Source organism: Mesorhizobium sp. KR2-14 (assembly GCF_040049255.1).
Classification (GTDB): Bacteria; Pseudomonadota; Alphaproteobacteria; order Rhizobiales; family Rhizobiaceae; genus Pseudaminobacter.
This window is the reverse complement of the sequence record NZ_JBDZDR010000001.1, coordinates 395,079-451,260: the sequence shown is the minus strand read 5'-3', so window position 1 is coordinate 451,260 and position 56,182 is coordinate 395,079. Positions and strand designations below refer to the sequence as shown.

The 56,182-nt window shown below is 64.5% G+C and carries 50 protein-coding genes and 1 riboswitch (1 of these 51 running past the window's edge); of the genes, 27 read left to right on the top strand and 23 right to left on the bottom strand.

The genetic code is table 11. The features are described from left to right. Positions 1 to 187: 187 nt before the first annotated feature. From ABLE86_RS02105 to ABLE86_RS02090, 4 genes are all read left to right on the top strand, one after another. Positions 188 to 910, top strand: a complete 723-nt coding sequence (locus ABLE86_RS02105; protein WP_348777254.1) for a hypothetical protein — start codon at positions 188 to 190, stop codon at positions 908 to 910. A gap of 371 nt (positions 911 to 1,281) precedes the next feature. Beyond that, on the top strand, positions 1,282 to 1,914 hold the full coding sequence (locus ABLE86_RS02100; protein ID WP_348777253.1) for a class I SAM-dependent methyltransferase: 633 nt from the start codon (positions 1,282 to 1,284) through the stop codon (positions 1,912 to 1,914). Between the two features lie 349 nt (positions 1,915 to 2,263). Beyond that, the gene (gene mgtE / locus ABLE86_RS02095; protein WP_348777252.1) at positions 2,264 to 3,682 is read left to right on the top strand and encodes a magnesium transporter; all 1,419 of its coding nucleotides are present in this window, start codon (positions 2,264 to 2,266) and stop codon (positions 3,680 to 3,682) included. 96 nt (positions 3,683 to 3,778) lie between these two features. Next, positions 3,779 to 4,165, top strand: a complete 387-nt coding sequence (locus ABLE86_RS02090; RefSeq protein ID WP_348777725.1) for a MerR family DNA-binding transcriptional regulator — start codon at positions 3,779 to 3,781, stop codon at positions 4,163 to 4,165. A 67-nt stretch (positions 4,166 to 4,232) separates the two neighbouring features. On the opposite strand, the gene ABLE86_RS02085 is transcribed toward ABLE86_RS02090, so the two are convergent. Continuing rightward, positions 4,233 to 4,700 carry an isoprenylcysteine carboxylmethyltransferase family protein gene (locus ABLE86_RS02085; protein ID WP_348777724.1) on the bottom strand — a complete coding sequence of 156 codons (468 nt, stop codon included), beginning with the start codon at positions 4,698 to 4,700 and terminating at the stop codon, positions 4,233 to 4,235. 5 nt (positions 4,701 to 4,705) lie between these two features. Further along, positions 4,706 to 5,704, bottom strand: coding sequence for a DUF1624 domain-containing protein (locus ABLE86_RS02080; RefSeq protein ID WP_348777723.1), 999 nt, complete (start codon positions 5,702 to 5,704; stop codon positions 4,706 to 4,708). A gap of 79 nt (positions 5,705 to 5,783) precedes the next feature. Between ABLE86_RS02080 and ABLE86_RS02075 the strand changes: the two genes are divergently transcribed. Next, positions 5,784 to 6,614 carry an aldo/keto reductase gene (locus tag ABLE86_RS02075; protein ID WP_348777251.1) on the top strand — a complete coding sequence of 277 codons (831 nt, stop codon included), beginning with the start codon at positions 5,784 to 5,786 and terminating at the stop codon, positions 6,612 to 6,614. 115 nt (positions 6,615 to 6,729) lie between these two features. Beyond that, on the top strand, positions 6,730 to 7,929 hold the full coding sequence (locus ABLE86_RS02070) for an MFS transporter (protein ID WP_348777250.1): 1,200 nt from the start codon (positions 6,730 to 6,732) through the stop codon (positions 7,927 to 7,929). On the opposite strand, the gene ABLE86_RS02065 is transcribed toward ABLE86_RS02070, so the two are convergent. Further along, a complete protein-coding gene (locus tag ABLE86_RS02065) occupies positions 7,898 to 9,100 on the bottom strand; it encodes an aromatic ring-hydroxylating dioxygenase subunit alpha (protein WP_348777249.1) in 1,203 nt (400 codons plus the stop codon). The genes ABLE86_RS02070 and ABLE86_RS02065 overlap by 32 nt on opposite strands. Before the next feature lie 154 nt (positions 9,101 to 9,254). Then, positions 9,255 to 9,450: riboswitch (cobalamin riboswitch) on the top strand. Between the two features lie 36 nt (positions 9,451 to 9,486). Here ABLE86_RS02065 and ABLE86_RS02060 point away from each other — a divergent pair. From ABLE86_RS02060 to ABLE86_RS02040, 5 genes are read left to right on the top strand one after another with little or no spacing between them, the layout of a single operon-like run. Then, entirely contained in the window at positions 9,487 to 9,669 is a 183-nt protein-coding gene (locus ABLE86_RS02060; protein WP_348777248.1) for a CbtB-domain containing protein, read from the top strand. Positions 9,670 to 9,683: 14 nt separating this feature from the next. Then, positions 9,684 to 10,433: a CbtA family protein gene (locus tag ABLE86_RS02055; protein WP_348777247.1), complete on the top strand. Its 750-nt coding sequence runs from the start codon at positions 9,684 to 9,686 to the stop codon at positions 10,431 to 10,433. Beyond that, positions 10,426 to 10,941, top strand: coding sequence for a bifunctional adenosylcobinamide kinase/adenosylcobinamide-phosphate guanylyltransferase (cobU, locus tag ABLE86_RS02050; RefSeq protein ID WP_348777246.1), 516 nt, complete (start codon positions 10,426 to 10,428; stop codon positions 10,939 to 10,941). The genes ABLE86_RS02055 and cobU overlap by 8 nt, the downstream gene beginning before the upstream one ends. Position 10,942: 1 nt before the next feature. Further along, positions 10,943 to 11,560 carry a cob(I)yrinic acid a,c-diamide adenosyltransferase gene (gene cobO, locus ABLE86_RS02045; protein WP_348777245.1) on the top strand — a complete coding sequence of 206 codons (618 nt, stop codon included), beginning with the start codon at positions 10,943 to 10,945 and terminating at the stop codon, positions 11,558 to 11,560. Further along, positions 11,560 to 12,315, top strand: a complete 756-nt coding sequence (locus ABLE86_RS02040) for a class I SAM-dependent methyltransferase (protein WP_348777244.1) — start codon at positions 11,560 to 11,562, stop codon at positions 12,313 to 12,315. Before cobO ends, ABLE86_RS02040 begins: the two co-directional genes overlap by 1 nt. Before the next feature lie 15 nt (positions 12,316 to 12,330). Here the strand turns inward: ABLE86_RS02040 and cbiB are convergent, their stop codons facing one another. After that, positions 12,331 to 13,296 carry an adenosylcobinamide-phosphate synthase CbiB gene (cbiB, locus tag ABLE86_RS02035; RefSeq protein ID WP_348777243.1) on the bottom strand — a complete coding sequence of 322 codons (966 nt, stop codon included), beginning with the start codon at positions 13,294 to 13,296 and terminating at the stop codon, positions 12,331 to 12,333. Here cbiB and cobD point away from each other — a divergent pair. Together cobD and ABLE86_RS02025 are read left to right on the top strand one after the other, a co-directional pair. Then, on the top strand, positions 13,295 to 14,356 hold the full coding sequence (cobD, locus tag ABLE86_RS02030) for a threonine-phosphate decarboxylase CobD (RefSeq protein WP_348777242.1): 1,062 nt from the start codon (positions 13,295 to 13,297) through the stop codon (positions 14,354 to 14,356). The genes cbiB and cobD overlap by 2 nt on opposite strands. Beyond that, positions 14,353 to 14,859, top strand: a complete 507-nt coding sequence (locus tag ABLE86_RS02025) for a tyrosine phosphatase family protein (RefSeq protein WP_348777241.1) — start codon at positions 14,353 to 14,355, stop codon at positions 14,857 to 14,859. The genes cobD and ABLE86_RS02025 overlap by 4 nt, the downstream gene beginning before the upstream one ends. Before the next feature lie 248 nt (positions 14,860 to 15,107). Here the strand turns inward: ABLE86_RS02025 and ABLE86_RS02020 are convergent, their stop codons facing one another. Further along, positions 15,108 to 15,911 (bottom strand): creatininase family protein, encoded by an 804-nt coding sequence (locus ABLE86_RS02020; protein WP_348777240.1) that lies wholly within the window; start codon positions 15,909 to 15,911, stop codon positions 15,108 to 15,110. A gap of 58 nt (positions 15,912 to 15,969) precedes the next feature. After that, entirely contained in the window at positions 15,970 to 16,353 is a 384-nt protein-coding gene (locus tag ABLE86_RS02015; protein WP_348777239.1) for a RidA family protein, read from the bottom strand. A 258-nt stretch (positions 16,354 to 16,611) separates the two neighbouring features. On the opposite strand from ABLE86_RS02015, the gene ABLE86_RS02010 reads away from it, so the two are divergent. The 4 genes from ABLE86_RS02010 (at position 16,612) to ABLE86_RS01995 (ending at position 19,975) form a co-directional block, all read left to right on the top strand. Next, positions 16,612 to 17,616 carry an ABC transporter substrate-binding protein gene (locus tag ABLE86_RS02010; RefSeq protein WP_348777238.1) on the top strand — a complete coding sequence of 335 codons (1,005 nt, stop codon included), beginning with the start codon at positions 16,612 to 16,614 and terminating at the stop codon, positions 17,614 to 17,616. 15 nt (positions 17,617 to 17,631) lie between these two features. Further along, positions 17,632 to 18,435, top strand: a complete 804-nt coding sequence (locus tag ABLE86_RS02005) for an ABC transporter ATP-binding protein (protein WP_348777722.1) — start codon at positions 17,632 to 17,634, stop codon at positions 18,433 to 18,435. After that, positions 18,432 to 19,277 carry an ABC transporter permease gene (locus tag ABLE86_RS02000; protein ID WP_348777237.1) on the top strand — a complete coding sequence of 282 codons (846 nt, stop codon included), beginning with the start codon at positions 18,432 to 18,434 and terminating at the stop codon, positions 19,275 to 19,277. The genes ABLE86_RS02005 and ABLE86_RS02000 overlap by 4 nt, the downstream gene beginning before the upstream one ends. Before the next feature lie 110 nt (positions 19,278 to 19,387). After that, positions 19,388 to 19,975, top strand: a complete 588-nt coding sequence (locus ABLE86_RS01995; RefSeq protein WP_348777236.1) for an NAD(P)H-dependent oxidoreductase — start codon at positions 19,388 to 19,390, stop codon at positions 19,973 to 19,975. A gap of 87 nt (positions 19,976 to 20,062) precedes the next feature. Here the strand turns inward: ABLE86_RS01995 and ABLE86_RS01990 are convergent, their stop codons facing one another. The 5 genes from ABLE86_RS01990 to ABLE86_RS01970 form a co-directional block, all read right to left on the bottom strand. After that, positions 20,063 to 22,522 carry an FAD-dependent oxidoreductase gene (locus tag ABLE86_RS01990; RefSeq protein ID WP_348777235.1) on the bottom strand — a complete coding sequence of 820 codons (2,460 nt, stop codon included), beginning with the start codon at positions 22,520 to 22,522 and terminating at the stop codon, positions 20,063 to 20,065. Further along, a complete protein-coding gene (locus ABLE86_RS01985; RefSeq protein ID WP_348777234.1) occupies positions 22,519 to 23,712 on the bottom strand; it encodes an aminotransferase class I/II-fold pyridoxal phosphate-dependent enzyme in 1,194 nt (397 codons plus the stop codon). Before ABLE86_RS01985 ends, ABLE86_RS01990 begins: the two co-directional genes overlap by 4 nt. Next, the gene (locus ABLE86_RS01980) at positions 23,705 to 24,610 is read right to left on the bottom strand and encodes a homocysteine S-methyltransferase family protein (RefSeq protein ID WP_348777233.1); all 906 of its coding nucleotides are present in this window, start codon (positions 24,608 to 24,610) and stop codon (positions 23,705 to 23,707) included. Before ABLE86_RS01980 ends, ABLE86_RS01985 begins: the two co-directional genes overlap by 8 nt. Next, positions 24,607 to 27,057, bottom strand: a complete 2,451-nt coding sequence (locus ABLE86_RS01975; RefSeq protein WP_348777232.1) for an FAD-dependent oxidoreductase — start codon at positions 27,055 to 27,057, stop codon at positions 24,607 to 24,609. Before ABLE86_RS01975 ends, ABLE86_RS01980 begins: the two co-directional genes overlap by 4 nt. A gap of 66 nt (positions 27,058 to 27,123) precedes the next feature. After that, positions 27,124 to 27,666 carry an XRE family transcriptional regulator gene (locus ABLE86_RS01970; RefSeq protein WP_348777721.1) on the bottom strand — a complete coding sequence of 181 codons (543 nt, stop codon included), beginning with the start codon at positions 27,664 to 27,666 and terminating at the stop codon, positions 27,124 to 27,126. A 231-nt stretch (positions 27,667 to 27,897) separates the two neighbouring features. On the opposite strand from ABLE86_RS01970, the gene ABLE86_RS01965 reads away from it, so the two are divergent. After that, positions 27,898 to 28,608 (top strand): nitroreductase, encoded by a 711-nt coding sequence (locus tag ABLE86_RS01965; RefSeq protein WP_348777231.1) that lies wholly within the window; start codon positions 27,898 to 27,900, stop codon positions 28,606 to 28,608. Positions 28,609 to 28,657: 49 nt separating this feature from the next. On the opposite strand, the gene soxG is transcribed toward ABLE86_RS01965, so the two are convergent. The 4 genes from soxG to ABLE86_RS01945 are packed head-to-tail and all read right to left on the bottom strand — an operon-like array spanning position 28,658 to position 33,806. After that, positions 28,658 to 29,245, bottom strand: coding sequence for a sarcosine oxidase subunit gamma family protein (soxG, locus tag ABLE86_RS01960; RefSeq protein WP_348777230.1), 588 nt, complete (start codon positions 29,243 to 29,245; stop codon positions 28,658 to 28,660). Then, the gene (locus ABLE86_RS01955) at positions 29,238 to 32,234 is read right to left on the bottom strand and encodes a sarcosine oxidase subunit alpha (protein ID WP_348777229.1); all 2,997 of its coding nucleotides are present in this window, start codon (positions 32,232 to 32,234) and stop codon (positions 29,238 to 29,240) included. The genes soxG and ABLE86_RS01955 overlap by 8 nt, the downstream gene beginning before the upstream one ends. Then, the gene (locus ABLE86_RS01950) at positions 32,231 to 32,533 is read right to left on the bottom strand and encodes a sarcosine oxidase subunit delta family protein (protein ID WP_348777228.1); all 303 of its coding nucleotides are present in this window, start codon (positions 32,531 to 32,533) and stop codon (positions 32,231 to 32,233) included. The genes ABLE86_RS01955 and ABLE86_RS01950 overlap by 4 nt, the downstream gene beginning before the upstream one ends. Before the next feature lie 13 nt (positions 32,534 to 32,546). Further along, entirely contained in the window at positions 32,547 to 33,806 is a 1,260-nt protein-coding gene (locus ABLE86_RS01945; RefSeq protein WP_348777227.1) for a sarcosine oxidase subunit beta family protein, read from the bottom strand. Positions 33,807 to 34,177: 371 nt separating this feature from the next. Between ABLE86_RS01945 and ABLE86_RS01940 the strand changes: the two genes are divergently transcribed. The 7 genes from ABLE86_RS01940 to ABLE86_RS01910 all read left to right on the top strand — a co-directional run bounded on the left by ABLE86_RS01940 (position 34,178) and on the right by ABLE86_RS01910 (position 42,919). Further along, positions 34,178 to 36,550, top strand: coding sequence for a mechanosensitive ion channel family protein (locus ABLE86_RS01940; protein ID WP_348777720.1), 2,373 nt, complete (start codon positions 34,178 to 34,180; stop codon positions 36,548 to 36,550). A gap of 120 nt (positions 36,551 to 36,670) precedes the next feature. Then, positions 36,671 to 36,934 (top strand): hypothetical protein, encoded by a 264-nt coding sequence (locus ABLE86_RS01935; protein ID WP_348777226.1) that lies wholly within the window; start codon positions 36,671 to 36,673, stop codon positions 36,932 to 36,934. Between the two features lie 192 nt (positions 36,935 to 37,126). Then, positions 37,127 to 38,566, top strand: a complete 1,440-nt coding sequence (locus tag ABLE86_RS01930) for a UbiA family prenyltransferase (RefSeq protein ID WP_348777225.1) — start codon at positions 37,127 to 37,129, stop codon at positions 38,564 to 38,566. Positions 38,567 to 38,616: 50 nt separating this feature from the next. Beyond that, positions 38,617 to 39,912, top strand: a complete 1,296-nt coding sequence (locus ABLE86_RS01925; RefSeq protein ID WP_348777719.1) for an FAD-binding oxidoreductase — start codon at positions 38,617 to 38,619, stop codon at positions 39,910 to 39,912. Between the two features lie 80 nt (positions 39,913 to 39,992). After that, the gene (locus ABLE86_RS01920) at positions 39,993 to 40,418 is read left to right on the top strand and encodes an EamA family transporter (protein ID WP_348777224.1); all 426 of its coding nucleotides are present in this window, start codon (positions 39,993 to 39,995) and stop codon (positions 40,416 to 40,418) included. Next, complete coding sequence (locus ABLE86_RS01915; protein WP_348777223.1) at positions 40,415 to 41,422, top strand: NAD(P)-dependent oxidoreductase; 1,008 nt, start codon at positions 40,415 to 40,417, stop codon at positions 41,420 to 41,422. Before ABLE86_RS01920 ends, ABLE86_RS01915 begins: the two co-directional genes overlap by 4 nt. 24 nt (positions 41,423 to 41,446) lie before the next feature. After that, the gene (locus ABLE86_RS01910; RefSeq protein WP_348777222.1) at positions 41,447 to 42,919 is read left to right on the top strand and encodes an aspartate aminotransferase family protein; all 1,473 of its coding nucleotides are present in this window, start codon (positions 41,447 to 41,449) and stop codon (positions 42,917 to 42,919) included. A gap of 10 nt (positions 42,920 to 42,929) precedes the next feature. On the opposite strand, the gene ABLE86_RS01905 is transcribed toward ABLE86_RS01910, so the two are convergent. Further along, positions 42,930 to 44,672 (bottom strand): hypothetical protein, encoded by a 1,743-nt coding sequence (locus tag ABLE86_RS01905; protein WP_348777221.1) that lies wholly within the window; start codon positions 44,670 to 44,672, stop codon positions 42,930 to 42,932. A 240-nt stretch (positions 44,673 to 44,912) separates the two neighbouring features. On the opposite strand from ABLE86_RS01905, the gene ABLE86_RS01900 reads away from it, so the two are divergent. Then, entirely contained in the window at positions 44,913 to 47,474 is a 2,562-nt protein-coding gene (locus ABLE86_RS01900) for an FAD-dependent oxidoreductase (protein WP_348777220.1), read from the top strand. Between the two features lie 274 nt (positions 47,475 to 47,748). On the opposite strand, the gene ABLE86_RS01895 is transcribed toward ABLE86_RS01900, so the two are convergent. The 3 genes from ABLE86_RS01895 to ABLE86_RS01885 form a co-directional block, all read right to left on the bottom strand. Next, positions 47,749 to 48,765 (bottom strand): GlxA family transcriptional regulator, encoded by a 1,017-nt coding sequence (locus ABLE86_RS01895; RefSeq protein WP_348777219.1) that lies wholly within the window; start codon positions 48,763 to 48,765, stop codon positions 47,749 to 47,751. Between the two features lie 241 nt (positions 48,766 to 49,006). Continuing rightward, complete coding sequence (locus tag ABLE86_RS01890; protein ID WP_348777218.1) at positions 49,007 to 49,150, bottom strand: hypothetical protein; 144 nt, start codon at positions 49,148 to 49,150, stop codon at positions 49,007 to 49,009. A 238-nt stretch (positions 49,151 to 49,388) separates the two neighbouring features. After that, positions 49,389 to 49,562 carry a hypothetical protein gene (locus ABLE86_RS01885; protein WP_348777217.1) on the bottom strand — a complete coding sequence of 58 codons (174 nt, stop codon included), beginning with the start codon at positions 49,560 to 49,562 and terminating at the stop codon, positions 49,389 to 49,391. A 182-nt stretch (positions 49,563 to 49,744) separates the two neighbouring features. Here ABLE86_RS01885 and ABLE86_RS01880 point away from each other — a divergent pair, with 182 nt between their 5' ends. Beyond that, positions 49,745 to 50,647: a LysR substrate-binding domain-containing protein gene (locus tag ABLE86_RS01880; RefSeq protein ID WP_348777216.1), complete on the top strand. Its 903-nt coding sequence runs from the start codon at positions 49,745 to 49,747 to the stop codon at positions 50,645 to 50,647. A gap of 56 nt (positions 50,648 to 50,703) precedes the next feature. Here ABLE86_RS01880 and ABLE86_RS01875 read toward each other — a convergent pair whose 3' ends face one another. From ABLE86_RS01875 to ABLE86_RS01860, 4 genes are all read right to left on the bottom strand, one after another. Next, the gene (locus tag ABLE86_RS01875) at positions 50,704 to 51,591 is read right to left on the bottom strand and encodes an alpha/beta hydrolase (RefSeq protein WP_348777215.1); all 888 of its coding nucleotides are present in this window, start codon (positions 51,589 to 51,591) and stop codon (positions 50,704 to 50,706) included. Positions 51,592 to 51,693: 102 nt separating this feature from the next. Then, positions 51,694 to 53,760 (bottom strand): ASKHA domain-containing protein, encoded by a 2,067-nt coding sequence (locus tag ABLE86_RS01870; protein WP_348777214.1) that lies wholly within the window; start codon positions 53,758 to 53,760, stop codon positions 51,694 to 51,696. Positions 53,761 to 54,042: 282 nt separating this feature from the next. Further along, positions 54,043 to 55,020 (bottom strand): methyltetrahydrofolate cobalamin methyltransferase, encoded by a 978-nt coding sequence (locus ABLE86_RS01865; protein ID WP_348777213.1) that lies wholly within the window; start codon positions 55,018 to 55,020, stop codon positions 54,043 to 54,045. A 70-nt stretch (positions 55,021 to 55,090) separates the two neighbouring features. Continuing rightward, positions 55,091 to 56,182, bottom strand: partial view of a methylenetetrahydrofolate reductase gene (locus ABLE86_RS01860; RefSeq protein ID WP_348777212.1) — the 3' portion only. 18 nt of this gene lie beyond the right edge of the window; 1,092 of the gene's 1,110 nt are visible here — the last part of the coding sequence; its start codon lies beyond the right edge, outside the window — the gene reads right to left on this strand; its stop codon occupies positions 55,091 to 55,093.

Below are 56,182 nucleotides of genomic sequence, written 5' to 3'. Positions count from 1 at the left end.
TGCGGGCATTGTTGATGAGGGTGGCAGGAGCTTGTTCACGCCCGGAGTGCAGGCGCATGACGCTTGTTCCAAACCCCGAGAATCCAAGCCTGTTCTCGGTCATTGGCCGCGCCGCGCACATCACAGCGACGTCCTTGAATGGGCCGAGATTTGACGGAACGCTAAAGTCCGCAACCGGGGATAATGTATGACGGCTATCGGAGGCCGAGGCGATAGCCTTGCGAAGATCGCTTCGGCGAATGTCGGTACTAATGCAACCGACCGGCTGACTGCTGTTGCGCGGGCACTTGCTGGGATAGTCCCAGGCGCGGGCTCGGCGTTGGCCGAAGTAATCACCAGCGCCATACCAAAGCAACGCCTAGACCGAGTTGCCGCCTTCGTGGTCCTGCTGGCGAAAGAGGTGGAGAGATTGTCTGCAGCCGAGAAACTGGCTTCTCACTCCAGCATGCCGCTCATTGAGGAGGGTATCTCCCAGGCTTCCGGGGCCTTCTCGGAGCAACGCCGCCTATACCTGGCGAAGTGTGTAGCTCATGGAGTTAACGCGGACGAGATAGACAAGCTGAACGAGCTAAAAATCCTCCAGCTGCTGGAGGAAGTCGGAGATGACGAATTGCTGTTGCTGGACGCGTTAGACGACCCGAAGGCTCGGGACAAGTTGAGCGCCTTGCAACCGCCCCAACTACGCGCAAACGCCCCTGTTGAAGAGCGGGCAAAAGGGGAGCTTCACCGGGCCTCCTATCGCAAATTGCTCTCTATAGGGTTGCTTAGCTCTAGCCCATACACGGATGAGCCACGCCGATGGAGGTACGGGAAACACGGTGAGCTGGAGGAAGCCCCTTACGTCAGCGCCTTGGGCAGGATGGTACTTGTGCGCGTTGGGCTCCGTCCCGGCGGTCCCGAAGTAACTTGACCACCGCTACAAACGCCGCTACAAACGGCTCCGACGCGGCGGCGAAAAGCGCAATGGAATCAACGGTCAAGGGGCGCAATCCTCGTTTCTTCTCGACCGCACCATCACGAAGCTTCAACTCTTGAAGCTCCTGATTGCACTCGCATTTTTCAGCGTGACGATGTTCCTGCAAGGGTTCCGGGCCCTTCGCCGGGGTTGCGGCCCGGCCACGCAACGTGCTCTTCGCATGGCCCCGCCGGCCGTCCTGACCTACGCCAATGTTTCGGGATTCGAATGTCCGCCAGGCAAGCGTCGCGGGGACGCGAATCGGGTGCTTGAAAGGCGGCGGCTCTTCTTGGCATGCTGATGCGCCCTCGGGAGAAAGACCTGCAATGAGCGAGGAAAGCCGTAAGAGCCATTGGGACAAGGCTTACACCGACAAGGGCGAGGCGGGCGTAAGCTGGTTTGAAGACCGGCCCGAACTTTCGCTCGAGCTGATCCGGCAGGCCGGCGGCACGCCTGCGACCTCCCTGATCGATATCGGCGGCGGCGCCTCTCGCCTGGCCGATGCGCTGGTGGCTGAAGGGTGGCGTTCGGTGACGGTCCTCGACGTTTCCGAAACCGCGCTTCATGCCGCGCGCGCCAGGATGGGCAAGGCTGCCGAGCAGGTGCAATGGATCGCAGCGGACGTGACGCGATGGCAGCCGGCCCGCGCATATGACATCTGGCACGACCGCGCGGCATTTCACTTTATGGTCGACCCGTCAGAGCGCGCGGCCTATGTCGAGCGCCTTGCCTCGGCGGTGAAGCCAGGGGGCCATGCCATCATCGCAACCTTCGCACTGGACGGGCCGGAGCGCTGCAGCGGCCTTCCGGTGGTCCGCTACGACGGCTCCATGCTGGCTGCCGAACTCGGTCCGGCTTTCGCGCTACTCGAAAGCCGCCACCATCTCCACCAGACGCCTTGGGGCTCGACACAGCCCTTTCAGTACAGCCTCTTCCTCCGCGTTCCGGACCGCGCCTAGCCAGTAAAAAATTTTTTGCCGGCGCGCGGAACCGAACCGGCGCAAGCGCGTTGAAAGTCACCAACTAGGGGTAGATGGTACACATCAGAAAGCCCGTTGCCTGACAGAGGCGGCGGGCTTTCTGCTTTTCGGCACATGCGCTGAGCGTGCCGTGGGAAGATCGGTCGAGTTTCCCGAGCGATGGCTGGCTGTGCCAGGGGGCGAGGGGCGCTTCCCGGGGGCGCCGCCGGCGGGCTCCAACTTCTGTGAGAGCTGCGAGGCAGAGCGCATTTCGTTTGAATTCACGGCTCGTTCTGCCATAGACCTGACGGGCAAAACTTCCCCATGAATCGTGGAGCGAGAGGCGCGCTTGGAAGGCCAGGATGAAAAATTGCCGGGTGCCGTTGGCCATCCGCATCTTCACGCCGAAATTTATGACGATGACGGCGTCATCCGTGCCTCGTTTCTCGCGCAGGTCGAAGCAGCGATTGCCGAACGCAACACTGAGGCCCTCAAGGACGACATAGGCAGCCTGCACCAGTCCGAACTGGGGCATCTTCTGGAAGCGCTGCTGCCGGAACAGCGGCGTGCGCTGGTCGAACTCATGGGCAGCGACTTCGACTTTTCGGCTCTGACCGAGGTCGACGAGGCAATTCGCCTCGAGATCGTCGACAACCTGCCCAATGAGCAGATCGCCCAGGCGGTGCAGGAACTCGATTCCGACGATGCCGTCTACATTCTGGAAGACCTGGATCAGGAAGACCAGGACGAGATCCTGGCGCAGCTTCCGTTCACGGAGCGAATCAGGCTGCGCCGCTCGCTCGACTATCCGGAAGAAACCGCCGGCCGGCGCATGCAGACCGAATTCGTCGCCGTGCCGCCATTCTGGTCGGTCGGCCAGACCATCGACTACCTGCGCGAGGACAAGAACCTGCCGGACAGGTTCAGCCAGATCTTCGTCATCGATCCCACCTTCAAGCTTCTGGGCTCCATCGCCCTCGACCAGATCCTGCGCTCGAAGAGATCGGTGAAGATCGCGGACATCATGCACGAGACGCGCCACGCCATTCCGGCCAGCATGGACCAGGAAGAGGCGGCGCACGAATTCGAGCAATACGACCTGCTGTCGGCAGCCGTCGTGGACGAGAACGACCGGCTGGTCGGCGTGCTGACCATCGACGACGTCGTCGACGTGATCCAGCAGGAGGCGGAGGAGGACTTGCTGCGCATGGGCGGCGTGGGCGACGAGGAACTGTCCGATACGGTGCTGGCGGCTTCGCGGTCGCGCGTGCCCTGGCTTCTGGTCAATCTGTTCACCGCCTTCCTGGCGGCTTCCGTCATCGGCCTGTTCGACCGCACCATCGAGCACATCGTGGCACTTGCGGTGCTGATGCCCATCGTGGCCGGAATGGGCGGCAATGCAGGCTCGCAGACGATGACGGTGACAGTGCGCGCGCTGGCCACGCGAGACCTGGACATCTACAACGCCGGACGCATTATCCGCCGCGAAATGGGCGTTGGATTCCTGAACGGAATGATCTTCGCCGTGCTCATCGGCATCGTCGCGGCAAGCTGGTTCCAGGATCCCAATCTGGGCGGGATTATCGCCGCCGCCATGATCATCAACATGTTTGTGGCAGCGCTGGCGGGCATACTGATTCCACTGCTGCTCGACAGGGTCGGCGCCGATCCGGCGGTCGCGTCTGCCGTATTCGTCACCACGGTCACCGATGTGGTCGGCTTCTTCGCCTTTCTCGGCCTCGCCACTTGGTGGTTCGGCATGCTTTGAGCCGGGCCCGGCTGAAGCGATCTGAATTGACTTTTACGTAAATGCCGTGACAAGATTCCCAGCCATTTTCGTGAACTATATCGGGGCGGAGCCATGATCCGGGAATATTATACGATCACTGAACTGACCCGCGAGTTCGACATATCCACGCGGACCTTGCGGTTTTACGAAGACGAGGGGCTGATACAGCCCGTCAGGCGCGGCCGCACCCGGCTTTTCCGCCCCTCCGATCGCCACCTGATCAGGCAGATCATGCGCGGCAAGCGCCTTGGTTTCTCGATCAATGAGATCCGCGAGATCATCCAGATGTACAAGGAGCCGCCGGGCGAGATCGGCCAGCTCAACCTGATGATCAAGCGCATCGAGGAAAAGCGCGAGGACCTGCGCCAGAAGCGGCGCGACCTGGAAGAGACACTCGCCGAGCTGGATCAGGCCGAGGAATCCTGCGTCGAGCGGCTAGCCGAACTTGGCGTGACCACCTGAGAGCCACGCCGATTACTTCCGTGCGCTGAGGGCGGCAGCGGCCGGGTGACCCGGCAGGGAAGGGCCGTCAGATCCAGCGGCGCACCCGCTTTGCATAGTCGCGGTATTTCTTGCCGAAGCGCGCCTCCAGGTGCTTTTCCTCGCGCTCGACGGCAAGCTTCTGCGTCACGAAGGCGGCAAGAAGAGCCAGCGGCAGGAACCAGGCGATGCCGGTGATGAGGCCCACGCCGACCATCAGCAGCGTTATGCCCATGTAGATGGGGTTGCGCGTGACCGCGAAAGCGCCGTCGGTGACCAGACGCTCGGCGGGGCGGTTGGCCATGATCGTCGTTTCGGCCCGCCGCATGGCCTGAAGCGCCGAGACGTAAAGTGCGACTGCGCCAAGCACCGCAAGCCAGCCGGTGGCGAACAGGATGTCGCCCAGAAGCCCCGATATCCATGGCAAGGGAAGGGCGAAGGCAAGCAGGATGCTGAGCGCAATCGCCGCAATATAGATCAGCGGCGGCCATGGGATGGTGTTGGGGCTGGCATGCATGTCGGTCACGGCGTTCCTCCCTGGAAGGTCGAGTCCTCTGTCTCCTCGGTGCAGGTCTCGGCCTTGTTTTGTATTTTAGCGCGGAAATCCGGCGGCGGGTTTTCCGAAAATAGCTCGTCGAGCCCGTCCCGCTCCAGCGCGTCCAGCATGCATGTGCAGTAGCGGACGCAGAATTCGACGTCGCGGCTCTGCTCGCAGGTCCTTTCGCAGGAATTGCGGAAGCGCACCTCTTGCGGCTGCACCTGCGCCGGCACCACCTGGGAAAACAGCCAGACGCAGGCGATCAGCACCGGCTGGTGGATGAGGTAGACGGCAAGGCTGTGCTGGCCCGCGAAATTCAGCGGCGCTGCCCATTTTCCGAGGCGGATAACGGCAAGCCTGTCGAACAGGCCGCTGGATGAGGCAAGCCCGCCAGCGGCAATGCCGGCCAGCACCGCGCCGAACCAGGGAAAGACCGGCACATAGTCGTTCGAATGGGGGTTGCTGGACGACAGGCCCGCCCACCACAGGGCTGGATGATCGAAGAGTTCGCTGCGCAGGAAGTTTGGCGTCGCGATCACCAGCGCCGCGACAACGAGCGTCAGCAGCGCCGGCAGCCGCAGGAAGGCCAGCCCGAGAAGGCTCGCCAGCGCGATCTGGTGCAATATGCCGAAGAAGATGAAGCCGCTCGGCACGGCAATCCACGTGGCAACCGATATGGCCAGCGCTGCACCCGCCACCATGGCGAAGCGTCGCCAGAACGGTTTCCAGCGAATGCCACGGCCATGCGCCAGCACCAAGCTTACCCCGACCAGGAAGAGGAAGCTCGAGGCGATGCAGCGGGCAAACAGCTTCCAGCCGCCCACCGCCGTCATGCCCGGTTCGACGTAACCGAAGAATTCCAGGTCCCAGGTAAAGTGGTAGATGGCCATGGCGGCCAGCGCCAGGCCGCGCGCCAGGTCGAGCAGCTCGATCCTCGTGCCCTTTGCGGTCGAGGCTTGATTCGTCTTGATATCGGGGTACATGGCTGTGTTTGCGGGCATTGCAGACATGGTGACATCGTTATCGTGGAAGACAAGGCCGAAGAAGAACTGGGGAAATGCGATGCACAGCGTGAATGCAAATGGCGCCTCTATACCGGCGCTGGGCCTGGGAACCTGGACGCTGAAGGGGCAGGAATGCACTGAGCTGGTGTCTCGGGCACTGTCCATCGGCTACCGCCACGTGGATACCGCGCGCGCCTACGGCAACGAAGACTCCGTGGGCGAGGGGCTGCGCGCTTCCGGCATTGCGCGCGACGAGCTGTTCGTGACCACCAAGGTGTGGTGGACGGAAATCGCGCCCGGCGACCTTGAGCGCTCGGCCGAGGCCAGCCTGAAGGACCTTGGCCTCGACCAAGTCGACCTGCTGCTGATCCATTGGCCGAACCCGCGCATTCCACTGGAGAGCTCGATCAAGGCGCTGAATGCGGTCAGGCGCATGGGCCTCACCCGCCACATCGGCGTGGCCAATTTCCCCACCAGCCTGCTGGCCGAAGCGATTTCGCTTTCGGAGGCGCCGCTCGTTTGCAACCAGGTCGAGTACCATCCCTATCTCGACCAGTCCAAAATGCTGCGCATGTGCCGCGAGAGCGGCCTGGCTCTCGTTTCCTACTGCCCGCTGTTCCGGGGCGGCGGTCTGTTCGAGGAAAAGGCGGTGCAGGACGCCGCTGCCCGTCATGGCAAGACGCCGGGCCAGATCGTGCTGCGCTGGCATGTTCAGCAGCAGGGCGTGTCGGCAATTCCGCGCACCTCCAGAGCGGAACGGCTGGCGGAAAACATCGCCGTTTTCGATTTCGCGCTGTCGGATGCGGAGATGGCGGCTATTTCCGCACTGACCAGCCAGAACAAGCGCATCTGCGACTACGACTTCTCGCCCGAATGGGATGCCGCTTAGGCCAGGAGGCGGCGGCCTATAGCCCCACAGGGTTTGCGACGGGCAAAGGTCGGTTTCCTGCTATCCTCCCACCGCTCGGGCCTGCCAACCTGCCCGCGAAATATCCGGGGCAGGAATGGTCACGCAGGTAAGGCATCCCATCTGGCTTCCCGCCGTAAAGCAGGCGGGCGCGCGCACCTTTGCCACGCTCTATGCGCTCGAGTCCTTTGCGCGGGCCGCCATTTCCAGCGTCGTCCCGATCCAGGCCTATGAACTCCTGCAGAACAAGCAGGGCGTCTCGCTGCTCTATACGCTGGTGGCGCTGATCGGCCTTTCGGCGACGCTGTTCATGCCGATGCTGATCAGCCGCTTCTCGCGCCGCTGGATCTACACCGCGGGCACGGCGCTGCTGGCGATAGGTTCGCTGCTGTTCATGACCCATTCGCTCCCCGGCCAGATGGTCGGCATGCTGGCGCGCGTCATGGGCTCAAGCGCGCTGGCCATCACGCTCAACCTCTACATCATGGACCACATCCGCAAGACGGAGATCATGCAGGCCGAATCGCTGCGCATGGCCTGGTCGATGATGGCCTGGACCGGCGGGCCGACGCTCGGCGTCTTTCTCTACACGCGCTATGGCATCATCGTCACGCATGTGGTGGTGGTGGGCTTCGCGATGACGCTCTTGGCCACGTTCTGGTATTTCCGCCTCGGCGACAATCCGCTGATCAGCCCCGGCAAGACGCGTGCGGCCAACCCGCTGAAGAACATCGGCCGCTTCGTCTCGCAGCCCAGGCTGCGCCTGGCCTGGGTGATTGCCTTCGGCCGCTCCTGCTTCTGGACCACCTTCTTCGTCTATGGCCCGATCCTGATGGTGGTGACGGGCGAGGGCGAGCTGGCTGGCGGTCTTCTGGTGTCGGCCGGCAATGCGCTGCTCTTTGCGGCGATCTCCTGGGGCAAGGCGGGGCGCCGCTTCGGCGCACGCAACGTCATGACGTTCGCTTTCCTGGCCATGAGCGCCGCTTTGTTCGCGGCGGGGCTGAGCGGCGAAGGGCTGCCGCTGCTGACAGGCGGCTTCCTGCTGCTCGGCGCGCTGTTTGCGGTGGCGCTCGATGCGCTCGGCTCCACCGCCTTCATGCGCGCGGTGCGCACCTATGAGAGGCCGCAGATGACCGCGGTCTACCGCACCTATCTCGATCTATCCGAGCTTATCCCGCCGCTGGTCTACACGGTTGTGCTCAGCTTCTTCGGCCTTGGCGCGGTGTTCGCCACGCTCGGCGTCTTCACCATCTTTTGCGGCGTGGTTACCTTCCGCTATCTTCCGAAGTCGATGTGACCTCGCAAGCGGCGTGCTGGTCGCGCACCCATTGATGGAAGCGATGCAGCTCGTATTCTTCCGGCATCAGCACGCCGGCGGAATGGCGCAGCGAATGCAGGCCCTTCTGGTTGACCTCGCAGATGGCGGCGTCTTCCTCCAGCACCCGCGCACCGAAACTGATGATGTTTTTCAGGCCGGCGCCCTCCGATGACAGCGCATCCGCGGGAAACAGCCATTCGGCGGTAAGCTCGGTCTGCTCGGGGCCGAGCGGCAGGAGGCGCACGGTGCGCACATAGTCGACATGACCGACGATGAACATGGAAGGCAGGTGCGCGGCATAGGTCTGGCCCGCGGCGCGTTCGGCCTCGGTCAGCGTGGCGAAGACCGGGCCATGGGCGCGCCCATCGTCCGACCATGTTTCGGCTCCCGGACGAAGCCCCCCGGCATATTCGGGCGCGTCGTTATCCGCATGGAGAGCCCATTCCGGGTCGTCGTAGCGTGCCATCAGCCCGCGCTCGTAGATCGGCACCAGGTGGGAGAGGTGCTTGTGCACGCCGGGGCAATGCAGGCACTCGTTGAAGTTTTCCCAAAAGACCTTCCAGTTGCAGTTCAGCACCTTGCGCAGCACGTGGCCGGTGGCGAGGTCTTCCAGAGGCCAGTTCGACAGGTCGGACGAGCCGGGGTCGAAGCTTTCCGCGGCGGAGCCTGCGGCATCTTCGGCAAGATTGACGAAAACGAAGCCCCGCCACGACGAAAGCGCAACCGGATAGAGCGGATAGTCGGCCTTGTCGAAACCGGCAGGAAGCGTCTTGGAAGGGACGCGCACCAGCTCGCCCGCCAGAGAATAGGACCAGGCGTGGTAGGGGCAGGTGAGCAACCTGCTCTTCAGCCGGCCTTCGCTTTCCCGGCAAAGCTGCGAGCCGCGATGGCGGCAGGTGTTGTGGAAGGCGCGCAAGGCTCCGGCTTCGTCGCGGATGAGCAGAACCTGCTGGGTGCCCACCGTGAAGACGCGAAAGGCTCCAGGCTGCGCGATATCTGCCTCGCGGCAGAGCATGATCCAGTTGCGATACCAGATCGCTTCGAGGTCGCGGCGGTATTCGGACTCGTCCCAGTAGGCGCGGGACGGCAGCGTTGCCTGGGCGGTTCGCAGGCCGTTATAGGGATCGATTGCTTCGGTGTCTGCTCGCATGGCGTTGCCCCGATCGATGGGAGAGCGGACACTGCTGCGCGCCGATTGTCAATCGGGGGCGCGAGGTGAGGCAGGTGGCTGACTTGCGCGTTTGCGACCTTGCCGGCCGATAAAAGGGCGGGATTATGGTTTGCCGGCCGTGGCGATTCTTCATATAGTCGCAATCGTCGTCGGTTCCGGACGGAACCAAAAGGGAATGCGGTGCGGGCATTTTTTTGCCCAAAGCCGCGGCTGCCCCCGCAACTGTGCGCGGAGAGCTCTCCCCAGATGCCACTGAGGGTTACCTCGGGAAGGCGGGGAAGGGCGTAGACCCGCAAGCCAGGAGACCTGCCGGCGACGAAGAAAACTCTATGGGCCCTCGGGTGGAGGGTGAAAGGATTTTTGGAATGAACACTGTTGCTTCCTCGTCGATCGGCGCTTCGGTTGGCTCGGCCTCGCGCGTTACGCAGCTGGCGCTTTCTGCCCTTCTCGGCCTGTTCGTGGTCGGCTTCGTGGGCTTCGCGCAGATGGACGCCGTTCACAACGCCGCCCACGACTATCGCCACTCGCTCTCGTTCCCCTGCCACTAACAGGGGGCTTTCACATGACAGTTTTTCGCAACGTCGTGTTCATCGCGGCGATCGCCGGGCTTTTGTCTGGCATCGTGATGGCCGCGATGCAGGCCTATGCGACCGTCCCGCTGATTCTGCAGGCGGAGGTTTATGAGGAAGCCGCCGGCGGTCATCACCATGGCGCCCCGGAGGTCTCGGACCCGACCGCTCTCGATCATGAAGCGGCGGCGCCTGCGGAAGAGGAAGAGGGCTGGGCGCCGGCCGACGGTTTCGAGCGCTATGCCTTCACCGTTCTCGCCAACGTCGTCACTGCCATCGGCTTCGCGCTGGTTCTCGTGGCCGTTTCCGAACTGGCCGGCGGCATAGCCGGTTGGCGCCAGGGTGTGTTCTGGGGCTTTGCCGGCTTTGCCGTGTTCACGCTGGCACCGGGCCTTGGCCTGCCGCCGGAACTGCCTGCCATGCCCGCGGCCGATCTCGCCGCCCGTCAGGTCTGGTGGATCGGGACGGCTGTGGCAACCGCCGCGGGGCTTGGCCTGATCGCCTTCCGCAGCTCGTTGGCGTTCTCGCTGATTGGCGTGGCTTTGATCGTGGCACCGCATGTCATCGGCGCGCCGCAGCCGGAAAGCCACGAATCGCCCATTCCGGAAGGCCTGCACCACCAATTCGTGGTCGCGGTCACCGTCACCAACCTGATCTTCTGGGTGGTGCTTGGGGCTCTGGTCGGCATCGTCCGCAGCCGCTTCACCGGAACGGCGAAAAGCCTGCGCGACAGCTTTGCGTGAGGCACACACACTGACGCTGCTGCTCGGCGGCGCGCGCTCCGGCAAGAGCGCGCATGCCGAGCAGCTGGCGACCGGCTTCCCGGCGCCATGGACCTATATCGCCACCGCCCAGGCCTTTGACGACGAGATGGTGGAGCGCATCGCGCTGCACCGCGCCCGCCGCGCCGAGGGCTGGGAAACGCTCGACGCCCCGCTCGATCTTGTCGGCGCAATCCAGAGCGTGCCCGATGGACGCCCGCTTCTGGTCGATTGCCTGACGCTGTGGCTTTCCAATCATCTCCTGGCCGAGCATGATCTCGAATGCGAAAGCGAACGCCTTGCCGATGTGCTGGGCCAGCCGCGCGGGCCGTGGTTCGTCGTGGCCAACGAGGTCGGCCTTGGCATCGTGCCCGATAATGCGCTTGCCAGAAGATTCCGCGACGCCGCCGGCCGGCTCAACCAGAAGATCGCGGCCCGTGCCGACCGTGTCCTGTTCATGGTTGCGGGGCTACCCATGCAGGTGAAATGACATGAAGGAAATCGACGACAGCGAAGCCGAACGCCACAAGGCCAAGATGGCCAAGCGCAAGGCCGTGCAGGATGCCGAGGTGGCTGGCAAGACCATCGAGCAGAAGGGTCTGCTGATCGTGAACACCGGCCCGGGCAAGGGCAAGTCAACGGCGGCCTTTGGGCTGGCGCTGCGCATGCTGGGCTATGGCCGTCGCGTCGGCGTCGTGCAGTTCGTGAAGGGTGCTTGGCACACCGGAGAGAAGGACGCCTTCGCCGCTTTCGGCGACCGGGTAGTCTGGCACACGATGGGCGAGGGCTTTACCTGGGAAACGCAGGACATCAAGCGCGACATCGCCGCCGCCGAAGCCGCCTGGGCCAAAGCGGTCGAACTGACCAACGATCCGACCATCGACCTCGTCGTGCTCGATGAACTCAACATCGCGCTACGCTACGACTATCTGGACCTCGACATGGTCGTCTCAACCCTGAAGAACAGGCGCGAGGGGCTGCATGTCGTCGTCACCGGCCGCAACGCCAAGCCGGCGCTGATCGAGGCAGCAGATCTTGTCACCGAGATGGGCTCGGTGAAGCACCATTTTTCGGCCGGCGTGAAGGCGCAGCAGGGGATCGAGTTCTAGTGGAGAACCGCTACGCCACGCTGGCCTCCTGGGTCTATGAGTTGGACAAGCCGGTGGGGCGTTCGTTCGGCGACGTGGAGTATTACCGCGATCGCCTGCACGGATGCACCGGGCCGATTCTGGAACCGGCTGTAGGCAATGGCCGACTGTTCGTTCCCTTGCTCGAGGCCGGCTTGTCCGTGGAAGGCTTCGACGCGTCTGAAGAGATGCTACGCTATTGCCGCGAGGCATGCGAAAGCCGCTCCTTGCCGGCAAGGCTTACCCGGCAGACCTTCGAGGGATTTTCCTATGCCGAGCGCTTCGACGCGATCGTCGTGCCGCTTGGCTCCTTCCAGCTCATCACCTCCTATCCCGACGCGATGGCCGTGCTGGAGCGTTTTCGCGACCATCTGCTTCCGGGCGGCCGGCTGATCGTCGATCTCGACGCCATCGACAGTTTTCTCGGTGAGAGCCATTCCATGCGTACTTGGAAAACCGACCAGGGCGATCTGCTGACCCTTGCCAGCGACCGGGTGGAGACGGATTACATCTCGCAAACGACCAAAACGACATTGCGCTACGAACTTTGGCGTGGCGGAAAGCTGGTGGATTCGGAGATGGACCTGTTTTGCCTGCGGTGGTGGGGCGTTGCCGAGTTCGAACTGGCGCTCCGGGCTGCCGGCTTCATTGATGTCGAAGCCTGTGGCGACTACCAGCATGGCCACGCGCCCCACAAGGGCGACGGGATCATCACTTTCGAGGCTCGCCGAAGCTGACGTGCCTGACCTTTCTCACATGAGAAAGATCGCAACCGCCAGTATTCCGAACAGACCGATCAGCAGCCAATCAGCGACGTGATAAAGCCGCAGCGCGCGCCTGATATCGGTGCTGGTCGCTTCGCGCCTGCCGTCCCCCATCATGTGGTCCTCGACCAGCATGCCGCCATAGACGCGAGGGCCGGCCAGCGCGAGGCCGAGCGCGCCGGCCATCGCGGCCTCGGGCCAGCCGGCATTGGGCGAGCGATGTTTGCCGGAATCTCGACGCAGCGCGCGACAGGCGTTTTTCGGGTCGGCTCCCGGCACAAGTGCGGCGGCCGCAACCAGCAGCAGGCCGGTGAGGCGCGAGGCGGGCAGGTTGATGAGATCGTCGAAGCGGGCTGCCGCCCAACCGAAGGCTTCGTGGCGCGGCGTACGGTGGCCGATCATCGAATCGGCGGTGTTGGCGGCCTTGTAGGCGACGCCGCCGACCAGCCCGCCGACGCCGAGCCAGAAGGCAGGCGCGACGATACCGTCGGAAAAGTTTTCCGACAGGCTTTCGATGGCGGCGCGGCAGACGGCGGCTTCGTCGAGTTTTTCCGGGTCACGCCCGACGATCATCGAGACTGCATGCCTTCCGGCGGTGAGTCCGCCCTGGTCGAGCGCATCGGCCACGGCCTTCACGTGGCTGGCAAGGCTCCGCTGCGCCAGCAGGCTGCTGCCGAGCAGCGCCACAAGGATGATGCCGAAAGGCAGGGCCGAGAGCAGCGTCGAAAGCGCGAGCGCGATTGCTGCCGGCACTCCCACCAGCACGACGAGCGCCACCACGCCCGAAATGCGGCGCGGCATGTCGGAAAGGGTCGCGCGGTTGAGGTGCCGGTCGAGGAAAGAGATCAGGTGGCCGATCCAGATGACGGGATGGCCGATTGCGCGCACCAGTCGATCCGGGTAACCGAAGCCCAGTTCGACGAGAAGCGACAGGAAGGCGAGCAGGACGAACATGGCGCTAATGAACGGGAACTCGGTGGATGCGGTGGCCGATCATGGCGGCAGTCTGGGCCGGGCCAGCGCGCTGTTTCCGCAAGCGCCTCTGCCCTGGATCGACCTGTCGACCGGGATCAACCCGCACTCCTATCCGCTTTTCGATCTGCCTGCCACCGCCTTCTCGCGCCTGCCAGAGCCGGTGCGCGCGCGGGAACTGGCTGCCGTCGCAGCCGCGGCCTATGGCGCGCCGTCGGCCGCCAATCTGGTGCCGGCGCCGGGCACGCAGATCCTGCTGCCGCGCGTCGCTTCGCTGGTAAAGCCGGGCCGTGCGCTGGTGTTGGGGCCGACCTATGCCGAGCATGCGCGCGCCTGCGCCATTGCCGGCCACACCGTGGCAGAAGTGCACGACTTCGATGCCCTGTTCGGCGCCGACATTGCCGTGGTGGTCAACCCGAACAATCCGGACGGACGCGTGGTCAGTCGCCGCGACCTTCTGGAATTGGCCGACAAGATGCGCTCCAAGGGCGGACTTCTGGTGGTGGACGAGGCCTTCATGGATGTCGGCCCACAGGACGAGCGCATGGACGGCGACGTCGATCGGGGCGGGCTGGTCGTGCTGCGCTCCTTTGGAAAATTCTTCGGTCTGGCCGGCGTGAGGCTTGGATTTGCCATCGCGGCGGAACCGCTGGCGTCGCGGCTAGATGCTGAATTGGGGCCTTGGGCCGTGGCCGGGCCGGCGCTGGAATATGGCATCAAGGCGCTGGGTGACGAGGCATGGCAGAAGGCCATGCGAAACACGCTGAACGAGGATGCCGGCCGGCTGGATGCGCTGTTTGCCGGCTTTGGCGTTGAGGTGCTTGGCGGCACCAGCCTGTTCCGCTTCCTGCGGCTGCCGGATGCTGCCGGGCTGTTTGCTGCCCTCGGCCAAAGCGGTATACTGATCCGCAACTTTAACTGGGACGAGACCGCGCTGCGCATCGGCCTGCCGGGCAACGAAGGCGAGTGGCGGCGGCTTGAAAAGTCGCTGGCGGCATGGGCCGCGAAGCGGGCCTCTGGCACGACGGAGGTGCGGCCATGATTTTTGTCTGCCCATTGTCGAAGGTTGCTGAAACCGTGTCGAGTTCCGGCGCCCGGCGCCTCGTCTCGTTGCTCAACGCCGAAAACGAGGTGGTGCGGCCGGCGGCAATCGCGCCGGAGCACCATCTGCTGTTGTCGATGAATGACATCGCCGAGGCGCAGGCCGGCCTGACGCTGCCGGGCGAGATGCATGTGCGCCAGCTGCTCGATTTCGCGACCGAATGGGATCGTGTCCGGCCGCTGGTGATCCATTGCTACGCCGGCATCAGCCGCTCTACGGCCTCCGCCTACATCGTGGCGTCGGCGCTCTCGCCGCAACGCGACGAGGTGGAACTCGCGAAGGAACTGCGCTGGCTTTCGCCCTCTGCCACACCCAACCCGCGCCTCATTGCGGTGGCCGACGCACTGCTCGGGCGCGAAGGGCGCATGATTGCGGCCATCAAGGCAATCGGCCGTGGCGCCGATGCGTTTGAGGGAGCGCCCTTTGCGCTGGAGATTAGCTAATTTCTGAAATGCTTTTGACGGCGACACGGTCGAGGCATGGGTCCCCGTAACCCCGAACTGCTCGCTTCGCTCGCGCTCGGGGCACGAGGACGACGACAGAAGAAGGGCCTGCGCAAATCAGGACCGTTTCCGATTGCCCGGACGTCCCGTCAACCCGTCGTCCTCGGGCCGGAGCATGAGCGCAGCGAAATGCGGAGGTTCCGGGGACCCATGCCTCTACGTGCGCCGCTTTCGCTCCGGGACAGCTCTCACGCCAGCCACTCCGAAAGCTTCGCCTTGCGCACATCCTGCAGCAGCCGGACAAATCCGCCGGCCTGATGCTCGGCGGTCAGTCGGCCCTTTTCGGCGGTAGCGATGGCCGCATTGCCGACCACGCCATGCTCGTTGAGATCGGCGGAAAGCCAGGCATAGGCATGGGTGCCGGTCTGGCGCATCAGCTCGAAGCTCTGTTCCGCCCGGGCGACGTTGGAGACGAAATTCTCCGCCTGGCTCATGTCGACCAGATCGGGCCGGAAATGCAGCATCAGCGAAGTCTCGACATCGCCGCCATGAATGCCGTGGCGGTCTTCCAGCTCGGGATACATGCCCGCAGGGCGGCCGAAGCGCTGCCAGCTCGTCTTCACCGCCAGCATGTCGAAACGCACGCGCATTTCGCGCGTCACGATGCCCATGATCTCCTCGTTGCCGCCATGCGAATTGACGATCACCAGCTTGCGCACGCCCGCGCGCGCGATGGAAACGCCAAGCTCGGTCCAGGCCTCGATCAGCGTTGTGGCTGGCAAGGTCAGCGTGCCGGGCGAACGAATGTGCTCGTTGGACTTGCCGACCGCCTGGATGGGCAGGATGCGCACGTCGAGATTTTCCGGCAGGCGCGGGATGATCGTGTCCAGCATGCCCTGCATGATGGTCGTGTCGGTCGAGACAGGCAGGTGGGGCCCATGCTGCTCGATCGCCGCCACGGGCAGCACCGCAATCGTCGCCTCGGGATCGATGTTGGCATATTCGGTGGTGCGATAATCGCCCCACCAGACGCGTCTTCTTGCTTCGGCCACGTTGAACCTCGTTTGCTGATTTGATTTGCGGCCTAGCTCCGGATCGCGCCTTTGTCGATCACCCGGCCGCGATAACCTCGACCTCGATCTTGAATTCGGGCCGCGAGAAGCCGGCGACGATCAGCAGCGTGGAGGCTGGCGCCGGCTCGGAAAACAAGCGGTCTCGCACCTCCATATAGGGCTTCAGAAAGGCGCGGTCGCTGACGAAGGTGTTGATCCGCACGATATTGGCCAGCGTCATGCCGGCTTCGCCCAGCACCGCGGCAATGTTGTTGAAGCACAGTTCGGCCTGCGCGCCGACGTCATCCGGCACTGAATCGTCAGGGCCGATGCCCACTTGGCCCGAGCAGACCACCAGCCTTTTGCCGGCGGGCACCTCGACGCCGTGGCTGTAGCGCGCAAATGGCGGTCTGATCGACTTCGGCGTCAGGAACCTGAACATTTTTCTCTCCTCCAATCGCACAAGCTAAGGCTGAATCCCCACCGCATTCAAGCGTCTGACGCTGCGTTAGAATTCTGGACTCGTGTTCGAAAAATGGGCACGATGCGCGCGCGAATGGCATGACGGCGCCGGCGTTTGCCGGAGGAGGGTGAGGCAAGCGCGCCCCGCATCGGCGCCGCCCCATGGTCGCGCCCCATGCGCTTCGACGAGGACAACACGCCCGGCATAACCGGCCAGCGGCATTAGAGGGGTGCGTGCATGAGCAGGAATTTCGTGATCTCCATCGGCGTCGGCGCGCTTCTCGGCGCCACCGCCTCGACCGCTTTCGCCAACGAGAAGGTCACCTTCATGACCAACTGGCTGGCCCAGGCCGAGCACGGCGGCTACTACCAGGCCGTGGCCGACGGCACCTATGCCGCCTGCGGGCTGGACGTCACCATCCAGCAGGGCGGGCCGCAGGTCAGCGGCCGGCCGCTGCTGCTTGCCGGCAAGATCGACTTCTACATGGGCGGCAACCTGCTGCAGGCCTTCGACGCCGTGCAGCAGGACATTCCGCTGCGCATCGTCGCGGCCACCTTCCAGAAGGATCCGCAGGTGGTGATCTCTCATCCCGGGCAGGGGCTCGACACATGGGAGGACCTACCGAAGGCGGAGCAATACATTCTCGGCGACGAGGGGATGCAGAGCTTCTTCCAGTGGATGGTGACCGACTACGGCTTCGACCTGGCCAAGCGCGTGCCCTATACCTTCAACGCCGCTCCTTTCATCGCGAACCCTAAATCCATCCAGCAGGGCTACGCGACGTCCGAGCCCTTCGCGGTTGAGAAGGAGGGCGGCTTCAAGCCAAACGTCTTCCTGCTCGCCGACTATGGCTTCAGCACCTATGCCACGACCATTGAGGCGATGCAGAAGACCATCGACGAGCGGCCGCAGGTGGTGCAGTGCTTCGTCGATGGCTCGGCCAAGGGCTGGTACAATTATCTCTACGGCGACAACAAGGCCGCCAACGAGATGATCAAGAAGGACAATCCCGACATCACCGACGAGCAGGTTGCCTTTTCGATCAAGCAGATGAAGGACCACGGCATCGTCGATTCCGGCGACGCCGAAACGGCAGGCATCGGCGCCATGACCGACGAGCGCGTGGCCGATTTCTACGCCAAGATGGTCAAGGCCAAAGTCGTGCCGGAAGGGCTCGACATTAAGAAGGCCTATACGCTGCATTTCGTGAACAAGGGCGTCGGCCTCGATCTCAAGAAATAAGCCCGGCGCGGGATGATGCATTCCAGCACGGCAGTAACGCCCGCAAGCGTCGAGAGAAGCGGACCGCTTCTGGCGCTTCGCGCGGTCGGCAAGAGTTTTTCAAACGGCGTCACGGCGCTTAGCGACGTCAATCTGACCATCGGGGAGGGTGATTTCGTCAGCCTCCTCGGCCCTTCTGGCTGCGGAAAGTCCACCGCGCTGCGCATCATCGCCGGCCTCACCACGCCCACCACCGGCATGCTCGACTGGCCGCGCCGCGCAGGCGAGCAGGCATCAGTCGGCTTCGTGTTCCAGGAGCCGACGCTGCTGCCCTGGGCGAGCGTTTTCGACAATGTCTGGCTGCCGCTGCGGCTCAGGGGCGTTTCTCGTAGCGAAGCGGCGCAGGCTGTCGCCAAGCTGCTGGAGCGCGTGCACCTCACCGGTTTCGAAAAGGCCGTGCCGCGTGAGCTTTCGGGCGGCATGCGCATGCGGGTGTCCATCGCCCGTGCGCTGGTCACGCGGCCGCGCCTGCTGCTGATGGACGAGCCTTTCGCCGCGCTGGACGAGATCACCCGCTTTCAGCTCAATAACGACCTGCTCGAGCTCTGGCAGGAGGAGCGGTTCACGGTCGTCTTCGTTACGCACAGCGTGTTCGAAAGCGTGTTCTTGTCCAACCGCATCGTGGTGATGGCGGCGCGGCCGGGGCGCGTGTTCGAAGAGGTCGCGGTGGACGCAGCCTATCCGCGCGACGAGGCGTTTCGCACCTCGCCGGACTATGCAGCACTTTGCCGGCGGGCCTCCGATGTGCTGGGCGAGGCGATGCGGAGTGGCGGGGCATGACGGCAACCCGGGCACCTGCAGTCGACCAGGAAGAGATGCGGCGGGCGCGCAGTGAGCGGCTGGAACGCATCGGCAGATGGGTGGTGCCGCTCGCAATCATGGCGCTGGCGATCTGGCTGTGGGACCGCATCTGCGTCTGGAACGAGATTCCGCAATATATCCTGCCGCGCCCCGGCGTGGTGGTGCAGACACTTTATTCCGATGCCGGGCTTTTGTTCGGGTCGCTGCTGGTGACGCTGAAGATCACCTTTCTCGGCCTGCTTCTGGCGGTGGTCGGCGGTGTTGGGCTTGCGGTTCTCTTTGCGCAATCGAAATGGGTGGAGATGTCCTTCTTCCCCTTCGCCGTCGTGCTGCAGGTCACGCCGATCGTGGCGATCTTCCCGCTCATCAACATCTATGTCGACAACCAGACCGCCAAGCTGTTGCTATGTGCATGGATTGTGGCCTTCTTCCCGATCCTGTCCAACACCACGCTGGGCCTCAACTCGGTCGACCGCAATTTGCGCGACCTGTTCCGGCTGAACGGCGCGACGCGCCGGCAGGAGCTCTGGCACCTGCGCCTGCCGGCGGCGATGCCCTATTTCCTCGGCGGGCTGAAGATCGCCGGCGGGCTTTCGCTGATCGGCGCGGTGGTGGCCGAATTCGTCGCCGGCGCCTCCGGCCAGTCGTCGGGGCTCGCCTCGCGCATCATCGAGGCCGGCTATCGGCTGAACGCGCCGCGCCTGTTCGCCGCGCTGATCCTGATTTCGTTCACCGGCATCGTCATCTTTCTCGTGCTGTCGCTTGTCTCGCATCTCATCTTGCGGCGCTGGCACGAAAGCGCGCTGAAGCAGGAGGCGTAGGTGGCTGCCAATATCCAGCCCGGGCAAGACGATCGGCGAGAACCTGGATTGCGATTGGCGGTCGGGCAAGACATATCTGTTCCGGGTCTCGCAGCGGGCAGTGGGGTGAAATGAAAGTCCTGGTCGTCTATTGCCATCCGGTGCCGGAGAGCTTTTGCGCGGCGGTGCGCGACGCCGCGCTCGAGGCCATAGCCGCCAAGGGCTGCGAGGCGCGGCTGGTCGATCTCTATGCCGAGAATTTCGACCCCGTCATGCGCGACTGCGAGCGGCGCGAGTACAATGATCGCGCCCCGACCGATCCGGCGCTTGGCGCGCATATCGAGCACCTGAAATGGGCCGAGGCCATCGTCTTCATTTACCCGACCTGGTGGTATGGCCTGCCGGCGATGCTGAAAGGGTGGCTCGATCGCGTCTGGGCAACCGACGTGGCATTCGAGCTGCCGAATGGGCCGGGACCGATCCGGCCGCTGATGACACATGTTGCCAAGATCGCCGTCATCACCACCTGCGGCGCGCCGCGCTGGTGGTCGCATGTGGTTGGGCATCCCGGACGCAAGACGATTTTGCGCGGCATCCGGGCGCTGTGCGGCTGGCGCTGCCGCACGCTGTTTTTGGCGCATTACCTGATGGACAGTTCCACACCGGAAACCCGCGCCGCCTTCCTGCGGAAGGTGCGGCGCAAGTTGAGGGAGTTTTGAGGTGGGCGTCAGCGCGCTTCATCTACCCCCACCCCGCTCCGCTGCGCGGATCGACCCTCCCCACACGGGGGGAGGGTAAAGTGGTGCTTACGCCCTTACTCGTTCTGCCTTCGGGTCGTACATCGGCTTCAGCGAAGCTTCGGCCGCAAAGCGTTCGCCGGCGATCTCGATCTCGTATTTCGAGCCAAGCACGTCGGCCTCGCTCTGGCCCTTGGCCGGCACATAGCCCATGCCGATTGCGCCGCCGAGATGGTGGCCGTAATTGCCGGACGTCACCGTGCCCACGATCTTGCCGTCGCGCACGATCGCCTCGTTGTGGAACAGCAGCGGCTCCGGATCGGTGAGGCGGAACTGCACCAGCCGGCGATCGAGGCCGGCTTCCTTCTTGCGCAGCACCGCGTCGCGGCCAAGAAAATCGCCCTTGCCGGTCTTCACGGCAAAGCCGAGGCCGGCTTCCAGCACGTGGTCCTCGTCGGTGATGTCGTGGCCGAAATGGCGGAACGCCTTTTCGATGCGGCAGGAATCGAGCGTGTGCAGGCCGCATAGTTTCAGGTCGAACTCGCGGCCGGCTTCTTCCAGCGCCTCGAACACATGCGCGGTCTGGTCGGTCGAGACATAGAGCTCCCAGCCGAGTTCGCCGACATAGGTCACGCGATGGGCGCGAGCGAGGCCCATGCCGATCTCGATTTCCTGAAATGTGCCGAAGGGGTTGTGCTCGTTTGAAAAATCGTTCGGGCTGACCTTCTGGATCAGCTCGCGCGAACGCGGGCCCATCAGGCAGAGCACGGATTCGGACGCGGTCATATCGGTGATGACGACGAACTCGTCGCGCGCGTGCTTTCGCAGCCATGCAAGGTCGCGCTGCAGCGTGGCGCCCGGCACCACCGCGAAGAAGGACGTTTCCGACAGGCGCGAGATGGTGAGGTCGCTTTCGATACCGCCGCGATTGTTCAGCATCTGCGTGTAGACGATCTTGCCCGGCGCGACGTCTAGATCGTTGGCGCACATGCGTTGAAGGAAGGCGAGCGCATCGCGGCCCTCGATCCGGATCTTGCCGAAGGAGGTCATGTCGAACAGGCCGACATTGTTGCGCACGGCAAGATGTTCCTCGCGGCCGTTCTCGAACCAGTTCTGCCGCTTCCAGCTGTAGCGATATTCGCGTTCCTGGCCTTCCTTGGCGAACCAGTTGGCGCGCTCCCAGCCGGCGACTTCGCCGAAGACGGCGCCGCGCGCTTTCAGGTGCTCGTGGATCGGCGAACGCCGCACGCCACGCGAGGTGACCACCTGCCGGTAGGGGAAGTGGTCGGCATAGAGCAGGCCGAGCGTTTCGGAGACGCGCTCCTTGAGATAGGCGCGGTTCTTCTGGAACGGCTGGGCGCGGCGGATGTCGACTTCCCAGAGGTCGAACGGTGCTTCGCCATCATTGATCCACTGCGCCAGCGCCATGCCCGCGCCGCCGGAGGAGACGATGCCGATGGAATTGTAGCCGGCCGCCACCCAGTAGCCGCCAAGCTCCGGCGCCTCGCCGAGATAGTAGCGGTCGTCGGGCGTGAAGCTCTCCGGGCCGTTAAAGAAGGTGTGGATGCCGGCGGTGCCGAGCATGGGCATTCGGTTCACGCCCATTTCGAGGATGGGCTCGAAATGCTCGAAGTCTTCCGGCAGCTGGTCGAAGCAGAAGTCTTCGCGGATGCCTTCCATGCCCCACGGTTTTGCGACCGGCTCGAAGGCGCCCAGCATCATCTTGCCGGCGTCTTCCTTGTAATAGGCGCACTCGTCCGGCACGCGCAGCACGGGCAGGCGGCCAAGGCCCTCGATGGCCTCGGTGACGAGATAGAAATGCTCGCAAGCGTGCAGCGGCACGGTCACGCCCGACATGGCGCCGAGTTCCCGCGCCCACATGCCGGCGCAGTTGATGACGATGTCGGTTTCGATCGTGCCCTGTTCTTCGCCTTGCGCCCAGGAAACGCCGGTGACGCGGCCGTTCTTCTGGTGGACGGCGGTCACCTTCACGCCCTCGACGACCTTGGCGCCGCGCTGGCGCGCGCCCTTGGCGAGCGCCATGGCGATGTTGGCCGGGTCGCACTGGCCGTCGAGCGGCAGGTGCACGGCGCCGACCACGTCGGAGACGTTGAGATGCGGATACATCTTCTTGACTTCCTGCGGCGAGATTTCGCGCACGTCGACGTCGAAGGCACGCGCCAACGAGGCCTGGCGGTAGATCTCGTGCTTGCGCTCTTCCGTCAGCGCAACCGTGATGGAGCCGACCTGGCGCATGCCGGTGGCAACGCCGGTCTCTTCCTCCAGCTTGACGTAGAGGTCGGCGGAATATTTCGCCAGCCGCGTCATGTTCTGCGAAGCGCGCAGCTGGCCGATCAGGCCCGCGGCGTGCCAGGTTGTGCCGCAGGTCAACTGCTTGCGCTCGAGCAGGACAATGTCGGTCCAGCCGAGCTTCGCGAGATGGTAGGCGACGGAGCAGCCGGATACGCCGCCGCCGATGATGACGGCCCTTGCTTTGCTGGGAATGGCCTTTTGCGGCAGGGAGGTCATGCGGTTATGCTTTCCTTGGATGTGCTGTAGGAGGCGACGAAGCGGCGCAGGCGTTGGGCCGCTTCCATCAATGTTTCTTCGGGCTGGCACAGGCTGATGCGGATGTGGCCAGCCGCGGATTCGCCGAAGCTCAAGCCCGGCATGACGGCGACGTTTTCCGCCGCCAGCAGGCCGAAGGCGAATTTCTCGCAATCGGTCTCGACGGCGCTCACGTCGAGCATGACATACATGCCGCCGGCCGAGCCGCGCACCGTGATGTTGTTGAGGCCGCGCACGGCGTCGAGGAACACGGTGCGCCGGGCCGCGTAGCGTTCAGCGATCTCTTTCACGCCATAGCCGTTTTCCAGCGCCTCGGCCGCCGCGCGCGAGATGAAGTCGCCCAGCCCGTAGGTGGTGACGAGGTTGAGGCTGGCCAGAACGGTGATGAGGTCCTTCGGGCCGGTCAGCCAGCCGATGCGCCAGCCGGTCATGCCGTGGCTCTTCGACATGGAGTTGATGACCAGCGTGCGCTCGGCCATGCCGGGTAGCGCACGGGGCGACAGGTGCTCGCCGCCGCCGAGCGTCCAGTAAACCTCGTCCGACAGCAGCCACAGGTCGTGCCTGCGGCAGACTTCAGCGAGGCCCTCGAGGCTTTCTCGCGTGTAGACGGCGCCGGTCGGGTTGTTCGGCGTGTTGATGAGGATGGCGCGCGTGTTGGGCTGCAGCGCCTTTTCGATATCCTCAGCGCGCGGCTGAAAACCGTCTTCCGAGCGCGCCTCCACCACCGTGAAATCGGCACCGGCCGCCCGGAAGGTCGGCGGGTAGGTGGCGTAGTAGGGCGCCACCACTATGGCGTGGTCGCCGGGGTCGAGCACGGCTTGGGTGGCAGTATAGAGCGCGAGCTGGCCGCCCGGTGCGGCAAGAATTTCGTCGGCGGTGGTGGGCACGCCGGTCGATTGCGTCGAAATCCGCGCCATCGCCTCGCGCAGGCGCGGAATGCCGGGCAGCTGGGTGTAGTGATGATAGCCGCCGCGCACGGCGGTCACGCAGGCTTCGACGGTCTCGGTCGGCGTGTCGAAATCGTGGTCGCCGACCGAGAGCATGATGATGTCCTCGCCGGCTTCCTTGCGGGTGACGGCTTCGAAATGCACCTCCCACCCGTCCTTGCCGGAGGGGGTGATGCCGGAAACGCGGGCGGATGGCTTAGGCATCGAAGGCTCCTGCGATTTCAAACCCGTCAGCGACAAGGCGGTCGCGCAGGGCTGCGATGTGTTCTGGCCCGACCTCGCAGCAGCCGCCAATGATGGAGGCGCCGCGCTTCGCCCAGCCGATAGCGAAGTCGGCGTAAGCAGCGGGGTCGAGGTCGTGGCGTGCGTGCAGCACGTCCACCGTGCCGCCATGCTTCAGCGCCTCGACGGCGGTGAAGCCGTTGGCATAGGCGCCGACCTTGCCGCCGAGCGCGAGGAGGTCCGCAAAGGCCGTATCGACCGCCTCGGGGCGGCAGCAATTGATGAGCCGCGCGGCGAGCGGCATGTCGCCAAGGGCCGCGTTTGCGGCGGCAAGGCTTTCGCCGCTGCGCAGGCGCGGTTCGCCATGGTCGGCCAGCGTCCAGGAGACCCAGACCGGCTTGCCGCTCTCGGTCGCGGCGGTGACGGCTGCGCGCGCTTCGTCGGCCGAGGCCATGGTCTCGCACAGGAACAGGTCGACATGGTCGGCCTGTTCGGCAACCACGCGGCGATAGATGTCCAGCGTCTTCTCATAGGAGATGGTCAGTGCCGGCGCATAGCTGCCGAACAGCGGCGGCAGGCAGCCGGCGATGGCGGCGTCTCCCGCCTCGTCGCGGGCCGCCTTGGCCAGCTCGATGCCGCGCCGCTGCAACGGCTTGAACAATTCCGGCGCGCCCTCGCGCTCCAGCCGCTCGGGCGTGGCGGAATAGGTGTTGAGCGTGATCACCCGGGCACCCGCCCGGATGAATTCCGCATGCAGGCCGCGCACCAGGTCGGGCTCGTCCATCAGCACCTTTGCCGACCACAGCGGCGTGGGCTCGCCCTTGCTTCGCCGCACGAGCTCCTGGCCCATGCCGCCGTCCGTGAGGACAACCTTCGTCATGCACGCAACCTTTCGTTCTTCGGGTCCCACAGCGGCTGGTCTTCCTGCACCACCGCCGCGCAATTCTCGCCGAAGATTTCCACCTGCACCTCGGTGCCCGGCACGGCGAGATCGGCGCGGATCATGCCAAGGGCGATGGATTTGTCCACCCTGTAGCCGAAGCCTCCTGACGTGGTTTCGCCCACCACCTTGCCGTCGTGCCAGATGGTCGACATGTACGGCGCGTCGCATTCGCCGGCGTCGACCACCAGCGTCACGAAGCGCTTCTTTACGCCTTGCTGCTTCTCGTTCATGAGTGCTGCCTTACCCTTGAACTCGGGCTTGTCCCACTTCACGAAGCGCTCCAGCCCGCCCTGCAGCACCGTGTAGTCTGTCGAAAGGTCGCCCTTCCAGGCGCGATAACCCTTTTCCAGCCGCAGGCTGTCGAGCGCAAACATGCCGAACGGCTTCAGGCCGTGCTTCTGGCCGGCTTCCCAGATGGCGTCGAAGATCGCGGCGGTGTCCTCGATCTTGGAGTGGATTTCCCAGCCGAGTTCGCCGGCAAAGGAAACGCGCACCAGCTGGCACCAGCGCCCCGCAACCTGCGCGCTCTGATGCGTGAGCCAGGGCTTTGTCAGGTCGGCGTCGGTCAGCTCGCCAAGGATAGCGCGCGAGTTCGGGCCCGACAGGATCTGGCAGGTGAAGTTCTCGGTCACGTCCTGCAGAGTGATCTCCGCGCCCTCCGGCAGATGCTTCTGCAGCCACTCGAAGTCGTGCCACTGGGCGATCGCGGCGGTGATGAGGAAGAAGAAGTCCTCGTCGATTGCCATGATCGACATTTCGGTGACGATGCGGCCGGCATCGTCGGCGAAGTAGCCGAGGCCGATGCGGCCGGGCTTCGGCACCACGCCGGTGATCAGCGTCGACAGCCACGCGCGCGCGCCGGGGCCCTGCAGGCGGAAGCGCGAGAAGCCGGGCAGGTCGAGGATGCCGGCGGCGTCCCGCACGGCGAGGCACTCTTCGCGGATGCGCTTTTCCCAAGGGCCGGAGCGCTTGAACGTCTGGGTCGATTCCTCCGACACGTCGTCGCCGGGTTGCGCGAACCAGGTCGCACGCTCCCAGCCGTTATAGGAGTTGAACTGCGCGCCGAGCTTCTGGATGCGATCGTGGATCGGGGAGTGCTTGCGGTCGCGGCCGGCCGGCCAGGCGTGGCGCGGGAACCAGATGGCATATTCGTTGCCGTAGATTTCCATGCCCTTGGCCACCGCATAGTCGGGCGCGGCCGCAAACGAGGTGAAGCGGCGCGGGTCGCACGACCACATGTCCCATTCGGTCTGACCTTCGGTCACCCATTCGGCCAGCACCTTGCCGGCGCCGCCGGCCTGCGCGATGCCGAAGGTGAAGACGCAGGCTTCGAAGGCGTTGGGCACGCCCGGCATCGGGCCGATCAGCGGGTTGCCGTCCGGCGCGTAGGGAATAGGGCCGTTGATGACCTTGGAGAGGCCCGCCGTGCCGAGGATCGGCACCCGGCGCACGGCATCGTCCAGATACCATTCCAGCCGCTCCAGGTCGTCCGGATAGAGCTGGAAGGAGAAGTCGGCCGGCATCGGGTCGTCTTCGGTAGCCCAATGGGCGCGGCAGTTGCGCTCATAGGGGCCAAGGTTCATGCCGTTCTTTTCCTGACGCAGGTAGTAGGAGCTGTCCACGTCGCGCAGCAGCGGCAGTTTTTGGCCGGCCTCCTTCGACCAGGCGGCTAGTTCGGGGATCTCGTCGAACAGGATGTACTGATGGCTCATGACCATCATCGGCACTTCGCGGCCGAACATGCGACCCACTTCCTGCGCGCGGTAGCCGGCGGCGTTGACGACATATTCGCAGCGGATTTCGCCCTGTGCGGTGGCGATCACCCATTCGCCGTTCTCGCGGCGCACGCCGCTGACGGGGCAGAAGCGGATGATCTTGGCGCCCATGTCGCGCGCGCCCTTGGCCAGCGCCTGGGTGAGCTGTGCGGGGTCGATGTCGCCGTCGTTCGGATCGTAGAGCGCGCCTTCCAGCTCATGCGTCTCGATGAAGGGGTAGCGGCCCGTGATCTCGTCGCGGCCGATCACCTCGATGTCCATGCCCTGATAGCGCCCCATGCCCTTGGCACGCTGGAACTCGCGCATGCGCTCCTTCGAGTGGGCAAGGCGCAGCGAGCCGGTGACGTGATAGTTCATCGGGTAGTCGACTTCGGCTGCCAGCCCCCGGTAGAGTTCCGTGGAGTAGCGCTGCATGTTCATCAGCGACCAGGACGACGAGAAGGTCGGCACGTTGCCCGCCGCGTGCCAGGTAGAGCCCGACGTCAGTTCGTTCTTTTCCAGAAGCACGCAATCGGTCCAGCCGGCCTTGGCCAGATGGTAGAGCGCTGAGACGCCGACCGCGCCGCCGCCAATGATGACCACACGTGCCGTCGTCGGAAACTCCGCCATTTTTTCCTCCCTCAATTCACATTTCGAGCCGGCTCCTCTGCCGGGCCCGTGTAATTCCGATATTCCTCAATAGACCGGCGGCGAGATCACCCAGATCACTACCGCCGGCTCGCTGCCCGGATTTCTCCACCGGAACGGCTTGCCTTCGAACCGGAAACTGTCGCCTTCGCCCAGATGGTGCCACGTGCCGTCGATCTCGACGTCGAACACGCCGGATACCACATAGCCCGCTTCCTCGGTCGGCCGGTTGGCGGGCTTCTTCAGCTCCGCGCCGGGCGCGAATTCGGAGCGCAGCATCTCGAAGCTGCCGCCGAGGTCCGGAGACAGCAGTTCTTCCACCAGGCCGGTTTCGCTCGTGCCCAGCGAGCGGCGGCGGCCGGCGCGCACGATCACGCCGCGTTCTGCCTCGTCGGGCACATCATGGCCGAAGAATAGGCTGACCGGCACGCCGAACAGCTCCGCAAAGGCGCGCAGGTCGCCGATGGATGGCGTCGACAGGCCGCGCTCGACCTGGCTCAGCCAGCCGACCGAGCGGCCGAGCGTCAGCGCGACTTCCGAAAGCGTCAGTCCGCGCCCCTTGCGCAGCGCACGCAGATCGCGCGCCAGCAGCGCATTGGCGCTGCTTTCGGGCGAGCCGTTGGTCGCTGAATGTCGGGCCCTTTGCGGCGACATGAAAATTTCTCCTCAAATTTCACCAGATGACAGTTCGATGAAAAATTCAAGCGGAATTTCACGTAGTGCAGGTATTGCTTGCGAGAGCGGGTGGGCTGGTGCAAATGCTGGGGCGACCGGGGGCGAGGGGGGCGTTCCGGTTGCGGACCGTATCAGAAGGAAAAGGTCATGCTTGCACGCGGAACCGGGGCGAATTCGAATGACGTGGCAGATGACGTCGATGAGGCGATCATGTCGCGCCGCTCGGTGCGCGCATTCCTGCCCACGCCGGTGGACGACCAGACGATCCGCGAGATCCTCGATGTCGCCGCTCGCGCGCCGTCCGGCACCAACATGCAGCCGTGGAAGGTCTATGTCACCAAGGGCGAGACCAAGCAGCGCATCGGCGACGCGATCCTGAACTCCGGCATCCGCGCCGAGAAGGCTGTCTGGGACGAGTACAAATATTATCCCGACCAGTTCTTCGAGCCCTATCTGGCGCGCCGCCGCGCCAATGGGTTCGGCCTCTACAGCGCGCTCGGCATCGGCCGGCGCGAGGTGGAGCGCATGCGCGCGCAGCACGACCGCAACTTCATCTTCTTCGACGCGCCGGTGGGCATGATCTTCACCATCGACCGCCGGCTCAACCAGGGCTCCTGGATCGATTATGGCATGTTCCTGCAGAACATCATGATCGCCGCGCGGGCGAGGGGGCTGCACACCTGCCCGCAGGCGGCGTTTGCGCCTTATCACCAGCAGATCAGGCCAATCCTGAACATTCCCGACGAGGAAATCGTGGTGTGCGGCATGGCGCTCGGCCACGAGGACACCACCAAGCCGGAAAGCACGTTCCGCACCGACCGCGCCCCGCAGGAGGAGTGGGTCACGTTCTGGAAGTGAGGCGGGTCAGCGCTTCCCTTTCCTTCGGCCAGTCAGTAGGGCGCTGGGTCTATCTCACCTCGTAGCCGACTTCCTCCGACGCCCGGCACAGCGCGGTCCAGAAGCTGCGCGCGAAGGAGCGGAAGACGTATAGGTCGAACTGCGTCGGCGCCGTGCGTTGGATCATCGCGAAGATATCGTGATGCACCGTCGAGCGGCCTGCGCCGACCGGGAAGGCGGTGCCAGAAAAATCGATGGCGAAGAATTTCGCCAGTACCCACTCCACCTTCGGGCCGGCGATGCGGATTGCGGTGCGGCCATGCGACAGGTCGGTCACGGTGCCAACGGAAATTTCCACATCCTTGGCGAAGGCTTCCGCCAGCCCTTCCTTCTCGTCCACCACGAGGAACTTTCCGGGCGCGAAACCGAAGGCCGCCTTGGCGTCACCCGGCGCGCCGCCGCCGGCGCCGTCCGGCAGCGTCAGCCCGGCCACCTTCCTGATGGCGGCGATGATGGCCTTTTCCTCGCCAGGCCAAGCCGCGAGCTGCACGATGGAACCCGGCGCGGTTTCCGAAAGATAGACACCGACGCCGTCGGAAAAGTTGCCGTGCGAACCGGGCTTCCACACCGGCTTCAGCGGAGATTCCTGCTCAACCATGCATGCGGCTCCCTTCCGGGTCATAGAAATGGTGGCTGACGATCTCGACCGGCCCGAAACGCTTGCGCAGCGGATCGGAGACGAAAGCGCGGGTGCCGCGACGGCTCTTGCCGTCCTTCACCAGGGCCAGCGCGATATATTTGCCGAGCGTCGGCGAATAGCACATGGCCGTGACGTGGCCGATGGAGTCGCGCGGGCCGTCCTCGTGCAGTTCCTCCACGATGTGCGCGCCGCCATTCACCGGGCGGTTGTCGAGCGGGATGATGCCGACGAGTTGCAGCCGGCCTTCGCCAACGAGCCCCTCGCGGTCCATCATGGCCGAGCCGACGAAGGGTTTTTTCTTCGACAGCATCCAGTCGAGGTGGAGGTCGCGCGCGGTGGTGCGGCCGTCGATCTCGGCGCCGGTGACATGGCCCTTCTCAATGCGCATGGTGCCCAGCGCCTCGAGACCATAGGGCACGATGCCGAAGGGCTTGCCGGCTTCCATCAGCGCTTCCCACACATGGGTGCCGTGGCCGGCGCCGCAATAGACCTCGTAGGCCAGCTCTCCGGAGAAGGAGAGCCGGCAGATCATCACCTTGGCGCCGGCGATCTCGCCTCGCACGATGCCCATGAATGGCAGTGTCTCGTTGTCCACCTTGGTGCCGGTCACGCAAGCCGCCAGCACATCGCGCGAGCGCGGGCCGGAGATTGCCGCACCCGCCCATTGGTCGGTCACGGAGGTGAGCTGCACCTTCAGTTCCGGCCACACCACGTCGAGCAGATATTCCAGATGCTGCATGACCTTGCCGGCATTGGCCGTGGTGGTGGTCATCAGGAAGTCGTGCTGGCCAAGCCGCCATGTCGTGCCGTCGTCAAGGACAAAGCCGTCCTCGCGCAGCATCAGGCCGTAGCGGGCCTTTCCGACCGAGAGGGTGGAGAAGATGTTGGTATAGACGCGGTCGAGGAATTCGCCCGCATCCGGCCCCTGCACGGCGATCTTGCCGAGCGTGGAGACATCGACGAGGCCGACGCCCTCGCGCACGGTCTTCGTCTCGCGCACATATGCCTGCTCGACCGTTTCGCCGGGCAGGGCGTAGATCATCGGCCGGTGCCAGAGGCCGGCGCCATATGTGGTCGCGCCGTTGTCGATGTGCCAGTCGTGCATCGGCGTCAGCCGGTCAGGCCGGATGTCGCCGTAGCGTTCGGCGGCCAGCGAGCCCACCGAAACCGGCGCGAAGGGCGGCCGGAAGCGCGTGGTGCCGACTTCGGGGATCTGCTTGCCGAGCGCGTCGGCCATGATGGCCAGGCCCGGCACGTTGGAACTCTTGCCCTGGTCGGTCGCCATGCCAAGCGTGGTGTAGCGCTTCAGGTGCTCGACGGAGACAAAACCTTCCTGGTGGGCGAGGCGCACGTCGTCGGCCGTCACGTCGTGCTGGTGGTCGACGAAAGCCTTGCCCTTGGCCTTGATTTCCAGGACGGGGGCCGGCTTCGGGTCGAGCCCATCGGCGTCGACTGCCGGCAAGTCAGGCTCAGCGGAGGCGGGCGCATTGGCCGCCTTCAGGCCGGCGGCGTGACCCTCGGCCAAGGCTTCGGCGGTGGCGAAGCTGCCGTTGAAGGCACCGGCGCCGACCCAGTTCTGCGTCGCTTGCGGCGGCAGGAAGGCCTGCAGTTCGTCGTCCCAGACCGGATTGAGGCCGGCCTGGCTGGCGAGATGGATCGTCGGCGACCAGCCGCCCGACACCAGCAGGCAGTCGGCCTGGATATTGCGCGGATCGCCCGAGAGACTGCCGGTTGCGGCGTCAATGCGCTGGACCTTGATGCCACTCAGCTGTTTGCCGCCTTCGGTGTCGATCACGGCAGCCCCAAGAATGCGCTCGCCGCCCACCTTGCCGGCGATGTCGCGCGCGGCGTCCGAGATCTGGTCGCGGATGTCGATGATGGCGGTGACGTCGCCGCCCGCCTTCTTCAGCGAAAGGGCGGTGCGATAGGCGCCGTCGTTGTTGGTGAAGATGGCGACCTTGCGACCCGGCAGCACGCCGTACTGGTTGGCGTAACGCTCGGCCGCGCCCGCCAGCATCACGCCCGGCCGATCATTACCCGGAAACACCAGCGGCCGCTCCAGTGCGCCGGTCGCCAGCACCACCGCTTGTGCGCGGATGGTCCACTGCCGATGACGCGGCTCGCCCTTGGCGGGGGTGAGCTTGTGGTCGGTGACGCGCTCAAGTGCTGCCAGCGTGTTGCTGTCGTAATAGCCCCAGACGGTGGTGCGCGGCAGTACGCGCACATTGTCCCGGCTCTTCAGGTCGCGCAGCATGGCAGCCGCCCAGTCGGCGGCGGCCATGCCGTCGATGGTCTCGTCCGACCAGTTGGCCGAGCCACCTGGCGTGGCGTCCAGATCGGCGAGGATGACACGCCCGCCCTTGTCGGCGGCCGCTCTCGCCGCCATCAGACCGGCCGGGCCAGCGCCAACCACCAGCACGTCGCAGAAGGCGTTCATGCGCTCGTAGCGCGACGGGTCTTTTTCCGTACCAGCACGGCCTAGGCCCGCGGCGCGGCGGATGAAATATTCGCAGAACATCCAGAAGCGGGTGCCCTTCAGCGGGCCAATCACCGGTCCCATGAAGGTCTTGTAGTAGAAGCCCGCACCAAGCACCTTGCTTCCGAGCTGGTTGATCGCGCCGATGTCGAAGGCGAGCGACGGGAACCGGTTCTGGCTCTCTGCCACAAGCCCGTCATAAATCTCGATCATCGTGGCCGGAATGTTGGGCTCGCGCACGCCGCCGCTTGGCACGGTGACCAGCGCATTCGGCTCCTCCACGCCGGCCGTCAGCACGCCGCGCGGCCGGTGGTATTTGAAAGAGCGGCCGAACAGCACCACGCCATTGGCCAACAGGGCCGAGGCCAGCGTATCGCCGGCATGGCCGGTGTAGGGCTTGCCGTCGAAGGTGAAGCGGACGGTGCGAAGGCGGTCGATCCGACCGCCGGACACGGCGCGGCGCGGGCTCATGCCTTGGCTCCAGTCTTCCGATGGCCATCCGACTTGCGGTGCCCGGCATCGCGCGCGAAGCCGACGCTCGAAATCACATGCGTCAGCGTGTTGCGCGTGACTTTCAGGTGAGCGCGGCAGCCGCCCGAGTGCTGCCAGATTTCATGATGCTCGCCGCGCGGGTTCAGCCGGTCGTAGACATAGGCGTTCCATGCCGCCTGATCCGTGGAGGCGGGGTCGGGGCGCGCGCGGTTGCCGTCGCCCTGATAGGTGTATTCGGATACGTCGCGCGGACCGCAATAGGGGCAGGTGATCAGCATCGCAATTTTCCGCTCAGTGCAGGCGCGGGGTCGAGCCCACGCCCTTGTCGTCGATGATGGCGCCGCGGTGGAAACGGTCGAGCGTGAAGGGCGCGTTGATTTCGTGCGGCTCGTCCTTGGCGATGGTGTACGCAAAGGACCAGCCGGAGGCGGGCGTGGCCTTGAAGCCGCCGTAGCACCAGCCGCAGTTCAGATACATGCCGGGCAGGGGGCCGGTGGTGATGATCGGCGAACCGTCCATCGACATGTCGCACACGCCGCCCCAGGAGCGCAGCACGCGCACGCGGGCGAGGCTGGGGAAGAGTGCCAGCATCTCGCTGTTCACTTCCTCAACGACGGGCAGGTTTCCGCGCTGGGCGTAGCTGTTGTAGCCGTCGAGGTCGCCACCATAGATCAGGCCGCCTTTGTCGGACTGGCCGATGTAGAAATGGCCCATGCCGAAGGTCACCACCGTATCGAGGAACGGTTTTAGCGACTCCGACACGAAGGCCTGCAAGACATGGCTTTCGATCGGCAGCCTGTCGATGCCGGCCATGCTCATGACATGGCCGGTGGAACCGGCAACGGCCACCGCCACTTTCTTGGCGCGGATCTCGCCGCGCGTGGTGGTGACGCCGACAACGCGGTCGCCGTCCTTGATAAAGCCGGTGACTTCGCAATTCTCCAGAATGTCGACGCCGCGCCGGTCGGCGCCGCGCGCATAGCCCCAGGCCACTGCGTCGTGGCGTGCGGTTCCGGCGCGCCATTGCATCAACCCGCCGATGATCGGGAAACGCGCCGATGCCGAAATGTCGATGCCGGGCATCAGGCGCTTTATCTCGGCTGGTGTCATCAGCACGGAGTCGGCGCCGGAATGGACGATGGCGTTGCCGCGACGGGCATAGTCGTCAAGCTGGCCGGGAGTGTGCGCGAGGTTCAGCACGCCGCGCTGCGAGAACATGACGTTGTAGTTGAGGTCGTGGGAAAGGTTCTCCCATAGCTTCATGGAGTGTTCATAGAAGCGGATGTTTTCCGGCAGAAGGTAGTTGGAGCGCACAGCGGTGGTGTTGCGGCCGACATTGCCCGAGCCGAGATAGCCCTTCTCCAGCACCGCGACATTGGTGATGCCGTGTTCCTTGGCGAGATAGTAGGCGGTCGAAAGCCCATGCCCGCCGCCGCCGATCACGATCACGTCGTAAGAGGGTTTTGCGTCCGGCTTGCGCCAGGCAGGCTTCCAGTCGGGGTTGCCCGAGAAAGCGTTCCTCAGAAGCGAGAAGACCGAATATTCCGCCATTATTCCATGCCATCCGGTTTTGGGTGCCGCGCACAGTAATGGCACTCTGGCCGCGCCAGCGCCAATTTTGCGCCACGGCCTTTCGTATGGCCGACCTCGGAGCCGATCAAGCGGCTTGCTCCGTTGTCCAGCCGTCTTTATCACTGGTGCCCATCGAGAAACCGTTTGTGACCCCTTTGAATCGTCAGCTTCGCCTCCCGATCCTCAAGCGGCTTGCCGCGTTGTTTGTCCTGGTTGCCCTTGTCGGCAGCAACGGGCTCGTTGCTCATGCGCAGCAGCCGGCGCCCGAGGCGCCTGCCTCCTCGCAGCCGGCAGTCGGGCCCACCGCGCCGGCAGCGCACGCACCGGTCGCGTCGCCATCCGCCGGCGTGGTGGCCGAACAGCGCCAGAAGATCGAAGATCTAACCAAGCAGGTCGACGCGCTCGACAAGAGGATCGAGGCAAAGAGCGGCGACGATGCCGCGCTGGTGGAAATCCGCAGTCAGCTCGAAGCGGTCGACAAGTCGCTGCTGGAAAGCGGCGTCGCCTTCCGCCCGCGCCTGACCGAAATCAACTCGCGCATCGGCCAGCTGGGCAGCGCGCCGGCCGAAGGCCAGCCGCCCGAACCGGAAATGGTGGCCAATGAGCGCCGCGCGCTGACGACCGAAAAGGCCGAGATCAACGTGGTGCTCGGCAAGGCCGAGGATTTGTCGGTTCGTGTCAACGGACAGCTCAACAAGGTTGCCGGGCTGCGCCGCGACCTGTTCACCAACATGCTGACCAAGCGCTACGAACTGAGCAGCGCCCTCGACGGCGAGGTTGGCCATGCCGTGCAGTGGGAGTTTTCCCGCCTCTACAATTCGGTTTCCTCGTGGCTGCGTTTCGTGGTGCAGTTCAAGTATCGCGCCGTGGTGGCGGCGACCTTCTTCGCGCTGCTTGCGGCCGCGGTGCTGCAATTCGGCGGCAGGCGCCTGTTCGGCAGGCTGATCAACCGCGACCCGGTGCTGGAAGCACCGTCCTATCTCAGCCGGCTTTCGGTCGCGTTCTGGTCGACCCTGCTGCCGACGCTGGCGATGGGCGTGTTCCTGGCCGGAACCGTGGCGCTCTACAACTATTTCAACGTGCTGCGCGGCGACATCGGCCTTCTCATCGGCGGCGTGTTCTTCGTGCTGTTCGTCGCCTTTTTCGTCAATCGGCTGAGCCATGCCGCGCTCTCGCCGGACATGTCGAACTGGCGGCTGATCCCGATCGAGTCGCGCGCGGCGCGCCTGCTGGTCTGGCTGATCACTGCAACGGCCGTGGTCGTCGGCCTCGACTATTTCATGGGGCTGGTCAGCGAAACGCTGAGTTCGCCGCTTTCGGTGACCATTGTCAAAAGCCTGATCGCGTCGCTCGTCGTTGGCGTGCTTCTGGTGCTGATTGGCGTTGTCAGGCCCTTTGCCGACGAAAACGGCGCATCCCGCCCCTGGCCGGCCGCGCTGCGTTATTTTCTGTACGGCATCGGCATTGCCACCATCGTCTCGGCGTTGCTCGGCTATGTCAGCCTGGCGCAATTCGTATCGCAGCAGATCGTGATCACCGGCGCGATGCTTGCCACCGCCTATATCGGCTTCCTCTCTTCGCGCGCCATTTCGGAAGAAGGCAGCTTCGCCGAGACACCGATTGGCGGCTGGCTCAAGTCCCGCTTCGACATGGAAGAGACGACGCTGGACCAACTCGGCCTAGTCGTCAGTGCGGCGATCAACATACTCATCGTCATGGTGTTCCTGCCGCTGGTGTTGCTGCAGTGGGGCTTCAAGCCCGCAGACATGGCGGCATGGCTCAGCAAGCTGGCCACCGGCTTTCGGATCGGCACGTTCTCGTTCTCGCCGCTTGCGCTCGTCACGGGCGCCGTCGTCTTCGTGCTCGGCTATTTCATCACCCGCTGGTTCCAGGGCTGGCTCGACGGCTCCGTCATGGCGCGCGGCAAGGTGGATGCCGGCGTGCGCAACTCCATCCGCACCGTGATCGGCTATGCCGGCATAGCGCTGGCGGCGCTGATCGGCATCTCGTCTGCGGGCATCGACCTGTCCAGCCTGGCGCTGGTCGCTGGCGGTCTCTCGCTCGGTATCGGTTTCGGCCTGCAGAACGTGGTGTCGAATTTCGTCTCGGGGCTGATCCTGCTGGCCGAGCGTCCCTTCAAGGCCGGTGACTGGATCGTTGCAGGTGCGGTGTCGGGCACGGTCAAGAAGATCAGCGTGCGCGCCACCGAGATCGAGACCTTCCAGCGCCAGACCGTGATCCTGCCCAACTCCGAGCTGATCAACGGCGCGGTCGGCAACTGGACGCATCGCAACAAGCTCGGGCGCATCGAGATCCCGGTCGGCGTTGCCTACGGCTCGGACGTCAAGCGGGTGCACGAGGTCCTGCTCGATATCGCGCGCAGCCATCCGCTGGTGCTGAAGAACCCCGAGCCATTCGTGCTGTTTGCAGCCTTCGGCGAGTCCTCGCTCAACTTCGAGATGCGCATGTTCCTGTCGGACATCGGCAACGGTTCGATCGTGCAGAATGAGATCCGCTTCGCAATTCTTGAGGCCTTCGAGAAGGAGAACATCCAGATTCCCTTCGTGCGCCGCGAGGTCACGATGAAGGCGATCCCGCAACTCACCGAATGGCCCGTGGACGACGAAAAGGCGGAGGCCGAGTACCTGGAACAGCTCAGCGCCAAGGCCGCGGCCAAGCAAAAGCAACCCGCAAGCAGGCGCAGGAAACCGGATCCGGCGTGATCAAATTGTGGCATGAACGTGTCATTCAGTTGCCGTTCAGATTGGAACCCTTATAAGATCGCGGCAAAGGGCGATAAGCCCTGCGACCCAACAGAGGCGGTGGCGACACCGATGATCGCAATGAGGACTATTATCCTTGCAGCCTTGACCGTCGTCGGCGCGGGGGGCGTTGCCTTCGGTGCAAGCGCTCTCAACAGAGACCAGGAGCCGCGCACGATTGTCGTCACCGAAGGCGGCAGCAAGTCCGAATTGGCGATCGGCGCCGGCGAAACTGTCGATTTCTGCTTCAATGGCTGCTTCGTCACCTTGCCCAATGGCGACCGCGAAGCCCTTACCGGAGCCGAGACCATCGAAATTTCGGGCGGCGTCGCCCGCATCAGGTAGCCCTTCGGATGCATATGTCCACAAGGCCGGGTTTGCCCGGCCTTTCGTTTTTCCGGTAGCGGACTCTTAACGATGCGAATGAAAAGCGCAGTCGTCCGCAGCCCCGTTTAACCTTCCCTAGCGCCACCAAAGCTATATCCCGCCTGGCCGCCGAATTTGGTTTCGGCCTCCAACAGGCAGCGCGGGGCAGCCATGGACACGCGATCTCATCACGATGCGATACCGCTGGCCGTCGATCTCGACGGCACGCTGATTGCCGGCGATCTGCTCTGGGAAAGCTTGTTCGTTCTTCTGCGCAAGAACCCACTGCTGGTGTTCATGGTGCCGCTGTGGCTGCTGCGCGGTCCGGCCGCGCTGAAGCAGGCTATTGCAGCGCGCATCGACATCGACGCCGCCTCGCTGCCCTACCGCGAAGAGCTGATCGAGCGCCTGCGCGGGGAACGCGCCGCGGGCCGCAGGATCGTCCTGGCCACCGGTTCGCCACGAAAGTTCGCGGAAGCGGTGGCAGCGCATCTCGGCCTGTTCGAGAGCGTGTTCGCAACGGAAGGGTCGGAGAACCTGACCTCCGGGCGCAAGCGCGCGACGCTGGTGGCAGCCTACGGCGACGGCGGTTTCGACTATGCGGGAAACAGCCGTCACGACCTCAAGGTGTTCGACGCCGCCCGCCACGCTTTGGTGGTGGCACCCGACCGGCGTGCCGCGCGCTGGCAGGCGGCGCATGGCGGCGACCTGATTGCCGCGCCCCGCGCCAGCCTGCGCACCGTGCTCAAGATGCTGCGGGCGCATCAGTGGCTGAAGAATACGTTGATCGTCGTGCCGATGGTGCTGGCGCATGATTATTTCCAGCCCGGCATGCTCGCCGCCTGCCTTCTGGCCTTCATCTCCTTCAGCGCGATGGCGTCTGCCATCTACATCGTCAACGACTTCTTCGACCTTGCGCTCGACAGGCGGCATCCCACCAAACGTAACCGGCCCTTCGCCAGCGGCGTTCTTTCGATTCCGTTTGGAATGGCATCGGTGGCGGTGCTGCTGGCCATAAGCGTGGCGGCGGCGCTGTTTCTGCCCTGGGAATTTGGCGCCGTGCTGGCCGGCTATTTCGTCGCCACCACGGCCTACTCGCTGGCCGTCAAGCGCATGCTGCTGATCGACGTGCTGACGCTGGCCTGGCTCTACACCGTGCGCATCCTGGCGGGCGCGGCAGCCACGGGCGTCGACGTCTCTTTCTGGTTGCTGGCCTTCTCCATCTTCTTCTTCCTGTCGCTGGCGTTGGTGAAGCGCTATGTCGAGTTGCGATCCACCGAGCTTGTGCCGGGCGAGCGTATCGCCGGCAGGGGCTACCGGGTGGAAGACCAGGAAGTAATCGCCCAGGCCGGAATGGCCGCCGCTTTCTCGGCCACGCTGGTGCTCGCCCTTTATATCGACAGCGCGGCGGTGCGCGAGCTCTACTCCCATCCCTGGATGGTGTGGCCGCTGGCCCCGGTTGTGCTGTACCTGACCATGCGGGTCTGGATCCTGGCGCGGCGCGGCGAAATGGATGAGGACCCGGTCGTGTTCATCATCCGCGACTGGCGCAGCCAAATCATGGTGGCAGCGGGGGCTGCAATGCTGCTGGCAGCGGTGCTGGTGCCGTGACGGGCAATTACGCCAGCTTTGGCCGCACCAACCCGGCAACGCCGCGCGCGATGCCGGCGGGAGAGGCCGTCGCACTGCTGAAGCGTGCAGGCGTCGCAGCGCCAGGCTCCCTTCTCGCCTATGGCAATGGCCGCTCCTATGGCGACACCTGCCAGAACCCTGCCGGCAGCCTGGTCGATATGCGCGGCATGAACCGCATCCTCTCCTTCGATGCCGCAAGCGGCGTCTTGGAGGCCGAGGCCGGCGTGCTGCTTTCCGACATCATCGCCCATGCCGCACCGCACGGCTTTTTCCCTGCAGTGGCGCCGGGCACGCAATTCGTGACGCTGGGCGGCGCGATCGCCAATGACGTGCATGGCAAGAACCATCATCGTCGGGGCACCTTCGGCTGCCATGTCGTATCCTTCACGCTGCTGCGTTCGGACGGCCGCAGTTACAAATGCTCTGCCTCCGAGAACCCTCGCCTGTTTGCAGCGACTATCGGCGGCATGGGGCTGACCGGCCTTATCCTGTCGGCGAGCGTCCGCCTGATGCCCGTGCCGTCGCTGAACGTCATCGAGCAGGTGACGCGGTTTCGTGACCTAGCTGAATATTTCGACCTCGCCGAAGCTGCGGATGGCGCCAACGAATATGCGGTTGCCTGGATCGACCAGCTTGCCGGCGGCAGCGCCACTGGGCGCGGTCTGTTGCTGACCGGCAATCATGCCGAGCACGGTGCGCGGGCGGCGGGTGCTTCCGGCGCCCGGCTGGGAGTGCCGTTCCAACCGCCGGTCAATGTGCTCAACCGGCCTTTCCTGAAAGTCTTCAACGCGGCTTATCGCTGGGGCAAGGGCAGGGCCGCCGATCCGCGCAGGGCGCCCTATCGAAGCTTCTTCTTCCCGCTCGACGGGGTGCGGAACTGGAACCGGCTCTATGGCCCAAAAGGGCTTTTCCAGCACCAGAGCGTCATTCCGGAAGAGACCGCGCGGCAGGCCATCCCGAACCTGCTTGCGGCTGCGCAGGATGCCGGGCAGGGGTCGTTCCTTACCGTGCTGAAACGATTCGGCGCGCAGCGCTCGCCGGGCCTGCTGTCGTTCCCGCGACCCGGCTACACGCTGACGCTGGACTTTCCCAACAGGGGTCCTGCGACGCTTGCCCTGCTCGACCGCCTCGATGCCATCACGGTCGCGGCCGGCGGCGCGGTCAACCCTTACAAGGATGCGCGCATGGGGGCGGCCACTTTCGAAGCTTCGTTTCCGGACTGGCGGCGGCTCGAGGTGCTGCGCGACCCTGCCTTCGTTTCGGGTTTCTGGACGCGCACGGCTCTGGCGCTTGGCGGTTGGGGTCGTCAACAGGCGGCCGAATGAGAAAGGCGGGAACTGGGATTCGTTAAAGTTGAAGCAAATGTTTCACGAAGTCTTTTCGGCTTGCGTCCTAGGGTTGTGATATGAAATACATCGCATTCATCCTCTTCACAGTCATGACCAACGCCGCTGCCCAGCTCATGCTGAAGCAGGGCATGATGACGCTCGGGCCGATTTCCTTCGAGGGCACCAACCCGCTGCTGAAGATGCTGCAGATCGTCTTCAGCCCGTGGGTGTTTGTCGGGCTGCTCACCTTCGTCATCTCGATGGCCTCGCATCTTTATGTGCTCTCCAAGGTGGAGCTGTCCTTCGCCTATCCCTTCCTTAGCCTCGCCTATGTGGCCGTGGCGGTGTTCGCCTATTTTGTCTTCCGCGAAGACCTCAACGCCTGGCGCATCGCCGGCATCGCCTTCATCTGCGTCGGCACGGTGCTGATCGCCCAGAGCGGTCGCGGCAGTGCCGAGGTCGCGTCGACCAACCCCGTTCAAACAAGTGAGCTTGCGCAATGAGACATGTGATCTTCGGCGGCGACGGCTTTGTCGGCCGCCATCTCGCACCGAAGCTTCTGGCGGACGGGCAGGAGGTGATCGTCGCTGACATCGTGAAGAGCGACCTGCCGCATTACCGCAACGTCCGCTTCGTGCATTGCGACGTGACCGATTCCGTGGCCGTGGCCGGGCTCGGCCTCAAGGCCGACGACATGGTCTACAATTTGTCGGCCAAGATGCTGTCGCCCATCCAGGTGCGCGCCAAGCGCCACGAGTTTTTCTGGCCGGTGAACTATCACGGCACCGAAAACATCATCCTCGCGATGGACAAGGCTGGCGCGCCAAACCTGGTCCACTACACCACCGACATGATCTACGGCCATACCAAGACCTTTCCGATGACCGAGGAGCATCCGGTTGAGCCGCTTGGCGAATATGGCCTTTCCAAGCTGAAGACTGAGGAACTTGCCGCCGAATGGCGCAAGCGCGGCATGAACATCTCGCTGTTCCGCCCACGCCTCATCATCGGCCCCGGACGTCTCGGTATCCTCGAAAAGCTGTTCAAGCTGATCGACTGGAACCTGCCGGTGCCGATGATCGGGTCGGGCCGCAACCCGTATCAGTTCATTTCGGTGTTCGACTGCGCGGAGGCCGCCCGGCTTGCGTGGAAGGCGGGGGTGCCCAACGAGGCCTACAATCTGGGTTCGCTCAACCCGCCGCCGGTGCGCAAGCTCCTTGGCGATCTCATCCGCTCGGCCGGATCGAAGTCGATATTGCTGCCGACGCCCGGCTGGGCGGTGAAGCGCACGCTCGACCTGCTCGACCTGATCAACATGCCGATCATGGACCCGGAGCAGTATCTCATCGCCGACGAGGAATGCGTGCTCGACGTCTCCAAGGGCGGGCGGGAACTGGGCTGGGTGCCGCAGTATCGCGATGAGGACATGCTTATCGCCGCCTACAAGGAATATCGCGCCAGGAAGGACGGCAACGCCGTCGCCGCAGCCAGCGTCGCGGCCGAGTGATCCGGCCGAAGGGGGAGAGTTGAGATGAACGTCATGACCAAGCCGAATGCCGATGACAGCCTGAGCCAGGTCGCCGCGCCGGCGCTGTCGCCTGCGAGCATCGCCAAGCCGGATCTCATCACCGTGGACCAGGCCAAGGCGATGGACGTCGCGCGCATGACCGACCTGTTCAAGGCGCATCTCAACCCCGGACAGCTGCATTTCATGAAGCTGCTGGGCTTCCACAAGGTGAAGATCGAGCGCGCCGAGGGCATGTACTACATCGACGCCAACGGCCGGAAGATCCTCGACTTCTTCGGCGGCTTCGGCTCGCTGGCGCTGGGCCACAACCATCCGCGCATCCTGGCCGAGCGGACGAAGTTCCAGGAAGAAAACCGGCACGAGATCGCCATTGCCTTCATGTCGCAATATGCGGCGGCCCTTGCGCACAATCTGGCGCAGATCTCGCCGGGCGACCTCGACATGGTCTTCCTCGGCTCCTCAGGTTCCGAGGCCATGGAGGCGGCAATCAAGCTCGCCGAGCGCGTCGCCGGGCCCAAGCGGCCGAAGATCGTCTACGCGGAAAATTCGTTCCACGGAAAGACCAAGGGCGTGCTCTCCATCACCGACGGCCAGCTCTATCGCGCCGAATTCAAGGTGACGGACAACACGGTCCGCGTGCCCTTCGGCGACATCGAGGCGGTCGAGCGGGCGTTCAGGTCTGATCCCGAGATTGGCGTGATCGTGCTGGAGACGATCCAGGGCGGCGGCGGCATCGTGCAGGCGCCCGCCGAGTTTTGGCAGAAGCTGCGCGCGCTGTGCGACCAGTATGGCGTGCTGTGGGTGGCCGACGAGGTGCAGTGCGGCGTCGGCCGTTCGGGCCGCTTCTATGCCTTCGAGCACTACGGCGTCGTGCCGGACATCACCGCAGTCGCCAAGTCGCTCGGCGGCGGCAAGTCGGCCATGGCCGCGATGATCGCGCGCCGCGAGGTCTACATGAAGGCCTATGGCACGCCGAAGACCGCCATGATCCATGCCGCCGCTACCTTCGGTGGCATCGGCGAGGCGTCCATCACCGCCATCGAAACGCTGAACGTGCTCTATGATGAGGGGCTGATCGAGAACGCCGCCGTCACCGGCGATTACCTGCTCCAGCGCCTGCAGGCGCTGCAGGACAAATATCCGAAGATCATCAAGGAAGTCCGCGGCAAGGGTTTCATGATCGGCCTGGAGTTCCAGGATTTTTCGCAGACCTTGCCGATGGTGCTGCGGCCGGTCGTCGGCATGCTCGACGACAAGCTGAAGGGCTCGCTGTCAGGCTTCGTCGGCGCGCTGCTGCTGCGCGATTACGACGTGCTGGTTGCCTTCACCGAATACAACCGCAATGTCGTGCGCCTGCTGCCGCCGCTCATCTGCCAGCGCGAGCATGTAGACAGGCTGGTGGATTCGCTGGACGACCTCCTGTCGCGCGGCATCGTCGCCATCGTGAAGGATTTCGTCAAAAGCCAGGTCACTTAAGGGTCGCGTCCTAACGAGCCGGCAGCTCCCCCGCCAGGCGCGGGTGGACGAAGGCGTCGTTGCAGTCGTCCAGCCGGATGCGCGTGTGATCCTTCAGGCCTTCGCCATAAAGCTCCAGAAGCCGCGCATTGGCAGTCGTCAGCGGGCAGGTCGGCAGCAGCGCGATGTCGACGTTTCGTACTGCTTCCAGCTCCTGCGAGCCGGTTTCGGGCACCGCGCGGTAGGGATCAGCGCCGATGGCCAGATGCATCGGCGCGCTGCGGTCCATCAGCCACGGATAAGGGTTGACGAAGTTGAGGTTCATGATCGTTTCGAAGCGAATGCCCGCCTGCTGTTCCAGGTCGAGCAGGCTGCCCACGGCGCGGTCGGTGCTCACAAGATGCCCGATCTGGAAGTCGAAATCCGAATAGAGCAGTGGGGCCGGTAATTCACCCATCCCGACAAAGCGGTCGAACGGCTCACGATGCTCGGCCAGGAAGGGCAGCATCCTCATTGCCCGCTGCATGACTTCCGGCCGCGCGCTTACGGCGCCGAGGGTCTTGAGGTGCCCGTGCGGCAGCTCGACGTTCTTCGCCGCGCCGCCATAGGTGCGTGCGGCGCGCTCCACGGTGTTGACCAGAGGCGGCAGCACGCATGCGCCGGCGAGCGCCATGGTGGCGATCAGGATCTTCGGCGTGGCGAACATGCGCCCCGCCTTGAGCAGAACGGCCAGCACGGCCGGCCATACCAGGATCATCGCCTGGCTTCCGGTGTTCTGTGTCTCGAAGAAAATGCCGGCGAAGAGCACGGCGACGAGCCAGAACGCGTCGTTGTCGAGCAGCTTGGCGACCGCTCGGGCGCTGCATTCCTGCCGAATGCCCGCGACTGCGGACGCCAGACGCTGCCGCTCGGCGTAAAGCACCACGGTGGCGAGCAGGAGTCCGGTCATCGCCACGCCGAAATTGAGCGAAGCCGATTGCACGAAGCGCGGCGCCAGCGTGCTCTCGTTCATGGCCACAAGCGCCAGAATGTCGGCGACGTAGTTCGAGACCAGGCCTGTTGCGAACTCGATGATCGCCAGCACGGCGAGAAAGCCGAGAGCGGAGGCAAGGGCATGGCGCAGCGAGATGCGGCCCGTCAGGAAGGCGAAGGCGCAGAGCAGACCGCCCGCCACCGCGCCGGTGATCTTGCCGAAGAATAGCGCGAGCATCGCCAGCGTCACGACCAGAGCAAGAACGCGCTGGTTGCGCACGAAGATCAGGGCCGCGGCAAGGACGTAGAGCAGTTGGCTGGCCTGCCGGTTGTAGATGCCGAAGCCGTCCGAGCCCGGATAGGGATAGAAGTCGCGCGTGTTGAAAGGTAGCACCGCGAACACCAGGAACGGCACCAACAGCGCAAAGGCGGTGCCGCGCGATCGCTGGTCGACCTGTTGCACCACCAGCGCCATCAGCGGGGCGGTGACGATCAGCCAGCACCAGTGCGCCAGCAGCGCCGGCTGGGCGTTGGGAAACAGCCACGCCGCGCCGGCAAAGACGTAGTAGCCGAGCGGGCCGACGGGCGTGAAGAAGTCGTTGCTGGGCACCTGGCCGTCGAAGATGCGGTTGGCCGCGTCGAAGTAGATGAAGACGTCCCAATACATCGGGCCGATGGGCACGGTGATTGGGAGCAGGAGCAAGCCTGCAAGCACCACTGCCATCGCCGCAAGCAGTCCGAGCGGCGAGCCGATGACCGATCCGCGCGAAGCCTTTCGCGCCTGTTCCGTGATTGTCGCCATGCGCCCGCTCTTCCCACCCGAAACCAGCCCGCCGTGGACAAGCCGCACGGCGGCGGCTGCATTGTTGCCGCGCGTGGTTAACAAGCCGTCTACCGACGGGATAGGCTGTTGCTGTGCGGACTGTCGCAAGCAAGTTCCGGATAAGTCGCGCTGCTTTTGCGGCGTGTCGCAAACAGGCTGCAATGGTGGCGCGGCATTGCCTTATAGTCCGGCCGCAATACCACTTTGGAGTCGCGGGTAATGTCAGGTTTTCCGGAAAAAGCGAGAGTCGTCATCATCGGGTTGGGCGGCATTGTGGGCGCATCGGTCGCCCATCACCTGATCGAGCGCGGATGGGACGATATCGTCGGCATCGACAAGTCCGGCATCCCGACCGATATCGGCTCGACGGCGCACGCCTCCGACTTCTGTTACGCGACCAGCCATGACTTCCTGTCGTGCTGGACGTCGCTTTACTCCATCGAGTTCTTCGAGAAGATGGGGCATTATGCACGCATCGGCGGCCTTGAAGTCGCTCGCGTCGGCGATGACGGCCGCATGGACGAGATCAAGCGCAAGGTCGCTTCGGGCAAGGCGTTCGGCACGCGCGCCCGCCTGATCGAGCCTGCCGAGATCAAGGAAAAGTTCCCGCTGATCGAAGAGCACATGGTGCAGGGTGGCCTGTGGGACCCCGATGCCGGTCTGGTCATCCCGCGCTCGCAGACGGTTGCCGGCAAGCTGGTCGACCAGGGTGTGGCCGCCGGAAAGCTGCAGGCCTTCGCCAACACGCCAGCCAAATCGCTCGTCATCGAGAACGGCCGCATCAAGGGCGTGGTGACCGACCGCGGCACCATCATGGCCGACCATGTGGTGGTCTGCGCCGGCCTCTGGGGCCGCTTGATCGCCGAGATGGCGGGCGAGGACTTGCCGGTCATGCCGGTCGACCATCCGCTCACCTTCTTCGGCCCCTACAACGAGTTCGAAGGCACCGGCAAGGAGATCGGCTGGCCGCTGCTGCGCGACCAGGGCAACTCGGCCTATATGCGCGACACCGGCGACCCCAAGACTGCCGAAGGCGGGCAGATCGAATGGGGTTATTACGAGGAAACCAATCCGCGCCTTTGCCACCCGCGCGACCTTCTGGAGAAGCACGAAGCCCGTCTGTCGCCCTCGCAGCGCGACCTCGAGATGGAGCAGATCCTCGAGCCGCTGGAGCGGGCCATCGAACTGACGCCGATCCTTGGCGAGCTTGGCTACAATGAAGGCCATTCCTTCAACGGCCTGCTGCAGGTGACCACCGATGGCGGCCCGTCTATCGGCGAAAGCCAGAAGGTTCGGGGGCTCTGGTACGCCGTCGCCATCTGGGTCAAGGACGGCCCCGGCATGGGCAAGCTCATCGCCGACTGGATGACAGACGGCCGCACGGCCATCGACCATTCAAGAATAGACTATTCGCGCTTCTATCCCCACCAGACGCAGGAAGACTACATCGCCGGGCGCTGCACGGAATCGGCGCAGAAAATCTACAATCCGGCCGTGCATCCGCGCGAGCCCTATCTCAACGGCCGCAGCGTGCGCCGCTCGCCCTTCTACGAGCGCGAAAAGGAGCTTGGCGGCTACTTCATGGAGCTTGGCGGCTGGGAGCGTGCTCACGGCTATGCTGCCAACGAGCATCTGCTGGAGAAGTATGGCGACTGCGTGCCGGTGCGCGAGAACGAGTGGGACAACCGCCATTTCTGGCGCGTCTCCAATGCCGAGCATCTCGCCATGAGCGAGGATTGCGGCATCGTGAACCTCTCGCATTTCGCGATGTACGACGTCGAAGGCCCGGATCACGTCGCCCTGATGGAATGGGTGTGCGCGGCCAAGATCGGTGGCGATGCCAATATCGGCAAGGGCATCTACACCCACTTCCTCGATGACGAGGGCATGGTGCGCGCCGACCTGACCGTGATCCGCATGGCCGACCGCTGCCGCGTGATCGACGGCGCCGATGCCGGACCGCGCGATTTCAACTACATGCGCCGCGTGGCTGAGGACAAGGGATTCGACGTCACCATCACCGACGTGACCGAGAAATATGTCACCGTCGGCATCTGGGGTCCGAACGCGCGGGCCACGCTGCAGAAGGTCGTGGAAGACCCGGAAGGCCTGACGCAGGAGAACTTCCCCTTTGCCGCCATCAAGCCGATCAGGATCGGCGGCAAGGACGTCACTGCCTTCCGCATCTCCTATGTCGGCGAGCAGGGCTGGGAGCTGCACATGCGCTACGAGGATGGCCTGGCCGTCTGGGACGCGCTGCGGTCGACCGGCGTGATGGCCTTCGGTGTGGAGACCTACGCCAACAGCCGCCGCATGGAGAAGTGCCTGCGCCTGCAGAACGCGGATCTTTTGACCGAGTACAATCTCATCGAGGCCGATCTGGCTCGCCCGAAGGTCAAGGAGGCCGACTTCCGCGGCAAGGCCAAGCATCTGGAATACAAGGCCCGCGCGAACCAGCCGGCCATGCTCTGCACTTTGGTCATGACCGACAACGTCGACTCCAAGGGCGTTGCCCGCTACCCGGTCGGCATCATGCCTGTGATGGACCCGGAAACGGGCGAGACGCTGGTCGACGAGCTCGGCCGCCGCTCCTACACGACCTCGGTCGCCTACGGCCCGACCATAGGCAAGAACATCGCTCTGGCCTACCTGCCTTGGGCCTATTGCCAGGAGGGCCGGAAGCTCACGGTCGAATATTTCGGTGAGACCTATCCGGTTGAAGTGGTCGCCATCGGCTACAAGCCGCTCTACGACCCGGAGAACCTCAAGCCGCGCAGCTGAGCATGATCGCCCCTCCCTCCGCGGAGAGGGCGATGACATATAGAATTCGACCCCCACTCCGGTTTGCTTCGCAAACCACCTCTCCCCCGCTCGGGGAGAGGAAACGCCGTCCGTGAGCTTGGCACCCTTCCTCTCCCCTTTTGAGGGGGAGAGGTGCCGAGCGAAGCGAGGCGGAGTGGGGGTAAGTCGCCCCATATGCGTTTGCCCAGCCCTTCGAACGACAAAAGGCCCGGATTTTCCGGGCCTTTGTTGTTTCGTGCGGAGAGCTTTCGTCTCAGGCAGCCATGAGCTGCTTGCGGTCGACGCGCTCTTGCTGCGGCGAGCGGGCGTAGAGCTCGCGGTAGCATTTGGAGAAGTGCGAGGCCGAGACGAAGCCGCAGGCGACCGCCACCTCCACCACCGGCATCGACGACTGGATCAGCAGGTGCCGGGCGCGGTCGAGGCGGATTTCCAGATAGTAGCGCGCCGGCGAGCGCCCCATTTCGGTGCGGAACAGGCGCTCGATCTGCCGGCGCGAGAGGCCGACATGGTCGGCGATCTCGATCAGCGACAGCGGTTCCGAAAGGTTCGCCTCCATCAGCTCGATGATGGTCAGCACCTTCGAGTTCTGCACGCCCAGACGCGCGCGCAGCGGCAGACGCTGGCGGTCGGTGGGGCTGCGCACGCGGTCGGTCAGCACCTGCTCGCAGACACGGTTGACGAGGCTTTCGTCGAAATCCTCGCCAATCAGCTTCAGCATCATGTCGAGGGCGGCGGTGCCGCCGGCGCAGGTGTAGATGTTCTGGTCAACCTCGAACAGGTCGGCAAAGACATTGGCCTTGGGGAAGGCTTCCTGGAAGCCGGGCAGGTTTTCCCAGTGGATCGCGCAGCGCTTGTTCGACAGCAGGCCGGCCGCGGCCAGCACATAGGCGCCGGTACACAGGCCGCCAATGGCGACGCCGCGATTGTATTCCTCCCGCAGCCAGGCAAAGACCGACTTGTTGTGGTACTTCTCGACGTTCATGCCGGTGCACACCACCGCCATGGACGGGCGGTCAGAGCCGGCCATCTTGCGGCGCTCGTCCTCCAGCGAGGTGTTTACCGAGCACTCCACGCCGTTGGAAGCGCGCACCGGCTTGCCGTCCAGGCTGGCCAGTCGCCAGCGATAGGCTTCGTAGCCCAGCATGCGGTTTGCAATGCGTAGGGGATCTAGTGCCGTCGCAAAAGCGACCATGGTGAAATCAGGTATAAGAAAAAATACAAGCGATCTTTTGATCGGATGCTTTACGACGTTCAAGGATTCCTCACGCATTCCCAAATCCGCGAACAACATGTCGCGATCAGCAAAGCGACATCAGGAAAAGCCTTGCATGTCAATGGGGTGACAAAAAGGCGCAAATCTAAATTTGCGACATCGGCCTGTTCGCCGGATTTTGCGCCGAAGTGGCGACGAGTGACCACCGCCCCCGGAAGTGAGAAATGGCCGCCACTTGCAGAGCGCAGGGCGGGGGAAGCCGGGGAAAATTCGCCCCGGCTGGAAGCGGCTTTGGTCCCTAGCGAACCAGAATGCCGAGGCGAGCGCCGGCAACGGCACCGGACTGTCCGGGCATGGTCTTGTTCAGGCGCTGGCGCTCAAGCGCAGTGGTCAGGTTGATCTCGCGGCGGCTGCCGCCGAAAAGGCGGGAAAAGAGCTTCATGACGCGTGTCCATGCAAAGAGGGCTACACGGGGTGCCTTCGCGCGTTGGAGTGGGGCAGGCCGTTGGTTGGCTTCGATATAGTCCCTTTCAGGCGCCTGTTCGGCAGGGAATGCGAAGTCTCTGGACGCGAATGCGACACGGCGGGTGACGCGCTTACGCTCGGAAGCCGAACATCGGGGCGGCAAGCGCCTGCCGGATTTGATTGCTCGCGCCCGGCAGGCATAGCGGTCCGCAAGATCACCTGCCTCCTGCCTGGCATCCGTGTGGCAGGCACTTCGTCATAACGTCCGGCCAGCCGATGTCCTTCTGGATTTCGAACGGCAGCGAGCGGACCGTGCGCTCGGTCAGATAGCGCGAGCGAACCTTCGAGTAACGCGCGGCGATATTGCCGATCCTCGCAAGGATAGACATGACGTACTCCTCTCGATTGTGGTGGCGGAACTCCGGCATCCGGCGCCGACTGTTCAATGCTTGGACCGGGTGGTGCTTTTGTCCCGGTACCATCTTCACGGTGTTGACTGTGCTACCGTTCTCATGTTCAATCAAACGAAATGAAGTGATTATTCGGATCAGAAAAATTGAAAGAGTAGGCCGTGACCGCTCCCCTCAATCATCCTCTGCCGGTGCTTGACCTCGACGTGCTGCGCACCTTCGTGGCAATCGCCGAAACCGGAAGCTTCACCACGGCGGCCAACGCCGTCTTCCGCACGCCTTCTGCCGTTTCCATGCAGATCAAGAAGCTGGAAGACGTGCTCGGCCGCACCGTGTTCTCGCGCGATGCCCGCTCGGTATCGTTGACCACCGATGGCGAGATCCTGCTTGGCTATGCACGGCGCATGTTGTCCATCAATCGCGAGGCAGTGTCCAAGTTCATCGTGCCGGACATCACCGGCGTCGTGCGCCTCGGCTCGCCGGACGATTATGGCGAGCGCATCCTTCCGCATGTTTTGAAACGCTTTGCCCAGTCGCATCCCTCGATCGCCGTCGATGTGATCATCGACCAGAGCAAGAACCTGTGGCGCCGCATGGACGACCGCACGCTCGACATCACGCTTCTGACCAACTCCTACCAGACCGCCATGCCAGGCGCCGAGACGCTGATGACCGAGCCCATCGTGTGGGCGGCGGCAAAGGGCGGTTGCGCGCATCTGCGCGAACCCCTGCCGGTGTCGCTGTGGGAGGAGGGCTGTGCCTGGCGCGCCAGTGCGCTCGAGGCGCTCGGGCGTGAAGGGCGCAACTACCGCATCGCCTATATGAGCGCCCACACGGCCGGCCAGCGCGCCGCCATCCTGGCCGATCTTGCGGTCGCGCCCCTGCCGCGCTCCTTCATCGGTCCCGAACTGATGGAACTGGGCGCCAAGGACGGCTTGCCCGAGATCGGTGCCTACAGCCTGGCGATGGTGGTGACGCCGGAGGCCAAAGCACCGGTGCAGGCGGTGGCCGATCATATCCGCGCCACCTTCGAGGTGTTTCGCGAGACCGGCAAGTTCTTCTGAGGCCTACAGCCTGCGCACTGTCGGGGGCGCCCCGACTGCTGCGCCAAGGTCCCGGACTAATCGCTCAGATAGGCCACGATACGGTCGCGGGCGCGGCGGGCCTCCGGCATGTCGATCAGCGGCCAGACATGGAACATGTCCGGCTCCACCAGCAGCTCCAGATCAACGCCCTGCGCGCGCGCTTTTTCGGCGAAGAGGAGGTTGTCGGGCGTCAGCAGGTCGCGCGTGCCGGTCAGCAGCAGCGTCGGCGGCAGCACGGAAAGGTCGCCATTGATCGGGCTGATGCGCCAGTCGCTGCGGTCCATGCCCGCGCCATAGAGGCGGATCGCCTCAAGCCCGCCGGGAATGTCGAGCCACGGGTCCTGCGGCGCCATGCGCCAGATGGCCTCGTTCGTCAGCGTCATGTCGAGGCCGGGAGAGATCAGTACGTGGCTTGCAGGAATGGGCATGCCCTCGCGCGCGCCCATCATCGTCATCACCACCGCCATCGTGCCGCCGGCGGAGTCGCCCATGAAGACGATGTCCTTGGCTGCCGTCTCGGCCAACGTGCGGCGATAGACCTCGAGCACCATCGAATACATGTCGTGGATGTCGTGCTCGGGCGCGATGGGGTAGATCGGCACCGTCACGCGCATGCGGAGGCGCTCGGCCATCTCGGCCGCAAGAAACCAGTGATAGCTGGTGATTTCAAAGCAATAGGCGCCGCCGTGAAGATAAAGAAGCCGGCGGGGGCCGGCATCGCGAGGCACTATCTCATAGACCGGGAAGCCTTGCGCCTCGCTCTGGTTCACGGCGAAGCGCCGGTAGAGCCGGGCGGGGGGCTCGTGGCGCTCGGTCTTTCGGGCATCGGCGATCCAGCGATTGAGGTTCTCGGCGCTGGCGAAGGCCTTCTTGCGGCTGTGCTTGATGACGAGGGCGACCAGGCGACTCTTGAGACTGGACATGCAACGAACTCCCGGATCTACCGGCTGCTACGTGTCGCCTCCCAGTCTCTGAATTTGTGGCCGGCCGCGCGATCGTCAAGACCAGCGCGGCCGGCCGAGGCTTCAGCCCCGGCGCCTTGCGGCGCGGTCCTCGCGCGAACGCCGGCGCGGTGCGCCGTCGCCACCGGACGCCTCGTCCGAAAGCACCTTGCGCGGCGGCAGCTTCACCTGTTCGGAAAGCTTGGGGAACGGGTCCACCTTGTTGGGCATCGCCATCGCGTCGATGAAAAGCTGTTGGAAATGAGGCTCCAGCGCGGTTTCGATCTTCTCGATGCGGCCGACTTCCTTCTCGATCTCACGGCGATGGTCGCGGTTCAGCAGCGCCATCAGCGCGCCGGTGCCGGCGGCGTTGCCCACTGCCTTCACCTCGGTTAGGTCGCAGTCGGGGATCAGGCCCAGCACCATGGCGTATTTCGGATCGATGAAGGTGCCGAACGCGCCCGCAAAGCGGATCATGTCGACCGTCTCCACGCCCTGCTTTTCCATCAAGAGCTTGATGCCGGCATAGAGTGCCGCCTTGGCGAGCTGGATGGCGCGTATGTCGTTCTGCGTCACCGAGATGCGCGGTTCACCATCACGGAGCAGATAGGAGAAGGTGCGGCCGTTCTGGAAGATGCGCGGCGAGCGGGCGGCAAGCGCGCCGTCGATGACACCATCCTCCGAGATCACGCCGGAAAGGTACATCTCGGCCACCACCTCGATGATCGCCGAGCCGCAGATGCCGGTGACACCGGTGGCCTTGGCATCTTCCTCGAAACCTTCCTCGTCCGACCATTTGTCGACGCCGATGATGCGGAATTTCGGCTCCAGCGTCTCGGGGTCGATGCGCACGCGCTCGATGGCGCCGGGTGCCGCACGCTGGCCGGACGAGATTTCCGCGCCTTCGAAGGCCGGGCCGGTGGGCGACGATGCCGCAACCACGCGCTCCCTGTTGCCCAGGATGATCTCGGCATTGGTGCCGACATCGACCAGCAGCATCATCTTGTCCTGCCGGTATGGACCTTCCGACAGTGCCGCTGCGGCGGCGTCAGCGCCGACATGGCCGGCGATGCATGGCAGCAGATAGACCCGGCCACCGCGGTTGAGCTCGATATCGATGTCATGCGCCCAGTAGTGCGTCGCGCCCGATACGGCCAGCGCGAAGGGCGCCTGGCCGAGTTCGGTCGGGTCGATGCCCAGGAACAGGTGGTGCATGATCGGGTTGGCGACGAAGACCGCGTCGAGGATGTCGTGGCGGTCGACGCCGCCTTCCTCGCACACCTTGCCGATCAGCGAGTTGACCGCCTCGCGCACGGCCTTGGTCATTGCCTCGCGCCCGTCCGGGTTCATCATCACGTAGGAGACGCGGCTCATCAGATCCTCGCCGAAGCGGATCTGCGGGTTCGAAGTGCCCGACGAGGCGACGATGCGGCCCGAAAGCAGCGACACCAGATGCATGGCAATCGTGGTGGAGCCGATGTCGCAGGCGATGCCGTAGGCTTCGTTCTTCAGGTCCGGCCACAGGCCGATGATGCAGGGCTGCGACGAAGGGGAGTCGCGGTGGACCGCGGCGGTCACGCCCCAGTTGCCCTTGCGCAGGATGCCCTGGACCTCGGGGATCAGATGCGGCGCGATGGCCAGGTCTTTCCAGCCCCAATCCTTTTCAAGCACCAGCTTCAGCCGGTCGAGGTCGCCCAGCGGCTTGTGCATGTCGGGCTGTTCGACTTCCACGAAGCAGAGCTGGACTGCCGGGTTGCGGTCGATGTGGCGATCGACGGCGGCCTTGCGCACCACCTGCGCGTTGATGACCGTATCCTGCGGCACGTCGACGACGAGGTCGCCCTGCACTGTGGCCGAGCAGGACAAGCGCCGCCCCTCGGGCAGGCCGCGCACGCGCTCGTAGCGTTCTTCCTTCGGGCCCTTGGGCGAGATGTGGTCGTTGGATGAGACGATCTTGTGCTTGGCGAAATTGCCTTCCTGCACCTCGATCTGGCAGCGGCCGCAAGTGGCGCGCCCGCCGCACACGCTCTCGACATAGACGCCGAGCTGGCGCGCGGCGTCCAGCACCGGCGTGCCGACAGGGAAATGCCCGCGCTTGCCCGAAGGCATGAACAGGACCAACGGATCGGTGATGTTGGGGGGAGGGTTCATGTCAGGCACTCCTTGCAGCCGCGCATCCATCCGCCACTTTCGGGCGGGCTCGCGCAGAGACGACATTTGCGATCACTAGCGCAGCGATTGTCTTGCGAAACGGGTCACGGCCCGCCCATCGGGCAGGCCAGGATCCAAACTCGAAATTCTCGGGTCTTCCGCCATCGGAGCGGAAAATCCGGACGCCAACGCCCCCGGCTGAAAGCCTTTGTCTTCCCATCCGGCCAAACGCGCCGGACGGACATGACTGGACGTGGTGGGCCACGGTGTTCTCCGGCTGGACTACCCGCGTGCCATCCGCGCCTCGCGGCCGCCGCGCCGGCGTCCGCCATTGCTGGCGGCGGCATCGCCGGGGGCGCTGACGGCCGCCGAGGCGGGGGCGGCGTGGCCGCCTTCGGCCGGCTTGTAGTCCTTGTAGGTCTTGATCCAGGTCGTGCAGTTCTCGTCGGTGCCGTTCAGCACGTTGGCGCCGCGAACAGCCTCCATTTCCTGCGGGCGGCAGGGGTTCATGATGGCGCTGGTCATGCCGGCGCCGATCACCATGGGAATGAAGGCCGAGTTGATGCCATGGCGGTGGGGCAGGCCGAAGGAGATGTTGGACAGGCCGCAGGTGGTGTTGACTTTCAGCTCCTCGCGCAGGCGGCGCAGCAGCGCAAACACCTGGCGGCCGGCGTCGCCCAGCGCGCCGATCGGCATCACCAGCGGGTCGACCACCACGTCATGCGCGGGGATGCCGTAGTCGGCGGCGCGCTCGACGATCTTCTTGGCGACCGCGAAGCGGACGTCCGGGTCCATGGAGATGCCGGTCTCGTCGTTGGAGATGGCCACCACCGGCACGTTGTACTTCTTGATCAGCGGCAGGATGGCCTCGAGCTTCTCTTCCTCGCCGGTGACGGAGTTCACCAGCGGGCGGCCCTTGGCAACCCTCAGCGCGGCCTCGATGGCGCCCGTCACCGAGCTGTCGATCGCCAGCGGCAGATCCACCAGTTCCTGCACGATCTCGATCGTCTGCACCAGCAGGCCGGGCTCGGTCGCGTTGGGGTCGACCGTGGTCACGCCGGCATTGATGTCGAGCATGGTGGCGCCCGCCGCCGCCTGCTCCAGCGCGTCCTTGCGCACGGTGTCGAAGTTGCCGGCCATCATCTCAGCGGCAAGCTTCTTGCGGCCGGTCGGGTTGATGCGCTCGCCGATCACGCAGAAGGGCTGGTCGAAACCGATGATGATTTCCTTGGTCGCCGAGGCGACGATCGTACGGGTCATGAAGTTCTCCGTTGGGATATAAAGATTTCTTTATATCGTTATCAGTGTCGTTTCAATTGCGGCCGGCGGCTCAGTGGGCGGCCTTTTCCACCAGCTGTCCAGGCTGCTGTGTCGCGTCGTCGTGCAGGATGTGGTCGAGCCTGTCGGCGACCATCTGGTCGTCGGCGCGGACCTCGCGCTTCCAGGGCTTGCGGCCCTTGAGCACGCCCGATTCATGCACGATCTCGGCGACATATTCCTCCTGGCGATAGGCCATCACGTGGATGCCGGAGACGCCGGGGATCTCCTTCACCTCGTTGATCATGTCGATGCAGATCTGCTTGCCTTCCTTCTTCTGGTCCTGCGCCCCTTCCAGGCGCTTGATGATCGAATCCGGAATGTGGATGCCCGGCACGTTGGAGCGGATCCACTTCGCCGTCTTGGCCGAGGCGAGCGGGCCGACGCCGCACAGGATGAAGACCTTCTCGGTCAGGCCGAGGTCGCGGGCGCGTTCCATGAAGTTGCGGAACATCGGCACGTCGAAGCAGTACTGCGTCTGCACGAACTGCGCGCCAGCGGCGATCTTCTTGGCAAGATGGATCGGGCGGAAATCGTAGGGCGGCGCAAACGGGTTGACGGCGGCGCCGAGGAAGACCTGCGGCGGCGTGGTCAGCTTGCGACCCGACAGGAACTTGCCATTGTCACGCATGATGCGGACGGTTTCGAGCAGCGACGAGGAGTCGAGGTCGAACACCGGCTTGGCGCCGGGCTGGTCGCCGGCCTGCACGCCGTCGCCGGTGAGGCAGAGGATGTTGGCCACGCCCATGGCAGCCGCGCCCAGAACGTCGCCCTGGATGGCGATGCGGTTCTTGTCGCGGCAGGCGATCTGCATGATGGGCGCATAGCCCATGCGCGTCAGCAGGGCGCAGATGCCCACAGACGACATGTGGCAGTTGGCGCCCGAGGCGTCGACCGCGTTGATGCCGTCCACCCAGCCGTCGAAGATCGCCGCGCGTTCGTAGACGTCCTGTGGATTGGCGCTGTCGGGCGGGTTGAGCTCGGTGGTGACGGCAAATTCGCCGCGGCGCAGCACGCGCTCGAGGCGTCCGCGCGAGGAATGGCCGGGCAGCGGGTCCAGCGGCAGGTCGATGCCGGCCGGGTTTTCGTCGGGATGGGGAGGACG

Bases quoted from the DNA above. Each gene is read 5' to 3' on its own strand.
- ABLE86_RS02105 (WP_348777254.1), top strand. From the start codon at position 188: ATGACGGCTATCGGAGGCCGAGGCGATAGCCTTGCGAAGATCGCTTCG.
- ABLE86_RS02100 (WP_348777253.1), top strand. From the start codon at position 1,282: ATGAGCGAGGAAAGCCGTAAGAGCCATTGGGACAAGGCTTACACCGAC.
- ABLE86_RS02085 (WP_348777724.1), bottom strand. From the start codon at position 4,700: ATGCATGCCAGCCCCAACACCATCCCATGGCCGCCGCTGATCTATATT.
- ABLE86_RS02080 (WP_348777723.1), bottom strand. From the start codon at position 5,704: ATGTACCCCGATATCAAGACGAATCAAGCCTCGACCGCAAAGGGCACG.
- ABLE86_RS02075 (WP_348777251.1), top strand. From the start codon at position 5,784: ATGCACAGCGTGAATGCAAATGGCGCCTCTATACCGGCGCTGGGCCTG.
- ABLE86_RS02070 (WP_348777250.1), top strand. From the start codon at position 6,730: ATGGTCACGCAGGTAAGGCATCCCATCTGGCTTCCCGCCGTAAAGCAG.
- ABLE86_RS02065 (WP_348777249.1), bottom strand. From the start codon at position 9,100: ATGCGAGCAGACACCGAAGCAATCGATCCCTATAACGGCCTGCGAACC.
- ABLE86_RS02060 (WP_348777248.1), top strand. From the start codon at position 9,487: ATGAACACTGTTGCTTCCTCGTCGATCGGCGCTTCGGTTGGCTCGGCC.
- ABLE86_RS02055 (WP_348777247.1), top strand. From the start codon at position 9,684: ATGACAGTTTTTCGCAACGTCGTGTTCATCGCGGCGATCGCCGGGCTT.
- cobO (WP_348777245.1), top strand. From the start codon at position 10,943: ATGAAGGAAATCGACGACAGCGAAGCCGAACGCCACAAGGCCAAGATG.
- cobD (WP_348777242.1), top strand. From the start codon at position 13,295: ATGGCGCTAATGAACGGGAACTCGGTGGATGCGGTGGCCGATCATGGC.
- cbiB (WP_348777243.1), bottom strand. From the start codon at position 13,296: ATGTTCGTCCTGCTCGCCTTCCTGTCGCTTCTCGTCGAACTGGGCTTC.
- ABLE86_RS02025 (WP_348777241.1), top strand. From the start codon at position 14,353: ATGATTTTTGTCTGCCCATTGTCGAAGGTTGCTGAAACCGTGTCGAGT.
- ABLE86_RS02015 (WP_348777239.1), bottom strand. From the start codon at position 16,353: ATGTTCAGGTTCCTGACGCCGAAGTCGATCAGACCGCCATTTGCGCGC.
- ABLE86_RS02010 (WP_348777238.1), top strand. From the start codon at position 16,612: ATGAGCAGGAATTTCGTGATCTCCATCGGCGTCGGCGCGCTTCTCGGC.
- ABLE86_RS02005 (WP_348777722.1), top strand. From the start codon at position 17,632: ATGCATTCCAGCACGGCAGTAACGCCCGCAAGCGTCGAGAGAAGCGGA.
- ABLE86_RS02000 (WP_348777237.1), top strand. From the start codon at position 18,432: ATGACGGCAACCCGGGCACCTGCAGTCGACCAGGAAGAGATGCGGCGG.
- ABLE86_RS01995 (WP_348777236.1), top strand. From the start codon at position 19,388: ATGAAAGTCCTGGTCGTCTATTGCCATCCGGTGCCGGAGAGCTTTTGC.
- ABLE86_RS01990 (WP_348777235.1), bottom strand. From the start codon at position 22,522: ATGACCTCCCTGCCGCAAAAGGCCATTCCCAGCAAAGCAAGGGCCGTC.
- ABLE86_RS01985 (WP_348777234.1), bottom strand. From the start codon at position 23,712: ATGCCTAAGCCATCCGCCCGCGTTTCCGGCATCACCCCCTCCGGCAAG.
- ABLE86_RS01980 (WP_348777233.1), bottom strand. From the start codon at position 24,610: ATGACGAAGGTTGTCCTCACGGACGGCGGCATGGGCCAGGAGCTCGTG.
- ABLE86_RS01975 (WP_348777232.1), bottom strand. From the start codon at position 27,057: ATGGCGGAGTTTCCGACGACGGCACGTGTGGTCATCATTGGCGGCGGC.
- ABLE86_RS01965 (WP_348777231.1), top strand. From the start codon at position 27,898: ATGCTTGCACGCGGAACCGGGGCGAATTCGAATGACGTGGCAGATGAC.
- soxG (WP_348777230.1), bottom strand. From the start codon at position 29,245: ATGGTTGAGCAGGAATCTCCGCTGAAGCCGGTGTGGAAGCCCGGTTCG.
- ABLE86_RS01955 (WP_348777229.1), bottom strand. From the start codon at position 32,234: ATGAGCCCGCGCCGCGCCGTGTCCGGCGGTCGGATCGACCGCCTTCGC.
- ABLE86_RS01950 (WP_348777228.1), bottom strand. From the start codon at position 32,533: ATGCTGATCACCTGCCCCTATTGCGGTCCGCGCGACGTATCCGAATAC.
- ABLE86_RS01945 (WP_348777227.1), bottom strand. From the start codon at position 33,806: ATGGCGGAATATTCGGTCTTCTCGCTTCTGAGGAACGCTTTCTCGGGC.
- ABLE86_RS01935 (WP_348777226.1), top strand. From the start codon at position 36,671: ATGAGGACTATTATCCTTGCAGCCTTGACCGTCGTCGGCGCGGGGGGC.
- ABLE86_RS01930 (WP_348777225.1), top strand. From the start codon at position 37,127: ATGGACACGCGATCTCATCACGATGCGATACCGCTGGCCGTCGATCTC.
- ABLE86_RS01925 (WP_348777719.1), top strand. From the start codon at position 38,617: ATGCCGGCGGGAGAGGCCGTCGCACTGCTGAAGCGTGCAGGCGTCGCA.
- ABLE86_RS01920 (WP_348777224.1), top strand. From the start codon at position 39,993: ATGAAATACATCGCATTCATCCTCTTCACAGTCATGACCAACGCCGCT.
- ABLE86_RS01915 (WP_348777223.1), top strand. From the start codon at position 40,415: ATGAGACATGTGATCTTCGGCGGCGACGGCTTTGTCGGCCGCCATCTC.
- ABLE86_RS01910 (WP_348777222.1), top strand. From the start codon at position 41,447: ATGAACGTCATGACCAAGCCGAATGCCGATGACAGCCTGAGCCAGGTC.
- ABLE86_RS01905 (WP_348777221.1), bottom strand. From the start codon at position 44,672: ATGGCGACAATCACGGAACAGGCGCGAAAGGCTTCGCGCGGATCGGTC.
- ABLE86_RS01900 (WP_348777220.1), top strand. From the start codon at position 44,913: ATGTCAGGTTTTCCGGAAAAAGCGAGAGTCGTCATCATCGGGTTGGGC.
- ABLE86_RS01895 (WP_348777219.1), bottom strand. From the start codon at position 48,765: ATGCGTGAGGAATCCTTGAACGTCGTAAAGCATCCGATCAAAAGATCG.
- ABLE86_RS01890 (WP_348777218.1), bottom strand. From the start codon at position 49,150: ATGAAGCTCTTTTCCCGCCTTTTCGGCGGCAGCCGCCGCGAGATCAAC.
- ABLE86_RS01885 (WP_348777217.1), bottom strand. From the start codon at position 49,562: ATGTCTATCCTTGCGAGGATCGGCAATATCGCCGCGCGTTACTCGAAG.
- ABLE86_RS01875 (WP_348777215.1), bottom strand. From the start codon at position 51,591: ATGTCCAGTCTCAAGAGTCGCCTGGTCGCCCTCGTCATCAAGCACAGC.
- ABLE86_RS01870 (WP_348777214.1), bottom strand. From the start codon at position 53,760: ATGAACCCTCCCCCCAACATCACCGATCCGTTGGTCCTGTTCATGCCT.
- ABLE86_RS01865 (WP_348777213.1), bottom strand. From the start codon at position 55,020: ATGACCCGTACGATCGTCGCCTCGGCGACCAAGGAAATCATCATCGGT.